Source organism: Falsiroseomonas sp. HC035, assembly GCF_050563525.1.
In the GTDB taxonomy this organism is placed as follows: Bacteria; Pseudomonadota; Alphaproteobacteria; order Acetobacterales; family Acetobacteraceae; genus Falsiroseomonas.
The window spans coordinates 55660-100559 of the sequence record NZ_JBNXUN010000016.1 but is presented as its reverse complement, the minus strand read 5'-3'; the positions used below and the strand labels follow the sequence as shown (position 1 = coordinate 100559).

Below are 44900 nucleotides of genomic sequence, written 5' to 3'. Positions count from 1 at the left end.
GGTTCTGTCGCAGTTGCTGAAGGCCGAGATGGCCGAGCGGGAGGTCCGCTCCATCGCCTACCAGCTCAAGGCCGCACGGTTCCCGACCTACAAAGACCTGACGGGCTTTGACTTTGCCAGCAGCCAGATCAACGAAGCCCTGGTGCGCCAACTGCATGCCGGTGCTTTCATGGAAAAGGCCGACAACGTCGTGCTGGTCGGCGGGCCAGGCACCGGCAAGACCCACGTCGCCACCGCGCTTGGCGTCCAGGCGGTCGAGCATCACCGCAAGCGGGTGCGGTTCTACTCCACGGTGGAACTGGTCAACGCCCTCGAGCAGGAGAAAGCCGCCGGAAGGACAGGTCAGATTGCCGCCCGCCTGCTCCATACCGACCTGCTGATCCTCGACGAACTTGGATATCTGCCGTTCAGCGCCTCGGGCGGTGCCTTGCTGTTTCACCTTCTCAGCAAGCTCTACGAGCAGACCAGTGTCGTCATCACCACCAATCTCAGTTTCAGTGAGTGGGCGGCGATCTTCGGTGATGCCAAGATGACGACGGCGCTCCTCGATCGGCTCACCCACCACTGCCACATCCTGGAGACCGGCAACGACAGCTTCCGCTTCAGGAACAGCTCCGCAACCCAGGCCCATCGTGAAAGGAAGCCACAGCCCACCTGACAGAATCCGAGAACCCCGCATCCCCACAACCCGGGTCAGATCCTCGTGGCAACCCCGGGTCAGCTCTCAGTGGCAATCAACATTCTACCTGCAGCACAACACCCTGCGCTTTGCCTCGCCGATCACCCGCGTGACCCAGGTGATGCGGCGGGAGGGCGCGCGTTGGATGGCCGAGGCGACCTTTGATCCGCTCGACCGGGTCCGCGCCGGCGTGCTGGAGGGGCTGCTGGCGGCGCTGGCCGGCTCGGTCAACACGGTGCGGGTCTGGGACTGGCGGCGGGAATACCGTAGTGGCGATCCGCGCAGCCAAGGCGACGTGCCGACCGGGCCGTACTCTTTCAGCGACGCCACCATCTTCACGGACGGCACCGGCCTGGTGGTGGGGTCGGGCAGTCCTTCGCTTGCAGCCGGCGCGGCCCGCGGGGCGCTCAGCATCCAGGTCCAGGGCTTCTGGCCCGGCACGGTTGCCGTCGGTGCCGGCGATTACTTCGGGCTGAACGGTCGGCTCTACATGGCGACCCAGGCGGTGACCGCCTCCGGCACCGGCACCGCGACCATCCCCATCGGGCCGCCGCTTCGCGCCGCGGCCGCGGTATCGGAGCCACTCGTGCTGACCCAGCCCACCGTGGCGATGCGGCTGATCTCCGATGATGAAGCGATCAATCCAACCCGCCCCGGCCGCTTCACCGCGATCACGATCCGCCTCGAGGAGGTGCTCTGATGTCCGGCATCACCGCCACGCCGCGGCTGTCGCTCCAGGCGGCCGCGGCCGCCACCGCGCCGGTCGCCACGCCGATCATCCTGGTCGATCTCGACTTCGCCTCCGGCCCCTTTCGCGCCTGGACGGGGCTCGGCCAGCTGGACTGGGCGGGGATGGTGTTCGAGGGGGTCGGTTCGCTCGGTGCGGTCGGCGAGATCGAGGAGACCACCGAGATCCGCGCCGTGCGGCTGACGCTCACGCTGTCACCGGTGCCGCAGGAGGTGGTGGACATCGCGCTTGCCGAGCGGAGCTTTCGGCTGCGCACCGCCCGCCTCTGGGGTGGGCTACTGGATGCCGAGGGCGCCTTCGTCGCCGACCCCTTTCCTCTCTGGGCCGGACTGATGGACACCATGGAGGTGGTGGACGGCGCCGAGCCGCGGGTCTCGCTCGCCTGCGAGAGCCGCCTGGTCGACCTCGAGCGCGCCGAGGTGCGCCGCTACACCGATGCCGATCAGCAGGCCGAATACCCGGGCGACCGCTTCTTCGAGTACGTGCCCGCCCTGCAGGAGGCGCAGATCACCCTGCCGGCGTCGTGACCCGGCGCCCGGATTGGCCTGGCCGGCTGGCAGCCCTGCTGTCGGCGGTCGAGGCGCGGCCGTTCGATGCCCGCCGCTGGAACTGTGCCCGATTTGCCATGGCCGCGATTGAGGCAGTGACCGGGGAGCGGCCCTGGGTGCGGGTGCGGCCCTCCCTGGAAGCATCGGCCGACAGCGCTGGCTTCCCGCGCATCCCGCCGACCTTCACCCGGGCCGGTGACGTCGTGCTAGCCGGCGATCCCGCCCGCCTCGGCGTGGTCGTGGATGGCGGCCGCGCTGCCTTCGTCGGACCGCGCGGGCTGCTGCGCCAGGCCATCACCACCTGCACCACCGCCTGGAGGATCGGCTGATGCCGGCTGCCGTCCCCCTCGTCGCGGTGCTCGCCGGCGGCATCGCCTCAGCCGCGGTCGGCGGCGGCATCATTGGCGCCGTCGTCGCCGCGGGTGCCGCCTTCGTCGTCTCCTCCATCGGCCAGAGCATCTTCCCGACCAAGCGAGCCTCCTCCACCGCCGCCGCCGCGGCGGCCGCGAACACGCTCACCAGCACCGCCGCGACCCGCACCCAGTCCTTCCGCCAGGCCATCACCGAGCACCAGATCGTCCTTGGCCGGGTCAAGGTCGGCGGGCCGATCGTCTTCATTCACTCGGCCACCGACGATGCCGGGCGGGAGGATGGCTACTTCTACGCCGTGGTGGTGATGGCCGCGCACAGGGTGCGTGCCATCGGTGAGGTCACACTCGGCGACAAGGTCGAGACGGATGCCAGCTTCGCCGGCCTGGTGCGGGTGGACCGACACCTCGGCGATCCTGGCCAGGCGGCCAACGCCAACCTCGTGGCCGAGACCGGCGGCAAGTGGACCAGCGCCCATCGCGGCCAGGGTCGGGCCTATATCGCGGTCCGGCTCAAGATCACCGCCGAGGCCTTCCCCGCCGGCCCGCCCAATATGGCGGCCATTGTCGAGGGGGCTGATACTATCCTGGATCCCCGCACCGGGATCACCGGCTGGTCGGACAACCCGGCGCTGTGCCTGGCCTGGTATATCACGGCGCCCTTCGGCTGGCGGGCCACCTGGGACGACATCGACATCCCGTGCCTGATCGCCGCTGCCAATATCTGCGACGAGATCATGAGCCGGCGCGGTGGCACCGCCGAGCGCCGCTACACCTGCAATGGCACGCTCTCGCTGGCCGAGGGCAAGATCGCCATCACCGAAAAGCTGGTCGCCGCTATGGCCGGGGCGCTGGTGGTCTCGGGCGGGCGGTTCTTCATCCATGCCGGGGGGCCAGTGCTGCCGGTGGCGACGCTCACCTCCGACGACCTGCGCGGCGACGTCACCATCCAGGGCAGCCGGGCACGGCGAGACCTCTTCAACGGGGTGCGCGCCGTTTACGTCGAGCCCTCGGCCAACTGGCAGCCTACCGACGCGCCGCCACTGCTGGCCAGCAACTACGTCGCCGAGGATGGCGGCGAGGCGATCTACACCGACCTCGAATTTCCGCTTACGACGTCGGTCTCGACCGTGCAGCGGCTGATGAAGGTGGCGCTGGAGCGGAATCGCCGCCAGCGCACTGTGGCCTTCCCGGCCAACCTCTCCGCCCTGCGGCTGCGGCCCTGGGAGGGCGCGACGGTGGCGCTCGACCGGCTGGTGCCGTTCCCGGCGAGGATTACCGGCTGGAGCCTGGCGCAGGACGGCGGCGTCGATCTGGTGCTGGCCGAGGAAGACAGCGCGGTCTGGGACTGGAACCCGGCCGTGGACGAGCGCGCCACCGGCGACAGCCCATCGGTGGTGCTGCCCAATCCCGGGCGCATCGCCGCACCCGCCAGCATCACCGTCGGCACGCCGTTCACCAGCAGCTTCGCCGCGCTGGCGGTCTTCTGGTCGCCGGTCGGCTCGGCCTATCTCGTTGGCTACGAGGTGGAGTTCCTGCCGGCCTCGGTTGCCGTGTGGCAGGGCTACGGGGCGGGTCTGGGCGCCACCGCGGCGGTGATCCCCACCGCCGAGCCAACCGCTTTCCGGGCGCGCGCAGTGGCGCGCAGTGGCGCGGTGTCGGGCTGGCGCACCGCCCCGGTGCCGGCCGCCGTCTCGGCGCCGACGGCGACCGGCATCACCGGCGGCGTGCGCCTGTCCGGCGGCTTTCCCGCGGATGCCGTGCGGCTGCAGGTGTTCGAGGCATCTTCGAACAGCCTGGCCGCCGCCACCAAACTGGCCACCGAGCCGACCTCGCTGTTCTGGGATCGCACCGGTCTCACCGCAGGCCAGACCCGCTGGTACTGGCTCCGAAGCGTCTCGGCCGAGGGCAACGTTTCGGCCTTCGCCGGCCCGGTCACCGCCACCGCATTTTAGGAGGCCCGCCATGCCGGCGCGCATCGACGACCTGCTGGTCCTCAACGTCAACCTCAACAAGAGCGACTTCGCGAAGTATCTGCGCGACCGCGAGGCCGTGCTGCCGAATGATTTCGGCGGGCTCGGCGATGGCGTGGCTGATGACCGCACTGCCATCCAGGTCGCCTTCGATCGCGCCGGCGCGGACCAGAAGTTCGCGATGATCCCGCCCGGCACCTGGAACGTGTCCGGCACCGTCACCCTGCCGGGCGGGGCGCGTGGCCTGATCATGCAGGGTACCATCCGCTACACGGGCACGGCACCCACCTCCGTGCTGGTGCTGGGCGATGGCGGCACCATCCGGAATGCGGAGAAGCTCTATACCGGGCTGAACGTGATCCGTCAGACGCTGTCCGACTGGTCCTCGGAGGCGGACATCGGCATCACCGTGCGCAACGTGGATGCCAGCCAGATCGAGCTGCGCCGCGTCGAAGGCTTCACCATCGGCATGCGCACCCTCGGCGACGGCCGCGGCGTGGAGGACAGCACCTTCACGCTGGGGCGCATCGTCAACAACCGCATCGGCCTCGACATCTGGTGCGCCACCGCCACGGCCTGGAACACCTCGATCCGCTATTATGGCGGGCACTTCGCCCAGGCGACCGGGGTGAATGCTGCGCAGGACCGCTTCGGGGTGCGCTTCGGGAATGAGGCCGGCGCCTATTCCAACCACAACCGCCACGTCTTTGACGCGCCAAACTTCGAACTGCGGCAGGCTGGCAGCAACAGCGCCATCCCCTTCCTGAACCAGACCTCGGGCTCTGCCATCATCGCGCGGAACATGCGCATGGAGGCCTGCTCGCCGCTGGCAGCGCGGCACACCGCCGGGGCGCAGGACTGCGAGTACGATATCGCCTGGACCAACACCTACCTGGTTGGCATCGACTACACGGCGACAGCCAATCGCTGCGGCAATGCGGTGATCAACCGGCATCGCGCGCCGGCGTCGCGGTTCCAGCGGTTCCTCGCGGGGGTGCCGAACACCCGGGCGGCGGCGTTTCGCCAGTCCGCGACCGAGGTGGGTGTCGAGGGACTGATCACCGTCGCGACCTCGACCACCACCGCGACCTTCATGGCGGATTTCTGCTTCAACGGGCTGGCGGACGTGACCCCGACCGACCGCGCCGTGACGCTGGCGGCAAACCGTGGGCTGGGGTGGATGCTGGATACCTCCCAGGCGAAGGAGTTCGCCCTGGCGCATTGGCTGACGAGCGGCGCCTCGGGTGGGCGGCTCTTCGTGCGCGTTTTCGACGGCGCGGGGAACGTTCGCGAGGACATCGCGGGCGATGTGCTGGCCTCGATCACCACGATGCAGTGGAACGGGCCTGCCAAGGGCTGGAACGCCGGCGCGCCGATGGACGATGCGAACTTCAATCGGCGCCAGACCATCCGTGTCGGCGCGGCGGTGGCCTATGCGCAGGTGGGGGTGATCGGCTTTGATGGGCCGATCGACCTACAATCGCTGCGGCTCTACGGGCTGCCGGAGGCCGCGCCCGCGGTGCTGAACGGCACGCCACTGCTGACGGGGGCGCTGTTCGGCTCAGGGAGGCGGGAGTTCGCGGCGGAGGTGTCCTGGGATCTGCCGAGCCTGGCGCCGGGGGCAACGGCGCTGCTCGATGTCACGGTGAACGGGTCGCGGGCGGGCGACCTGGCAACGGCGTCGCTGGTGTCGTCGACGCGGTTCATCGAGCTCGATGCGGCGGTGTGGTCGAACAACACGGTGCGGGTGATGGCGCGAAACATCTCGGGCGCGACGTTCGATCTGGCTGCGGCCACGCTGTCGGTCGGGGTGGTGAAGCGGCGGGTGCCGTGAGTGGCTGTTCAAGAGGAGGCGATGCCGCCGTGCGGGAGAGCAGACGCATTCCCGCGATGGCAAGGGTGACGTCCCCGTGCTGTTGGGTTATCCGGCGTCGCATGCTCAGTTCATGGGCGTTTGCACAAGGACATCGCCGACATGAATGGCATTGATGAAAAGCTCCGACCCGTTCTGGCAGAGGTGCTGCGCCGCAATCCAGGCGAGGCAGAGTTTCATCAGGCCGTGCGAGAAGTGCTGGAAAGCCTTGGACGTGTTGTTGCCAAGCACCCGCACTATCTGAGTGATGCCCTGATCGAGCGCATCTGCGAGCCAGAACGCCAGATCATCTTTCGGGTGCCCTGGACCGACGACAAAGGTCAGGTCCACATCAACCGTGGCTTCCGCGTGCAGTTCAACTCGGCCCTCGGCCCCTACAAGGGGGGGCTGCGCTTCCATCCGTCGGTCAATGTCGGCATCATTAAATTCCTCGGCTTCGAGCAGATCTTCAAGAATGCTCTGACCGGCATGCCGATCGGGGGCGGTAAGGGCGGTTCCGACTTCGACCCCAAGGGCAAGTCCGATGCCGAGGTCATGCGCTTCTGTCAGTCTTTCATGACCGAGCTGTATCGGCATCTTGGCGAATACACCGACGTGCCAGCAGGCGACATCGGCGTGGGTGGGCGCGAGATTGGCTACATGTTCGGCCAGTACAAGCGCCTGACCAACCGCTACGAGGCCGGCGTGCTGACGGGCAAGGGCTTGGCCTACGGCGGATCCCGCGCCCGCACGGAGGCGACGGGCTATGGGGCCGTCTATTTCGTGCAACGGATGCTGGGCACCAGGCGCAGCGAGCTGGCGGGCAAGCGCGTCATCATTTCCGGCTCGGGGAACGTCGCGATTTATGCGATGGAGAAGGCGCTCGAGTTCGGCGCCCGGATCGTCGCCTGCTCGGACAGCAGCGGTTACGTGGTGGACGAGGGCGGGATTGACCTTTCCCTCCTCAAGCAGATCAAGGAAGTCCGGCGCGAGCGCATCGCCGAGTATGTGCGGCTGCGGGGAACGGGTGCGCATTTCATTGCGGGCGGCTCGGTATGGGACGTGCCCTGCGACGTGGCCCTGCCCTGCGCCACGCAGAACGAATTGTCCGGCCGCGATGCCGGGACGTTGGTGCGCAATGGGGTCGTGGCCGTCGCCGAGGGCGCGAACATGCCGTGCACACCGGAAGCGGTTAAGGTCTTCCAGGATTCGGGCATGCTGTTCGCGCCGGGCAAGGCCGCGAATGCCGGCGGTGTTGCCACCTCGGCCCTCGAAATGCAGCAGAACGCGTCGCGCGACAGCTGGACCTTCGAGCAGGCGGAGGCGCGGCTCATGCAGATCATGAACGACATCCATGATCGCTGCCACGCGACAGCCGAGGAATACGGCGCGAGCGGCAACTACGTCCTGGGGGCCAACATCGCCGGCTTCGTCCGGGTGGCCGACGCGATGCGAGCGATGGGCGTGATTTAAGACATCTGCCGCCTCAACTTCGAGGTGTGTAGCGCGGAACTGGACGAGCCGGGTGAACGCGTTCACCGCGCGGTCCCAAAGGGGCGAAAGGCCTCTGCCGAAGCAGCGCCTGACGCCCCTTAATCCCGGCGGCCCTGGCTGTATGGATCCGCAGCTCCGCCTGCGCGATCCACTTCGATGAGCCCGGATTGGTGGCCGCTGCAAAGCTGCGCCTGCAGCGTGCCGCGGCGGCGCAGCACGCGCAGGGCGCGCAGCAGCAGACGCGCGTCGCCGGTCTTGGCACCACAAACGGTTGCCCCGCGGCTCCAGGGCGAGGCGGAGCCGAGATGATCATGGAGCAGGGAGGCCACGAGACCTGGCGTCCGGTCCTCCACCGGGACAGCGCGCAGCCCGTGCAGCGCGCGATTGGCCGCGCCCGTCGCGAGGACCCCTGCCGCACAAGCCTTCGCCATCCAGCAGATCACGTCAACGACTGGCACCGTCAGCGGCCTGAGGTCATGGGCCGCGTATTGGAGCACCACGTCGTCCGGCTCCGCGCGGCCATGCCGGAGCAGTCCTGCGACACGGCCAACGCCAGTGACCACGCCGGGTATCGAGGGATCTGCTGCCAGCATCGCGCCGAAGCTTGCCGCTCCGAACAGGCGTATCCCCCGGGTCGCGGCGCGGCGCGCCTCCCCTGGCTCCATGCGTGTCTCCGGGTCGAGAACCCCGTCCACGATCCCGACCAGGGCCGGCCCAGGCAGCGTGTCGAGGTCGCCGCGGCGGAGCGGAGGCCGGTAGTCGGCGGTCAACAGTCGCCGCGCCTCCACCCACGGAAGGCTTGGACCCAGGAAGACGATGGGCAACCAGGACAACGGGCGAGCGCCGCATTCCGGCGCCCTGGGCGCAGGCCGATCCATCCCCGGCTAGGGCCGAGGGGCGGGTGTGCCGGCGTCCTGGCGCAGCACCTGCGCCAGGACGCCATCCAGGCAGTGCAGCAGTCCGTCCAGGTCCGGCCGCCTGGCGACCTCCACCGCGCGCCAGGGAAGCGACCGCATGGCCCGGGCGACCCGCGGGCTCAGCGCGATCCCGGTGATGCCGCGGCACGCCTCCTCCAGCCGGGCGCTCGTGACGAGCTCGCCGAAGCGCTCCGCCGCGCGGGCCGAGAGGAAGGGCGCCAGTCCGATTGCGCCGGCGTGGAGGGCCGCCCGCGCACGCGGCGTCAGCCCGCCAGCCGGCCGGGCGGCATAGACCACCGTCCGCTCCACCATGATCCCTTCGGATGCCAGCGCCGCGCGGAGGTCGCACGCCGCCTCTGCGCCGCTGAGATAGGCCACCGGCCCGCCACGCGGGTCGAGGTGGGCGCGGGCCAGCCGCAGCAGGTCCACGGCGTCGCTGCCCGGCGCCGCCTGGACTCGCGCGAGGCCGGCGCGCCGAAGCGGGCTCGCGGTGGCGGAGCCAACGGCCAAAACCAGCCGGGGTGCGGAGGCACCGGATGCAAGTCCCCCGAGGAGCGCAGCCGCCGCGTTCGCCGAGGTCAGCAGCACAGCCTGCCGCGCCTCCAGCACCGCCGGGTCCCACGCGCGAGCCTCAATCTCCAGCATCGGCTCGACGAGGCATCCGATGCCGCGTGCGCGCAGCCGGGCGGCCAGCCGCCCGGCCTGGTGGCGCGGGCGGGTGACCAGCGCGCGCAGGGGGAAGGCGTCCCCCAGCGCACGGCCGCTCACTCCGGTGGGGGCGCGACGCGCAACACAGTCAAGCGTCGGAGCCGCCCGTCCCCCGCCGGCCAGTCGATGGACTGACCCTCTGACATGCCGATCAGCCCGGCACCCACCAGCGAGAGGATGGAGATGCGTCCTTCTGCAAAGTCGGCCTCGGGCGGCAACACCACCTGGAACCGTCGCTCTTCGCCAGTCGTCGCGTCGCGGTACTCGACGAACGAACCAATGGCCACGGTTCCGGCAGTTACCTGGCCTGCGGGCACGACATCGGCGCGATCCACTTCCTCAGCCAGCAGGCGCGCGACCAGCGGGCTACGTTTGGCAATCGCCCCCGCCAAGCTGGAGAGTCGGTTATTGTCCTCCTCCGACATTAACAGGGGCGGGCGCAGATCCTGCGAAGTGGCTTCTTCATTCATAGGGTTCATCCTCTCGGATTGTGGCGTTGTCCGCGAATGCGACGTCCCCTGAAGACGGCGCGAGAGCTGTATCTAGATTATTCGCTCCGGAACTCTCAAGATCGTTCCGGTTTCAGTGAGAGCGTGACGCCGGCTATGGTTGCGTGCTGCGGCGATACCCCGGCATCCCACTGGACACGATGGCCCAGCCGGTCCCGGGCTAGGAACCCACGACCAAACTACACCCATGCGCCAAGCGACGCTTGAAGTTTGCTTTTGTCCACGACATGACGCCACGGTATCCGAGGGGTAGGACCGGTCAAGCCGCGGTCGCAGGCTTTGGTCGCTCGCCCCTCCGACGCTCACTCTGATCTTGGCCTCAATGGTCCAGTCGCACTGTGACCGGTGGACGGCAAGTCCGAGGTGCCGCGTCCGCTTCAGCTGCGCAGGACACTGCGTCCGCTATCCCGACGGTTTCGGCGCGGGCGAGCAATCGGCCAGCGCGTGATCGAACGGGTCTTCCACGCGTGGAAAACGGCAGGCTCGGCCAGTTACGACAGCGCTGGATCGGCGGCGCCGGTGGGCGCAGGCTGACGATCATGGCACAGGCAGCGAGACCCCAATCATTCCGGTGGCGATGGGCTACGTCGCTGCCGTGGTCGGGCTGGCGCTGTTCCTGCTCCCGCCCAACGGTGAGATGCCACGTTCGTACCAAGTCGTCCTAACAGGCTTCGCGCTCGCCCTCTGGAGTTTCTCCGACGGCCTGTTCGGCAGGTTCAGCCTCATCCTGGCGCTCATCGAGGCCGTGCTCCTGCTGCGGCTGTCGATCGGATGGACCTATCTCTTCGTGGGGGCCTTTGGCGCTCCCGCAGAGCCCTGACCGCCCTCAGCCGGGCGCCAAGGGATCACCGATCAGCAGAACCAGCATCCGCGCGAAGGCAACCGCGGCGAGGTACCAAATGACAGCCTCGAAGGCCGCGGCGCCCCAGCGTCCCCGAGACAGAGCGCCGTCGTAACGGCACCACACAAGAGCCACGACATAGGCCAGCGCGTTCAAACGCAGGTTGCGCGTGGGATCATCCGTCAGGACCAGATACATCCCGAGGCCAAGCAGTCCGGTCCGCCAGGCCAGCTCACGGATCACGTTCAGGTCGAAGGATCGTGCGGACGCCGGCCTCGATGGGTCTTGCGCGCGGTCTCGTGCCCATTGATCCGTCACGAATGGCACCGCCCGTGTGGTCGGGACACGACAGTCATGCTGCCTGCGGCGGCACTGCCAGGACGTCGCAGTCGAGGGTGCGCAATGCTTCCTCGGCCACACTGCCCAGCACGAGGCGCCCAACCGCCCCGTAGCCCCGCGTGCCGATCACCACGAGATCGGGCGAGAGCCGATCCACAGAGCGCCGGAGGGCTTCCGCGGGCGTACCCTCCTCAAGCGCGATGGGCGGCAGCCGGGATCCGAGGCCAAGGTCCAGGCTGCTCAGGTACTTGCCGAGTTCCGCGCGTGTCTGGGCGGCCGTCGCCGCCACATGCCCCGCGATGGCCTCCGCCGAGAGATCGGCGAGCACCATGTTGCCGCGGCCAGGCTGCTGGAATGCGTGGAAGACGGTCAGCTCCCCGCGCCCGGCAAAACCGAGGCGAAATGCCGCCCGCAGCGCCTGCGCGGCGGGCTCCGACATGTCCACGGCGGCCAGCACGCGCTTGTAGGGCCGCTCGGCAGGGCGGTTCACCATCAGCACGGGCCAGCGGCCCCGGCGCATCACGCGTTCAATCGTAGTGCCGATGAACATGTCGAGCAGCAGGCGCTTGCGGTGCTCGCCCATCACGATGAGGTCGACCGCCTCCTCCTCGGCAACGCGGATGATCGCGTCGAAGGCGTCACCCGCCTCCACGCGGATACGGGGCGCTAGGCCCTGCATTTCGGGCATGGCGCGCGCCTGCTCGGCCAACAGCGAGCTGACCTCCCGTCGCTCGCTCGCGACAAGCGTCTCCGGCTGATCATCATTCACCACCGAGAGCAGCACCAGTGCGGCCCCTGCTTCCCGAGCCAGCGTCGCCGCGCGACGCAGCGCGCGGTCCGAGCGGGATGACAGGTCGGTCGCGCAGAGAAATCGCATGCTTGCCCCCTGGATTAACGCTTATCCATTTATAATATAAAAGCGCGCTGAGCACAGGAGCAAGGTCGCGGGCCCGCCTCGCTACCACGAGAGGAGGGATCGCCGGCATGCAACGCCTGCCTGGGCTCGTTCGGGTCCTGATGGAGAACCTGCGCGACCTCGCCCCGCTGCTGCTGGTTGTCGGCTTCTTCTATGCCGTCGTCCTCGGCGCCTCCCCGCCGGAGATCGGCACCATGCTCGCCGGCCTCATGCTGGTGTTGTTCGGGCTGACCTTCTTTGGCCGCGGCTTGGCCATGAGCCTGTTCCCGCTTGGCGAGGGCCTGGCCGACACCTTCGCCCGCCGCGGCAACGTGCTGCTTCTTCTGGCCTTCGCCTTCGCCATCGGCTTCGGCAGCACCGTGGCCGAGCCGGCGCTGCTCGCCGTCACGATGAAGGCGGCCACGGCCGCGGCGGATGCCGGCCTCGTCGCGGGGGGGGAGGCGGGCGCGGCGCGCACAGCGCTGGTGCTGCGCTACGCCGCCGCGGCCGCGGTGGGACTCGCCGTGGTGCTGGGCTGCCTGCGCATCCTCATCGGCTGGCCGGTCTGGTGGCTCCTGCTGGGCGGCTACGGGCTCGCCGCGCTGCTCGCGCTCACGCGCGACACGCCGCTGCTCGGCGTCGCCTTCGACGCCGGCGCGGCGGCGACCTCGGCGATCAACATCCCGCTGATCGCCGCGCTCGGCATCGGCCTCGCCTCCGCCATCGGCGGCAGGCGGCCACTGGCTGACGGCTTCGGCCTGGTGGCGTTGGCGAGCCTTATGCCCCTGCTCGTCGTGCTGCTCGGCTCGCTGCTGCTCGAATGATGGGCGCGACCCTCGCAGAGCTTGGCGCGGCCCTGGCGGCGACGCTGCTCGATGCCGCGCCGATTGCTCTGGTCGTCTTCGGCTTCCAGGCCCTAGTGCTGCGCCGCCGGCCCGCGCACCTGCCGCGGGTCATGATCGGCGCCGTCTATGTGGTGCTCGGCCTGGCGCTGTTCCGCCTCGGGCTCGAATGGTCGCTGCTGCCGATCGGCACCGACCTCTCGGACCGCCTGACGGCGCCCGCGCTTGCCGCCGCGCGGGACGGCGCGGTGGCTTGGCGGGACTTCCTCTGGCTCTATGTCTTCGCCGCTACGCTGGGCTTCGCGACGACGATGGTCGAACCCGCACTGACCGCCATCGCCAACCGCGTGGGCGAGCTGACCGGTGGCACGCTCAGTCCGCTGACGCTGCGCCTCGTGGTCGCGGCAGGCGTCTCGCTCGGCCTGCTGTTTGGAACGTTGCGGATCGTGACAGGCCTGCCCTTGCCCTGGGCGGTGGCCGGGCTGGTCGGCCTCATCGCCCTGCTCGTCGCGCTCGCGCCGCGTCAGCTCGTCCCGCTCGCCTTCGACTGCGGCGGCTTCGCAACCTCAGTCGTCACCGTCCCGATGGTCGCCGCCTTCGCCGTCGGTGTTGCCACCGCCATCCCGGGCCGCGATCCCTTGACCGATGGTTTCGGCGTTATCCTATTCGCCCTGCTCTCCCCAGTTGCCAGCGTCCTCGCCTTTGCGGTGATGCTGGAACGCGGGAAGCAGGGCCCTGGCCCAGGAGGAACCGATGCGGTTCAAGCTGCTACTCGTTCTGGTTGAGGATGACCGCCTCGACGCCGTTCTGAAGGCGGCGCGCGAGGCCGGGGCGACGGGGGCGACGACCATCCCCAGCGCACGTGGCGAGGGGCTGAAGCCGAAGAAGACCTTCTTTGGCCTCGACCTCGCCAGCCAGCGCGACATCGTGCTGCTGGTGGTCGAGGAACACCTGGCACGCGGCATCCTTGAGGCGATCGCCAACGCGGGGCGCTTCGACGCCGACCCCGGCTCCGGCATCGCCTTCCAGATCCCGATCGAAGACGCGGTGGGGCTGGAGGCTCAGATCCGCTTCCTGGCGAAGCAGGTGGAGGACAAGCTGTGAGTGGGACCCAGTATCACCTGCCGGTACGCGAGGCGATGACACCGGATGCCGTCGTGGTGGATGGCCTCACCACGGTCAGCGAGGGGCTGGTGATGATGCGTGACCGCAACATCAGCTCACTGATCGTGGAACGACGCAACGAGCAGGACGAGTACGGAATCGTGCTGGTGACGGATGTCGCCCGCGAGGTGGTCAACAGCAACCGCGTGCCCGCCCGCACCCACCTCTACGAGGTGATGACGAAGCCCGCCCCGAGCCTGGATGGCGAGATGAATGTCAGATACGCGATCCGCCTGATGCAGCGCCTCGGACTGACGCATGCGCTCGTCGTCGAGGGGCGCCGTCTGATCGGCATCGTGACGCTGCGCGACCTCGTGGTGCGCTACATCGACAAGCCAGCCGCGAGCGGATGAGCGGCACGGCGCGGGCGTCAGCCGCGCTCGATCCCGGCCGGCTCCGCCGCCACCATGTGGCCGAGCAGCAGCCCCCAGAGCACCGCGGACGCGACAACAGACAAGAGCACGACATCGCGCAGTTCTGCCGGCAGAAGGCCGACCGTGACGGCCAGCGCCGCGATCACCAGCGAGACCTCGCCCGCCTGACCGGCGCCGGCGGCCAGAAGCCGCGCCGGGCGCGCTGCGTAACCGGCAAAGCGTGCGGCCGCCCAGGCAATCGCCGGTCTGGCGACCAGCACCAAGAGGGGCACGACGACGACAGCAAGCCCAACGCCCTGCAGTGAGGCCGGATCGAACTGTGCCGCGACCGGCACGATCAGGAGCGCAGCGAAGACGCCGCGCAGCGTCGCCGCCCAGCGGATTGCGCCCCAGCCGGCTACCGAAGCGGCAAAGGCCAAGCCGCCGAGGAAGGCGCCAAGAACCAGCGGAATCTCCACCAGCAGGGCCCCCGCCACCATGACCCCGAGCGCGATGACAGGCGGCAGCAGCGCTGTCAGGTCGGGGGCGCCAAGACGCTCTGTCCCCGCCAGCAGGCCGGGTACGACCCATCTGCCGAGCATGACGGCAGCCCCGGCCATCACGGCGCCACCGAGCGCCGATGACAACGCAGCGCGACCCAAGCCGGGCATTTCGCCCTCCGCATCTGGCGCCGTAGCCCAGAGACCGCTCATCCCGACCACGACCATTAGTCCACTAGCAACGAGCCAGCCTGCGAGCACGCCGCCAGTCAGGAGACCGGAGAGGCCGGCCGAAGCCAGGATGCGCGGCGCGAGGATGACCCCCGGCGCTGCCAGAGCAAAGCCGAGGGCCAGGCCCTCCGCGTCGTCCCATCCAAGGGAACGACCGAAGCTCCAGCCGAGGATGCTGAGCCCGATGGTCTGCCCGATGGCACCAGCCAAGGCCAAACCCCGCAGCCGATCGACCGCGACTGGCGCCTCGCCCGTGCCGCACCAGAAGAGCACCAGTGCTGCTCCGACCATCACGGCTTCCGCGGCCAGCACGGCATCGAGCACAGGGCCAGGGGTATGTGGCCCGACAAGAAGCCCGGCAAGGACGTATCCGACGAGCGGTGGCAGTCGTGCCGCACCGGCCGCAACCCCAAGGAGCGCGGCCAGACCGAGGCCGAGGAGCAGTGGCCCGATGGAAGACGACATCTCCACCATGATCCCCTTTTACAAGGGAATGGCCATCGGGCACACCGATATGCGCTTCAAGCCTATTCGGCCCGGAACCGGTCGCGCAGGAAGTGCTTCTCGATCTCCAGCAGCACGAAGCTCGCCGCACCGATGATCAGGATCAGCGCGCCCTCCGCCAGTGTCAGCGGACTCGATCCGAAGATGGCGTTCATCACCGGCAGGTAGGTGAAGGCCAACTGCCCAATGATCACGACAGCCAACGCGAGCAGAACCGGCGTCGTGCCCTTCACCCCGGTGTAGGTGAAGGAGGTCGTGTGCAGGTAGCGCACGCTGAAGAGGTAGAAAATCTCCAGCACCACCAGCGTGTTCACCACCATGGTGCGCGCGGTTTCCAGATCCCGTCCCTGCCCCAGCGTCCAGAAGAATACGCCGAGCGAAATGCCGGCGAACAGCAGCGACACCACGACCACGCGCCACAGGATGAACGGGGTCAGCAGCCCCGCATTGGGCCGGCGCGGCTGGCGGCGCATGACACCCGGCTCCGACGGCTCGAAGGCGAGCGCCAGGCCGAGGGTGCCTGCCAGGATCAGGTTGACCCACAGGATCTGCACCGGTGACATTGGCATGGCGAAGTTGAAGAAGATCGCCACGATCACTGTCAGCGCCTCGCCGCCATTGGTGGGAAGTGTCCAGCCGACGACCTTGCGGATGTTGTCATGCACTGTGCGCCCCTCGTGCACGGCGGCGACGATCGAGGCGAAGTTGTCGTCCATCAGCACCATCTCGGAGGCTTCCTTCGCCGCCTCGGTGCCCTTGATGCCCATGGCGATGCCGACATCGGCGCGCTTGAGCGATGGGGCGTCATTTACACCGTCGCCCGTCATGGCGACGACGCGCCCCTCGGCCTGCAGAGCTTCCACGATGCGCAGCTTGTGCTCGGGGCTCGTGCGCGCGAACACCACTGTGTCCCGCACGGCGGCGGCGAAACCCTCGGGCGGCCGCCGGTCGAGGTCCTGCCCCGTCAGCACCGCCGCATCCTCGCCGAGGCCTAGTTGGCGTGCGATGGCCTGGGCGGTCGCCGCGTGGTCGCCCGTGATCATCCGCACGCCGATGCCGGCGGACTGGCACTCGGCGATGGCGCGGATCGCCTCGTCGCGCGGCGGATCGATGAAGCCGATGATGCCGAGGAAGACCAAGCCCCGCTCGACATCGGCGAAATCAACGACCTGCGCGTCACCGGGCATGTGGCGCATGGCGAAGCCCAGCACGCGCTCGCCCTCGCCGGCGGCCTCGGCGATGCGCGCCGACCAATAGCCCGCATCGAGGGGCGCGCTGCCGCCCGTGGCTTCCTGGCGGTCGCACATGGCGAGAACCGCCTCCGGCGCGCCCTTCACGAGCACGATATTCTCGGCCATCGGCACGTGGTGCAGCGTCGCCATGAAGCGGTGCGCGGCATCGAAGGGGATCTCGTCCAGGCGCGGCCATTCGGCGCGCGCCTCACCGGAGTCGAGCGCCGCTTTCATGGCCAGCGTGACCAGCGCCCCTTCCATCGGGTCGCCTTCGACGTGCCAGGCCGCATCATCGTGGCGCAGCCTTGCGTCGTTGCACAGCAGCCCGGCCCGGATCAGCGAAAGCGCAGTGGCATGGCCGTCGGGACCGCCATCCGCGAAGAGGCGATGCTCGGCCGGGTCATAGCCCGCGCCCTGCACCAGGAGCGTCTCCTCCGAGGTAACGACCCGCCGAGCCGTCATCTCGTTGCGCGTCAGCGTACCCGTCTTGTCGGAACAGATGACCGAGACAGCGCCCAGCGTCTCCACCGCTGGCAGCCGCCGGATCACCGCGTTCCGCGCCGCCATGCGCTGGACGCCGATGGCCAGTGTGATGGTGATGACGGCCGGCAATCCCTCCGGCACGAGGCTGACCGCCAGCGCGACGACGGCGATCAGGGCCTCGTCCCAGGCGAAGTCGCGCAGGCCAACGGCAAAGGCGAACAGCGCCGCGGCCCCCAGGAAGGCGAACCAGGTGAAGCGCTGGCCGAAGCGATTGATCTGGCGCAGCAGTGGTGTCGTCAGTTCCTCGACGCTGCCGAGCAATTCGCTGATCCGCCCGATCTCGGTCCTGAGACCCGTGGCGACGACCACCCCGGTGCCTTGCCCCGTCGCGACCAGCGTCCCCGAGAAGGCCATGCCGTGCTGGTCGCCCAGCGCGGCGTTCGCTGCGGAGGGCTCGACGCGCTTCGTGGAGGCGACGGATTCGCCGGTCAGGATCGCCTCGTCGATCCGCAGGCTGCGGGCCCGCAGCAGGCGGAGGTCCGCGGGTACCCGGTCGCCGGCTTCAATCAGTACAATGTCGCCAGGCACCAGCTCCGCCATCGGCACGCTGATGCGCTGACCATTCCGCAGGACATGCGCCTTGGGGGCAATGAGGTCGCGGATCGCCGCGAGGGCATCCTCCGCCTTGCCTTCCTGGAGGAAGCCGACGACGGCATTGACCAGCACGACGGCAAGGATGACGCCGCTATCGATCACGTGGCCGAGCATGGCGGCCGCAACAGCCCCGGCCAGCAAGAAGTAGATCAGGGCGTTGTTGAAATGCGCGAGGAAGCGAAGAAGCGGGTGCCGCCGCGTGCCCGTCGGCAGCGCGTTAGGGCCGTGTTGCGCAAGCCGCCGCTTCGCTTCCTCGCTGGTCAGCCCCTGCGGGCTGGAGGCCATTTCAGCCAGCACGTCGGCGGCGTCACGCGCATGCGCCCCAACACTGAGATCAAGGGTTCGAGTTGCGGCTTCCGTCAAAACAACCGTCCTGATAGGGCTTCCAGCCGGGGCGCATGAATGCGCGATCACTATAGATTCGCTCGCGCGACGGCGACAGGGCGCAGGACGGGCCTCCGCGGCCGCCAAACCGGCGGCGCACCGCCGCGCTTACTCTCGAAGCGTCCGGTCCGGAGACCGCTTGTGCCGGATTGCACCTCCTTCGCCGTCCGCACACCCCAGAGAAGGTTGGATTCCGGTTCCCACCGCTGCAGCGGTGGGGTACCCATCCGGCTACAGCCGCCTACCGCGATGATGTTGAACCTGCCTTGTGTTCCTACGGGCGTTTTTTTGGAGCGCCGGTAAGGACGGAGGCGGGAGGCGTGGTGGAAATCATCACCGGCGTGGAGCGGCGTCGGAACTGGCGGCCGGAGGATAAGCTGCGGATCCTGGCCGAGTTGGACGAACCGGGCGTGAAGTTCGTCGATGTGGCGCGACGGAACGAGGTGAGCCGGGGCCTGCTGTGGCAATGGCGGGATGCACAGCGGCGCGGCACCTTGGTGGCCGAGGAGGCGACCTTCGTGGCCGTACGCGTCGTGCCGGAGTTGCCGGTGGCAGCATCGCCGGCAGAACCGGTGGCCGCCTCGTCCGCTGCCGATGCGGCGATCGAACGCGATGACCGGATCGAGATCCTGCTGCCCGACGGCACCGCGCTGCGGGTTCCGGAGACGGTCGGCACGGCGGCGCTGCGTCGCGTGCTGTCGGCGCTGCGCGGATGATCCCGGTCCCTTCCGGCGTGAGGGTCTGGTTGGCTGTGGGCCATACGGACATGCGCCGCGGCATGAACGGCTTGGCGCTGCAGGTGCAGCAGGCACTCGGGCGCGATCCCCATGCCGGTGATCTCTACGTTTTCAGAGGCCGCAAAGCCGACCTGGTCAAGATCATCTGGCACGACGGCATCGGCATGTCGCTCTACGCCAAGCGGCTGGAGCGCGGGCGCTTCCTCTGGCCCGCGCCGGCGGATAGCTGCGTCGCGATATCCGGCGCGCAGCTCGCCTACATGCTGGACGGGATCGACTGGCGGAACCCGCAGCGGATCTGGCGGCCCGAGGTCGCAGGATAACGCATCGGGCTACACGATTCCGGCTGGCCGTGGCGCCTCGGCTGTGATTCGTTTCGCGCCGTGCCGACCGCGCCGGACATCACCGATGGTGACATTGCCGCCCTGCAGGCGGCGCTCGCGGCCGAGCGCCTGGCGCGGCAGGAGGCCGAGGCGCGAGCCACCGGCGCCGAGGCGATGGTGGCCCATCTCAAGCTGCTCATCGCCAAGCTCAAGCACGACAAGTTCGGCGCCTCGTCGGAGCGCAGCCGCAAGCTGATCGACCAGCTTGAGCTGGAACTCGGCGAACTCGTCGCCGCCGCCAGCGAGGACGCCACCAAGGCGGAGACCGCCGCGGGCAAGGACAAGTCGACCAACGGCGGCACATCGCCACGCCGCCAGCCCACCAGGACGCCGCTTCCGGAGCACCTGCCGCGTGAGCGCGTCATGATTACCGCGCCGTCGGCCTGCCCCTGCTGCGGAGGCAGGCTCTCCAAGCTGGGCGAGGACATCATCGAGACTCTGGAGGTCGTGCCGCGGCAGTGGAAGGTCATCCAGACCGTCCGCGAGCGGTTCTCCTGCCGCTCCTGCGAGATCATCACCCAGCCGCCCGCGCCCTTCCATCCGATCGCCCGCGGCCGCGCCGGCCCGCAGTTGCTCGCGATGATCCTGGAGGCAAAGTTCGGCCAGCACCTGCCGCTGAACCGCCTGAGCGAGACCTACGCCCGCGAGGGGATAGAGCTCAGCGTCTCGACGATCGCCGACTGGGTCGGCGCCTGCACCTCCAGCCTGACGCCGATGATGGCGCTGATCGACGCCCATGTCCTCGCCGCTGCCCGGCTGCACGGCGACGACACCACGGTGCCGGTGCTGGCCCGCGGCCGCACCGTCATCGGCCGGGTCTGGACCTATGTGCGTGATGACCGGCCCTTTGCCGGACCGGCACCGCCGGCGGCGGCGTTCCGCTACTCCCGCGACCGCACCGGCGAGCATCCGCAGCGGCACCTGGCCGGCTACCAGGGCATCCTGCAGGCCGATGCCTATGCCGGGTTCAACGAGCTCTATGCGCCGGGCCGCAAGCCCGGCCCGATCACGGAGGCCGCGTGCTGGGCGCATGGCCGGCGAAAGCTGTTCAAGCTGGCCGAGGTCGCCCGCGCCCCGCTCGCCGCCGAGGCGGTGCGGCGCATCGACGCGATCTTCGCCGCCGAGCGCGCCATCAACGGCTTGCCCGCCGACCAGCGCCTCGCTGTTCGCCAGGAGCAGATCGCGCCCCTCGTCGCCGACCTCGAGACCTGGATGCGCGAGCAGCGCGCCCGGATGTCTCGCCATGCCGAGGTGGCCAAGGCCATGGACTACATGCTGACCCGCTGGGACGCCTTCAGTCGCTTCCTGAACGACGGGAGGATTTGTCTCACGAACAACGCGGCCGAGCGGCAGCTGCGCGACGTGGCCCTCGGCAGAAAGGCATGGATGTTCGCCGGCAGCGATCGCGGCGGCGAACGCGCCGCGGCGATGTATTCGCTCATCGCCACCGCCAAGCTAAACGACGTCGATCCCCGCGCCTGGCTTGCCGACGTGCTGGCCCGTATTGCCGACCACCCAGCATCGCGCCTGCACGAACTGCCGCCCTGGAACTGGAAGGCGCCCAGGCCAATCCCGCCGCCAAGGCCGCCTGACGGTGGCCGCGCCAAGCGTGGTCTTCACCATCGCCCGCGCCGCGGAGATGCTCGGCGAGACCGTCGACCTCCTCGACGAGATTGCCGACCAACTCGAGCCCGAGGACGGCTGCCTCTGGATCTACGACACCGACGAACGCGCCACCCTGGGCTTCACCGAGCGCGGCATCGAATGCCTCCAAGAACTCATCGCCGATTAAAAGCGGTGATCCCCTCCCAACCAACGCACTCAGTACCCGCGGCCTTGGCCGGATGAATACGCGTGGGAACCAGGTTACGAAATTCTCTGATCAGCGCCTCAGGCTGCGAAAATGGATGCGCTTGCGAGGGGCCTATGCCACCACCTAGGGATCGATGGCTCAGTAAAGGGGCGACCTATGATCCAGCGACGCTTTGCAAGATCGCAGCGATCCGCCGCCCAAAATCATCCAAGGAAAAAGGTTTTTTTATTATTTCCATGCCCGTCGTTAAAAATGAACGCTGGTCTGCAGCCTCCATTGCATAGCCGGTCATAAACAAAACAGGCAGAGCGGGACGACTTTCCCGGCCAATGTCCGCAATCTGTCGACCGTTCAAGCCGGGAAGGCCAACGTCCGTTACCAGAAGATCGATTTTCCGCGAAGACTGCAGGATCGGCACTGCCTGCCTGCCATTTTCTGTCTCAATTGACTGGTATCCTAATTCCCTCAATGACTGCAAAACGATAAGGCGAACAGAGGGGTCATCCTCGATCACCAGTACTGTTTCACCCGCTCCATTAGATGGCGGATTATAATTCGAATCAGGGGCGAGAGGAACATGTCCCTGAAAGCGCGGCAGCAGGAGATCAATCGCAGTGCCTTTGCCTTCGTCACTGGCAATAGAGATATGCCCACGCGATTGCTGGACGAAGCCGTAGATCATCGAAAGACCCAGCCCGGTTCCCTGGCCCACCGGCTTGGTTGTGTAGAAGGGATCGAAAACCCTCGCCAGGACTGCGGGTGCCATTCCACAGCCTGTGTCGACAACCCGGATCTGGACGAAATCTCCGGCAATGACGCCGTCTGTCTTGGTCAATGCAGTGTCCGAAAGATGGACATTCTGGAGCCTGATCGTCAGCTGTCCGCCATCAGGCATCGCATCCCGGGCATTGATGGCCAGGTTGAGAATTGCGCTTTCCAGTTGGCTCTCGTCGGCGACGGCAAGCCAGAGGTCCGAACTGCCATCGATCGTCAACTCTACGCGCTCACCTAATGATCGGCGGAGTAGATCCTCAACCGATTGTACGAGGGCGCTCACGTTGAGAGGTCGGCTATCCAAAGTCTGCCGGCGGGAAAAGGCCAGCAGGCGGTGCGTCAGGGTGGCAGCACGCTGGCCCGAAGTGAAAGCCGCACTCAGGTAACGATCGACATCCTGCAGGCGACCCTGGTCGATACGGCGCCGTGCCATGTCGATGCCCCCGAGAATGCCGGTGAGCATATTGTTGAAATCGTGGGCGAGGCCGCCTGTCAGCTGACCGACGGCTTCCATTTTCTGGCTCTGGCGAAGCTGGTCCTCAAGGAGCTTGCGCTGCGTGACGTCCCGGCCGACCCCGTAGATAGTCTCGTCCTCCACCATGGCCGTCCAGCTGACCCAGCGATACGTCCCATCTTTGCTGCGCAGGCGCATGTCGAAATCGGCGATCACATCCCCGCGCCGAAGCGCGTCGAGATGAAAGGCGAAACTCGCCAGATCATCAGGATGCACCAGCGCATCCATCGATGAATCCAGCAGTTCAGACCGCTCGTAACCGAGCAGCGTTGTCCAGGCAGGATTGACGGATCTTTGCAGCCCATCCGGACCGATGACATTCAGTAGATCCCGCGACAGGTTCCAGACCCGGTCGCGCTCCTGAGTCCGCAGCTCCACGCGTTCCTCAAGGCTCTCCGTCAATTGCCGCAGCTTCGCCTCGGAGCGCTTGATGGTGGTGACGTCGTAGATGACGCCAGCGAAGATCACGCCGCCGCCCACCGCGCGCCGATACTCGCCACGCGAGGCAAGCCAGCGTTCCTCGCCATTATCGGCGCGCGTGATCCGGCATTCGTGGAAGGCGGCGCCGGCTTGGATCTGGCCGTCGCGGTTCTGGATGATCGCCTCATCGTCCGGATGGACGACGGCGTTGATGGTGCGCACCGGCAAGGTCTGGGCGGGCCGCAGGCCCAGCAGGCGGCAGAATTCCTCCGACACATCCGCCGTGCCGTAGCCGCTGAGATATTCGAAAGAGCCGACGCCGCCGGCGGTCTGGGCGATGTACAGCCGCTCCTCGACTTTCCGCTGTTCGCTGATATCCGTCAGCACGCCAGCGAAGCGCAGCGGCTTATCCTCGGCGTCGAGATAGGTGCGGCCACGGGCGGCGACCCAGCGCACCTCGCCCTGGACCATCACGCGGAAGTCGCGGGCGAACACTTCGGCCCCCTGCAACGCACCGGCCACGGCTATCCGCATCCGCATGCGATCGCCGGCGTGGATCGGATCGAAGAACGCGGCGCCGGGCAGCTCGGCGGTCGCGGGGTCCAGGCCGTAGATGCTGGCGAAGCGGGCATCCACGATCAGCTGGTTGGTCGCGATGTCCCATTCCCAGGCGCCCGCGGCTGCGGCGGAGACCTGCGAGCGCCGCAGCCGCGCCTGCGCCTCCTCCAGCTTCTGGCGGCTGGACGGCACTTCCTGGTTGCCGGTCGCCTTGGCGTAGTCGCGGCTGACGTCGGCCTGTGTCGCCAACCGGAAGGCGGGCAAGCCCGCTGTGTCGCAGATCGTGGTGATGCTCAGCCGGTTCCAGAACGTCGTACCATCCCGTCGCCGGTTCAGGATATCGGCGGTGCCCGTGCCGGTCTGCGCGACCGACACCTCGAGACGGTCGAACGTACCGCGATCCGTTTCCTCGGCGTGCAGCAAGCGGCAACTCCGGCCGATCACCTCCGCCGCCTCGAAGCCGGTCAGCGCCTCGAAGGCCGCATTGGCGAAGATGATGGGATCGGCGGGCGTGCGGGCCTCCGTGACCGTGATCGCGATCCCGCATTGCCCGAGGATCTCGAGCCACGGCCCCGCCAGGTCAAAAAGGCGCGCGCGTGCCACCGTCTGTTCCGCGTCGGCGGGCAATCGAGGCGACGGAGAGGGGTTGCGGCCACGATCAGGCACGACCACGACTAACGCTCGGGAACCGGCCCGGTTCGGACAAGGCTAGATCTCCTCGCCCATGACCTGCCGGATGAATTCGGCGATCAACTGGCGCAGAGCCTGGATCGAAGGCAGGTCCATCAGCATCGAGATGTAGCCGCGGATATCGTGGTTGTTGATGGCGAAGTTGATGTAGAGGAAAAGCACGATGCCGCCGCCGGTATCATGCATCCGCGGCTCGAACAGCAAAGATCCGTTGCTGCGGATCACCTCCGGCAGCGACATGCTCAGGGGCTGCTTCAGCATGTTCGCCATGGTGGCGAGGCAGCTGTTGAGCACGATGTTGCCGGTTTCCGCCAGCGCCTCGTCCTCGATCGCGTGCGCTTCCTCCAGCGTCAGGGACGCGCCGGCCACGGCACGGACCATGGCCAGGCTGTTGCTCTCGGGAAAGATCAGCAGCGCGCGGCCGGAAAACGCGCCGTCGAAGTCCTGGCGCACGGCGACCATCTGGCCGTATTCCCGCTCCCGGATCAGGGTGATGGCGCCGCTGCGGGTCACGACTTCCAGCGAGGGGACGGAGAGCAGCACCTGCTGGCCCACCATCTTGCGCAGGCTGACCGCGGCGCGGCTGACGCCGATATTCACAAGCTCGGTGAGGGCATCCCGCTCCATATCCTCCAGCGTGACCGCCTGCGCCGTCATCGCGCGGCAGACCGAAGCCGCAGGGCCGCGCCGGAGATGAAGCCGCGGATGCCCTCCTCCGTCACCGGCTTGGCAATGAAGGTGGCGTTGGCGGCGCGGGTGCGGGCGATGATCTCGTCCTGGACATTGGCCGTGGCCAGCGCCAGCGGCATGGTCGGAAAGCGGGCACGCAACTGCTCCACCAGGGTAAGCCCGTCGCGCCCCGGCATGTTGAAGTCGACGATGGCGAGGTCCACCGGCTGGGCATCCACGACCGCCACCGCCTCATCTGCGTGGCTGGCCTCGATCCGCGTCCAGCCAGGCTGAAGCGCGGCGATCGCCTTGCCCATGACGATCCGGGCCAGCTTGCTGTCGTCGACGATCAGTACCGTCGTATCCATGAACAACGTCTCCTGTGGGTCACGGCACACGGAAACCGTTGTCCCACTATAGGTTGGATGCTGGGGCATGTCTCTCCACCGCCAGAGCAGGCATCAGCAGATCCCGGAGAAACGGCGAAACAGGCTCGCCGGCCAGCAGGGGCCGGTGGGCGAGAAGGGCCTGCACCACGGCGCCGTGCAGGGATCGACAGGCCGAGAGGTCCACCACCCTGGCCTCGCGAGGTTGCAGCAGAACCGTCAGCGCCTCCGCATCCTCCAGGTGGCAGGCGCCTTCCAGGCGGATGACGGTGCCGTCAAGCCGGACGGTCATGCGAGAAGCTCCGCCAGGTCCAGGATCATCAGCACGCTTCCATCGGCCAGCAAGGTCGTGCCCATGATCCCCGGCGCATGGGCCAGCAGCCCGCCCATCGGGCGCAGTGCCGCATCCATGTGATCGACGAAGGCATCGACGGCGAAGCCTATGGGCTCGCCCTGTACCATGGCGATCACGACCCGTTCAGGGCTGGCCGGAACGGCCGTGCCGAGCAGGCTGCCGAGGCTGACCAGCGGCAGCACCTGGTCGCGAAGCTGGAAGGCCTGCCCGGCCCGGACCGGGACAATGCGGTCCGGTGTCAGGCGCGCCGTCTCGACCACCGTGTCCAGGGGCAGGCCGAAGCGTTCCGCGCCGCAGGCCACCACCAGGATCCGCACCAACGCCATGGCGAGCGGCAGCCGGAACTGCACCCGCGTTCCCTGCCCCGCCGTGGAGCTGACAGCGACCTTGCCGCCGAGGCTCACCGCGGCGGCGCGCACCACATCCATGCCGACGCCGCGGCCGGACAGCGTGGTGACGGCTGCCGCGGTGGAGAAGCTCGGGGCGAAAACCAAGTCGATCGCGGCCGCATCGTCCAGCCGCTCGGCATCCCCTGGCGTCAGCAGGCCCCGCCGCACGGCCATGTCCCGGATGGTCGCGGCGTCGATGCCGGCGCCATCATCCGTCACCTCGATGACAACCCGGTCGCGCTCGACGCGCGCGGCCAGCCGGATGCGTCCGGCCTCGCCCTTGCCGGCCCGACCGCGGGTCGCGGGGTCCTCGATGCCATGGTCAAGCGCATTGCGCAGGACGTGCAGCAACGGATCCGCCAGCGCGTCCACCACCGCCTTGTCGACCTCGACCTCGCCGCCCACCACCTCCAGTGTCGCCATCTTGCCGAGGGAGCGCGCGATGTCGCGTACCAGGCGGGGAAAGCGGGCCATGAGCGGCGCGAGCGGCACCAGCCGGACCTGTCCGACCGTGGCGTGCAGATCCCCCGCGAGGCGGTCGAGCCGCGCCTGCCGTGCGCGCAGCGCCTGGCCGAGCGCGTAACCGCCCGGCAGCGCTTCGGCCTGGGCCGCGAGCTCCGAAAGCCCGGCCTTGGCGATGACGAGGTCGTCCGTCAGCTCCGCCAGCCGGTCGAGCCGCGCCGCATCGACGCGGAGCGTCCGCCGCGCGCCGCCGCCATCCATCGGTGCGACCGGTTCGGCTGCGACGAGTTCGGCTGCGACGAGCTCGGCGAATTGCACCTGGTCCGCGACGAGCCGGAAGCACGCCTCGACCTCTGCCCGCCCGGCGCCCGAGAGGGCCTCGATCACCAGGTTGCAGGTGAAGGGATCGTAGGCGTCGGAGGCATTCCAGGGCACCCGCGCGGAGAGGCGGAGCGCCGTCAGCCGCGGTACGGCGGCGACGATGGCGATCGGGTCGTCGCCGAGATAGTAGCAATCGGCGCGCGGCACGTAGCGCAGGGCAATGCCCGCCAGTCCAGTGAATTCGGCGGGGATGGTCCAGTCCAGCTTCGCCTCGGCCGGCGCGACATCCCGGAGGCGGCCTGCCAGGGCTTGGCCCATGGCGGCCGCATCGGCCGGTAGCCGACCGTCGCGCTCCAGCGAATCGAGCCAGCGATCCACCTGGTCCACCGCCTCGATCAACGCGGCGAAATCACGGCCGGCGCCGTCGCGGCCGGCGCTGTCGCGGATGATGGCAAGCTGGTCCTCGGCGGCGTGCAGCAGCAGGCCCATGGCTTCCAGGTCGAACAGCCCCGTCGAGCCCTTCAGCGTGTGCAGGGCGCGGAAGCAGGCCTCCATGGCCGCCGCATCCTCCGGCCGCGAAGCCAGTGCCGACAGCCCGCGCGCCGCCTCGGCGACCAGCTCGCGCCCCTCGACCAGGAACTGCGACATCAGCTCCCCTGTCACGGCGCGGCGGGGCGCTGGAACACGGTGGCGTCCTCGAAGCGGCGGGTCTCGAAGCGCGGGCTGATGCGGCTCATCGACTCGGTGTGGCCGAGGCAGAGGAAGCCGCCGGGTGCCAACCGGTCGTACAGCGTGCCTGCCGCGACCAGGCGTGACTCGTCATTGAAGTAGATCAGCACGTTGCGGCAGAAGATCACGTCGAAGATGCCATGCGCCGCCATGCTGGCTGCATCGATCAGGTTGGCTGGGGTGAAGGTCACTGATTCGCGCAGGTCCCGGATGATCCGCCGGCGGTGCCGCTTCGCCGGCTCGAAATAGGCATCGCGCAGCTTGGGCGGCAGCCGGGACAGGGCGCGCTCCCCATAAAGCCCCTCCCGCGCTGCTTCCAGCGCGCGTGTGTCGATGTCGGACCCAATGATCTCGATGTTGTAGGCATCGACCAGCCTCCAGTTCTCCAGCAGCCAGATCGCGATGGAATAGGCCTCCTCTCCGGTGGAGCATGGGACCGACCAGATGCGGATCTTGTCGCCGGGCCGCCGGGTGGTGATCAGCGCCGGCAGCAGCGACCGGCACAGGCAGGCGAGCTGGTGCTCCTCGCGGTAGAAATAGGTTTCGTTGATGGTGAAGGCATTCACCAGCGTCTCGCGCTCCGCCGCTTCGGTGCGCAGGTGGCCAAGATAGGTGGCGAAGTCGGTGATGCCCGTTGCGGTGTAGCGATCTGCCAGCCGCCGCTCGATGTAGTAGCGCTTTGCCTCGCCGAACAGCATGCCGGTCTCGCGGTAGAGGAAGGTGCTGAGGCGCTGCAGCTCCCCGGTGCTCAGGGGTGCGGCGCCGGTCATGGCGCCGCGACCAGCGCGGCCAGGCCTGCCGCGATGGCCTCCAGCGGCGCGATCAGGCTGGCGCCGCCGGCCTTCACCAACTCGCCGGGCATGCCCCAGACCACGGCGGTCTCCTCCGCCTCCGCGATAGTGCGTCCGCCCGCCTGGCGCAGCGCCGCCATGGCGGCGGCACCGTCATTGCCCATGCCGGTCATCAGCACGCCGATCAGCTGCTGCGGCGGCAGGTGGGCCAGGGCGCTGGTGACCAGGCGATCGACGCTGGGGTGCCAGCGATGGCTTGGACTCGCGGGGGCCGGCAATGCGATGGGGCCGCCGGCCCGCAGGCTGACCATCATATCCGCATCGCCGCGGGCGATGTGGACGACGCCTGCCAGGATCGGCGTCGGCCGCGTGACCTCCGTCACCTGGAGCGCACAGAGGCCATCGAGGCGCCGGGCGAGGGAGGCGGTGAAGGCCGCAGGCATGTGCTGGGCAACCAGGATCGGCCAAGGGAAGCTCGCTGGCAGCTGCGACAGCACCGCCTCCAGCGCCGGCGGGCCGCCGGTGGAGGTGCCTATGATCACCAAGCCTGGAAGCACGCCGCCCGTCGCCGGCACGGCGCCGATGGGCGGCCGGGCGACAGGGGATGCGGGCGTGCGCGCCCGCAGACGCTCCGCCAGCCGGTGCGAACGGCGAAGGCGAACCTGGCTGGCGGCACGCACCTTCTCGATGAGGACGGGCGCGAAGTCGTCAATCGCGAGCGAGACGACGCCGCCCGGCTTCGGCACGAAGTCCACCGCACCCAGCTCAAGCGCCTCCAGCGTCGCCTCGGCGCCTTCCGATGTCAGGGAGGACACCATGACCACCGGGCAGGGGCGCTCCACCATGATCCGGTCGAGGCAGCTCAGCCCATCCATGCGCGGCATCTGCACATCGAGCGTGACCACATCCGGCCGGAAGGCATGCAACTGGACCAGCGCCTCCGTGCCATCACGCGCGAAGGCCACCTCGAAGCCGCCATCCGCCTCGAAGGCCGAGCCCAGGACCCGGCGCATCAGTGCGGAATCGTCGACGACCAGGATCCTGATCATGCGGCGAAGGGGTTGGTCGTCAGGTCCCGCAGCAGGTCGGCCTCCGCCTGGTTCAGCAGCGCGGCCGGATCGATCAGCAGGATCACCCGCCCCTCGCGCTCGATCGCGCGGTCGAACAGGCCGGCACCGGTGCCCGCCAGGTCCGGCGCCAGCAGGATGTCGGCCGGGGCGACCTCCAGGATCTCCGTCACCGCATCCACCGTGAAGCCGGCCTGCAGCCTGCCGAGGGTGAGGACGAGGATACGCTCCCCCCCTTCGCTGTCGCCCGCCACGCCGAAGCGACGGCGCTGGTCGATGACCGGGATCACGCGACCCCGCAGGTTCAGCAAGCCTTGCACATAATCCGGCGCCTTCGGCAGGCGTGGCAGCATGCCGGGCCGGCGCACCACCTCATCGACGGCACCGATCGGCAGGCCGTAGCTTTCGCCGCCGAGGCGGATCACCAGCACGCGTTCGCGCGCCGCGGCGGGGGTGGAAGCGGCGGTCGCCATGCTGTCATCCTTCTGCTGGTCCACAGCCGCCAGCTGCGCCGCGACGCGGTTATCGGCCAGGAGGCCCGCGGGCGAGAGGATCGCCACGACACCGCGCCCATCCGCCTGGCGCAGCACCTGGCCGATGCGTGCCTCGCCGCCGCCCGTGTTGAACAGGCTCGGCGCCGGGCCCACGCGGTCGGGCGCGACGCGCAGGATGGTGCTGATGCGGTCCACCACCAGCGCCATGCGCTGGCCCGCCACCTGTGTCACAACGATCTGATCACGGCCCGTGGGCGGCCGGTCCGGCAGGCCGAGCAGCAGGCGCAGCGACAGGGCCGGCAGCACCGCCTCGCGCAGGGTGAAGACGCCGAGCAGCAGCTGTTCAGTCTGCGGCAACGCGGCGATGGAAGCGGGCAGGGTCAGCACCTCCGCGACGCTGTCGAGCGGCAGCGCGAAATCCTGCCCCGCCAGGGTGAAGGCGAGGAACGCCTGGTCAGGTTGCGCCGCGGCTGCGGGGCCGGCCCGCACCTGCGGGCGCGGCTCGGCACGGCCTGCGGCACCACGAACCGCCGGGGCGAAGCGCGCCTGCAGGATCGCTGCCAGGTCCAGGTCCTCGGCGCCATCCGCCGGTTCCAGCGTCAGCCGGCCCGGCCCGGACGGTGCCGGCCCATCCACGGCCTCGAAGGACTCGACGGCATCAACGGCCAGGCCAAGCGGCGGGTCGTGGCGCAGCACCACGATGCGCGCGGCGGCAGCCTCCACCGGCCCCGCCCTGCCCAGCAGCTGGTGCAGCGACAGCACGGGCAGCACGCTGCCGCGCAGGGGAATGACGCCCAGCAGCCCCGGCGGGCCATTCGGCACGCGGGTCATCCGCCGCGGGCGGATCACCTCCGCCACGCCGCTGGCCGCGAGCGCCAGGCGCACCCCGCCCGCCCGCACCGTGAGCCGATGGCCTCCCTGCCCGGACACGCCTCTAGCGATCCGGCGCCTGCTGAAGCTCGTTCGCCAGCAGGGCGATCTCCTCGATCGCGACCGCAAGGTCGTCCGCGGTTTGCGACTGCTCGCGCGCCGCCGCCGCCGCCTGGGTCGCGGCGCCGCTGGCCTGTTCCGCCGCCGCGGCGATCTGGCCGATGCCGGAGAGCACCTCCGCGCTCGCCGACACGATCGTCCGGCTGGTCCGAGCCAGGTCCTCGGCGCCCGCCTGCAGGGTCAGGCTGTCCTCGGCGACGAGGCCCAGCCGCTCCTCCAGGGTCTGGTTCCGCTGGATCTCGGCCTCCGACATCAGCGCGATCTGGTCCACCTCGCGGCGGACCCGGGCGATGCGCGCGACGATCGCGACCAGAAGGTCCTTCACTGACTCCGCGTTCTGCGCCGCGTCGCGGGCCAGGGTGCGGACATCGCCCGAGACCACCGCGAAGCCGCGCCCGGCTTCCCCGGCGCGAGCCGCCTCGACGCCACCGCTGGTCGCCAGCATCGTCGTCTGCACCGCGATCAGGCCAAGGCCATCGACCACCCGGCTGACCTCCGTGGCCTGCGCCTCCAGCCCCTCGATCAGAGCCTGCACGTCCTTGTTGCCAGCCACGGCGGTGGCGACGCCCTCGGCGAGGCCCGCGACGGCGAGGCGGCCCTCGGCCAGCTGCGCCTGGATGGTCGCCACCCGGTCCACGCGCGCGCGCGCGCTTGTATCGAAGGTTCGCGCCGTGGTCTCGATCTGCGTCATGGCCGTGCCAGCCTGCTGCGTCGCCGCAGCCTGGAGCTGCGCACCGCGGCTGATCTGCTCGATGGCGAGCAGGATCTCACCGGCCGAGCCCGAAAGCTCCTGCACAGTCGCCGACAATTCCTCCGCGGCCGAGGCCGAGCCTTGCGCGGCTTCGGCGCTGGTGCCGCCGCGGACCAGCCGATCCGCCATCTCGGCCAGCGCGCCCGCCGCGGCCTGGCTCTGGTCGAGCGCGGTCGCCTGCTGTTCGACCGCCGCCTGGGCCTGCGCCGTGGCCGCCGCCTGCTCCTCCGCGGCGCTCGAGATGATTTCGGACCCCTTGCGCGCCTCGTTGATCGCGCTGACCGCATCGACTGCGGCGCCAAGGATGGTCTGGCTGTCCTCGCCAAGCGCCGCCATCTCGCTGCGAATTGCGACCAGCGTGGTGCCGACCCGCGCGGCGGCCTGGGCCTCCCCCTCCGCCACCGCGGCGGCCTCGCGCAGGCGGCCGGCCACGTCGCGCACGGAGGCGGCGATGGCTTCCGCCAGTGTCTTGATATCGAGCGACCGCTGCTCCGCGGCCTGGGCCAGGGCGCGGATCTCGTCGGCGATCACGGCGAAGCCGCGACCCTCTTCGCCTGCGCGCGCGGCCTCGATCGCGGCGTTCAGCGCCAGCAGGTTGGTCTGGTCGGCAATATCCGCGACGCTCCGCGTGATTTCGCCAATTCGCGCGGCATGCGCCTCCAGCGCCCCCACCACCTCGACCACCGCCAGTTGCCGCTGCGCATTCGCCCCCACGGCCCGGATCGAGGTATCGATGGCGGCGCCGGACTGTCTCAGCAGTGCCTGCAGCGCATCGGTTCGCTGGCGCGACGTCTCCGCCAGTTCCCGGGCCTGTTCGAAGGCTGCCGCCATGCCCACCACGGCCGCCAACGATTCGTGGGCCGCTCCGGCCGCCTGCTCGGCGCCGGAGGCTATCATGGTCAGAGATCCGCGGAGCTCCTCCACGGCGCTGGCGGCTTCCGTGATGCCGCCAGCCAGCTCCAGGCTGGTGGCCACCATCCGGTCGCCGGCATTGTCATGACCATCGGCCGCCTTGAGCCGCGCTGCGGATCTGGGCGCAGGGCGCGGGATCTCCGGGGAGGGCGCCCCTGGCATCTTCAATCGGCCCGTTATGGCCGTCGTCTTCACCAGCGCCATTGTCATTCCAGAATGCGACGAGGTTGCCGAATGCTGCCCGACCCAACTCTTCGTCCGTGCAGTATGGTCAGCAGCCAGTCCTACCTTGTTTGTCGGGGTGTGACGAGCGGTGTTGGCCTCGCCGGCTGGCTGGGCATCTGTCCGATCCCGTAGACGCGCAGACGCAGCGCCTCGAGCTCGATCTGCCCGTCAGAGCCCACAACGCCGGCTTGAGCAATGGCCACGCCCACGCCGACACGGCTCGTCTGCCGCCGGTTCAGCGAGACGTCGGCCATTACTGCGCCAGCGTTCCAGCCCTTCGCGGGGCTGTTTAATTGCATGGTGGTGCCGGATGGCAGCACGTCGCCGGCGATGTCCTCGCGCGCGTACCCGGGCCTGACGGCGTTCTCAGAAAACAGCCCTCCCAGCCAGTCGCGAGCGGCAATCCCACCGGACGCCGGGTGATTGGCGCGGAGGGCGCTTGGCTTCCCTCGCACACGGAGCGAAGCGTTGGCCACGCCCGACCGGGTTCTGCCCGGCGGGGCGCCTGGTGGTAGGGCCCGATCGTCGGCGCCCGATGCCGGAGACCACTACCATGACGCCGTCCGACACCCAGTCGCTCATCCTGCGCGAAGCTGCGCAGCATAAGGCGGGGCTCGCGCCGCTCCCGAAGCTTCCCGCCGCTGCTCGTAGTGCTGTCTTCCGCAGCATTCTCAAGACCGGGCTTCTGGCGGAGCTGCCGGCACCGGCGGAGCATGTCGGGCGGGCCTGGCGCCAGGACGAGGCGGGTGCCTGGATCGCGCTCCGCATCACCGATGTTGGCTGCGCCGCCATTGGCCTGGAGACCCTGCAGACGAACCAGGAGGCCGCCGTGGCACCCGCGGCCCCCGACGTGGCGCAGCTGGGCGCCGAGGCCCCCGGCAGCATTGACAGCCCGCCTCAGCGCTCCGAGGCGGCATCCCTGCCCCAGCACGCGAGCCCTAGGCGTGCGAACTTGCGCGACGCTGCCGCGGCAGTGCTCTCGGCCTGGGACGCCTCCCAGCCACTCGACTCCGCGCTGGCCTCCCTGCGCGCCATCCTCGCCGGCCGGCCGGCCCGCGCGCCACGAGCAGCCGACACATCCCGCAGGCCGCGCGAGGGCACCAAGCAGGCGGCGGTGCTGGCCCTGCTGCGCCGGCCGGAGGGGGCGACGGTGGCCCAGGTGGTGGAGGCCACTGGCCGGGCGCCGCACACCGTCCGCGGCTTCTTCGCCGGCCTCCGGACCGGGCACGGCATTGAGGTGACGGTGCTGGAGCGCGTCCGGCAGGTCGGCCCGAACAAGATCGGCGCCAAGGGCAGCTACAGCGTCTACCAGATCGCCGCGGTGCCGGCCTGATGCGCGCGACGCAGCACAGTGCCTCGCGGCTGGCGGTCGGCCTTTACCGGGTCTCGGCCGCGGAGCAGGGCCAGAGCGGGCTTGGGCTGGAGACGCAGCAGGCCAGCGCGCGCCTTCGTGGCGGCCCAGGGCTGCACCCTGGCGGCCAAGCTCTCCGATATTGAAGGTAGCAAGGACGGCCGGCGGCCGAGCTTCCGGGCGGCTCTGGCGCGGCGCCGGCAGCTGGGGGCAGTGCTGGTCGCGGGATGGCTCGATCGGATCACCCGGCGCAGCGGACATGCCGGGCGCCTCCGACCTAATGATGCGCGTCCATGCCGCAACGGCGCAGAAGGAGAGGGAACTGCTTGCCGAGACGACAAGCACCGCCTTGTCCGCCGCCAAGGCCGGTGAGCGGCTGCTTGGCGGCCACCGGGGCTACCCCTGTCCCGCAGGCCCGGACGCCACGGCGGCGGCCCAGGCGCTATGGGAGGCGTCGGAGCGGGCTGCCAACCGACTGGTGCTGGAGGTCGAACGGCTTCGTGCTGATGCGAACGCCGTTCAGCAGAGCGCGGGCACTGTGATGGGTCCGTCCTGTGATTGCTGCCTCGGGTAAGGCGCTTCCGCGCGCTGTCCTCCAGGCCAATATCATCGGGAACAAATTTCTGGCCGCGTACATATTTCGGCCCCCACCCCCCCTTACATGGTGCATGGGGGGGGGCGACTGCGTGCGGGCTGAGCCGGCTCGGGCTGAGCTTTGCTGGGCCAGCCGCTGGGCGCCTTGCTTGTGCTGGCCGATGGGCCTCCGGCTCGATGTGCAGCCTCGGCACAGGACGCGACTCGTTGGCCACGCCAACACCGCCAAGCACGACGGGTCTGAGTGGCGCTGCAAACTTCTGGTGGACACGGATGGAGGTGGCGTCGAGGAAGGCCATGCCGGGCCGATGCCCCGCGCCTGCGTCATCATGAATAGGCGTTCCAAGACGCACAACCGGGACCAGCGGATGAAAGCCGGCGCGGCCAGTCTTGGGCGTCCGGGCAGTGCCCGAACCCACCAAGGCCCGAACCCCGGGGCAGGACGCGCCACTTCGCCATCTTGTCGTGTCGCCAAAGGATCGCACCCACCGTGCGCCACATGAGTTGCGGGGCACCTTGGTATGCGGGGCGGCACGCCTCGACCAGCGGCCCCAGCACCGCCCTCTGCTCGTCCGTCAGTACCAGCCTTGTCCTCCGCAAAGGCAGGACAACACGCGCTTGCGCCTTCGGTTCGTGCATAGCCTGAGGCATGGCCCGCCCAAGGACGCCGGCCGGTGCGCGTCTGAGCGGTTTCACTCCGCCTAACTGTCTTCTTTTGGCCTGATGCCGCTAACCTGGCCGGAGCCAAAACTCGCCCCGCCCGGGGAGACGCGTCGTCGCAGACGAGGGCCTCGAAGCATGCTCGACTGCTTGCTCCGCCTGCTTGCCGCCTCGGCGCGCTCTGGGAGGAGGCTGCTGGCGCTCGCCATCCTTGGCGGCATCCTCCTGCCACCCGCTGCATGGGCGCTGCGTGGTCTGGTCCCGGTCGCGGTGGTTGGGCTGAGCACGCTGGTGCTGCTGCGCGTGGACGTCCCGGCCACTCTCGCACAGTTGCGCCAGCCGGGGCGGCTCGCCGCCGTCCTGGTCGTCCAGATGCTGGCCTGCCCCGTCCTCGCCTGGGTGGTGGTCCGGGCGCTCCCGCTCGACCCTGGCATTGCCGACGCCGTCGTGCTCTTCGCCACCGGAGCGGCGATCGTCTCCGCTCCCGCCTATGCCCGCCTGCTCGGGCTCGACGCCGAGCTGTCGCTGCTGGGCGCACTCGTTGGCACCCTGCTCGTGCCTCTCACCGCGCCGCCGATCGCTTGGGCGCTGACGGGGGTGGACCTGGCAGTCGGCATGGAAGCCTTCGCGGCGCGGCTCGGAACAGTGGTGGGCTTGCCGTTCGTGCTCTCGGCCCTAATCCGCCGGCTGGCCGGGTCTGCGCGGCTGGAGGCGTTGGGCCCGGCCTTCGACGGGCTGACGGTCTGGCTGCTGGTTGCGTTCGGCTTCGGCGTTATGGACGGAGTCGGGGCGCGGCTCCTGGCCGAGCCGGGCTGGGTGCTGGAGGCGACGCTCGCCGCCTGCGCCGCGAGCGCCGGGCTGAACCTGGTGACCGCGGCCGCCCTCTTGCCCTTTGGCGCGCGGACCGCCGCGACTGCGGGCATGCTGAGCGGGTTCCGCAGCATGGCGCTCTACCTCGCCGTCCTGCCGGAAGCGGCCGACCCGCGCGTGGCACTCTTCTTCGGCCTCTATCAGATCCCACTCTACCTTGGGCCGCTCGTGCTGGCGCCCGGCTATCGCCGGCTCCTGCGGTGGAGCGGGGAGTGTCGCGCTTGAGCCGGCGATCCCGGCCGTGCGAGCCTCGGGGCGAGCAGCGGGAGACGGTGGGATGGCGCTCGATGCACGGGCCTTCACAGCGTTCGAGAGTGCGGCGCATGACCGCATCGCCGGCAGATACGCGGAGCATTTCGCCCCTCTGACCGGCCTCGCACTTGGGTCGCTGCTCGATGCGGTGCGGGTTGCGGCAGGGCGGCGGGTACTGGACGTGGCTACCGGCCCAGGCGTGGCCGCCGCAGCCGCCCTGGGCCGCGGGGCGGCCGTCACGGGCGTGGACGTCTCGCCGGCCATGGTCGCCCTGGCGCAGCAGGCCCACCCCGGCGTCGAGTTCCGGCTGGGCGACGTGGTCGCCTTGCCGTTTCGCGACGGCAGCTTCGATGCAGTGCTCTGTAATTTCGGGCTTGGCCACTTCCCTGAGCCGGAGGAGGCGCTAACCGAGTGCGTGCGCGTGCTGGCGCCGGGTGGCTCTCTTGCCTTCAGCTGGTGGGATCAGCCTGTACGGCAGCGCGTGCAGGGGCTGTTCCGCGAGACGATTGCCGAGCTGGGAGTGCCGCCGCACCCGGATGTGCCGCAGGGGCATGACACGTTCCGCTTCTCCGCCCCGGAGGCCTTCGCCGCGCTACTGCGCGGGGCGGGGCTACGCGATGTGACCGTTACGGAGCACCGCACGGTCCACGCCATGCCGGACGTCGAGGCGCTGTGGCGGGCTGGCATGGGTGGCATGGCGATCACCGCCAGCGCGATCGCGATCCAGGACGAGGCCACCCAGGCGCGGGCACGCGAGGTCCTCGCACGGCGGGCCGAGGCTCATCGCGGCCCACAGGGGCTCGAAATCCCAATCTCCTACTTCATCGGCACAGGCCAAAAGACCTGATGGCCAAGAGCTGACGGGCCCTAGCCAGATTGAGTTCGGGACCACCGAGCAGCCCAATTACGGTCGAGCAAGCCTCGCCGTCGCGACACATCCGCTCAGCGACAAGGTGCGTGAAAAGGTATGCAGTCCGCGCATCCGCCCACGTACGAGGCGCACCGTGGGAACCAAAGTGGGAATAATCCTTTGGATGACCCGCAATCTATTGATATGTAACGTATCAATGGCGGAGAGGGTGTCCGCCTCACTCGCGTCTTGTGGTGTCCTGTCCCGTTCCAATCTCCGCAGGCTACGCACGGCGTTCGCCTTCTGCACCCTTCGTTCCGTCCCCGCGTGTTTCCGGTTGCGTCCCGCCAGTCCACAAGATATTTGTGGACGTGGTTGTGGACCGGAGGCGGAGCGGTGGCGAAGGCAGCGGGCAAGCTCAACGGCAAGCTGACGGCGATTGAGTGCAAGGCGCTGGTGGCGACCGGAAAGCCTGGCGCCCATGCCGATGGCGGCAACCTGTACCTGCGGATCGCGGGTGCCGCGGCTGGCAAGTGGACGCTGCGCTACATGCTGGCGGGCAAGGCGCGCGAGATGGGGCTCGGCGCCTTCGACGCGGATGGCAAGCGGGGGCTGACGCTAGGGCAGGCCCGCGAGGCCGCCGCCGATGCTCAACGGATGCTGCGCGACGGTGTGGACCCGCTGGCGCACCGTAAGGCAGAAGCCGAGGCGGAGGCCGCGCGGGCTGCCGCTGCCGTCGCCAAGGCGCACACCTTCCGCACCGTGGCCGAGTTGTACATCGCGGCGCACGAGGCCGGCTGGCGCAACCTGAAGCACCGGGCGCAGTGGCCAAGTACCCTTGGCGCCTACGCCTACCCGAAGATCGGCAAGAAGGCGGTGGGGGAGATCACCACCGATGACGTGCTTGGGTGCCTCAACCCGATCTGGAACGCCAAGCCGGAGACGGCGACGCGGCTGCGCGGCCGGATAGAGGCGGTGCTTGACTACGCCGCCGCCCGCGGCTGGCGCATGGGCGAAAACCCGGCGCGGTGGCGCGGCCACCTGTCCAACCTGCTGCCGCGCCGGTCCAAGGTGGCCCGGGTGGAGCACCATGCGGCTTTGCCCTGGCAGGACATGGCGCCGTTCATGGCACGGGTACGGGCGCAGCCGGGCACCGCCGCCAAGGCGCTGCTGTTCTGCATCCTGACGGCAACCCGCACCACGGAAACGCTCGGCGCCCGCTGGTCGGAAGTGGACATGGGCGCCGCCGTTTGGGTGGTGCCGGGCGACCGCATGAAGGCCGGCAGGGAGCACCGCGTGCCGCTGTCTGCTGATGCGCTGGCCGTCCTGCGGAGCATGGAGGCGGAGCGGACAGCGGAAGGTGAGGACTTCATCTTTCCAGGCGCCCGCCCGAACAGGCCGCTGTCCTCCATGTCCATGCTCATGCTGCTGCGCCGAATGAAGCGGGGCGACCTGACGGTGCATGGCTTCCGCTCTGCCTTCCGCGACTGGTGCGAGGAAGCCACCAGCACGCCGCACGCGGTGGCGGAGGCCGCGCTGGCACATACCATTGGGGACAAGGTGGAAGCCGCCTACAGGCGCGGAGACCTGTTCCAGAAGCGGGCAAAGCTGATGGCGGAGTGGGCCGTGTTCTGCGAGAAGGCGCCGGGCGCAATCATCCCACTTGCGCCCGGCTTGGCTGAGGCTGGTTAACCGACCCGCGCGAGGGCATGCCTCACGGCGAATTCCAACCGCGGCGATACTCTGGGTCGCTTCGTCGCCGTAGGTCGAGGGGGCTCAAGAACCGCTGAGCCTGCTGGCAACCGGCGACGAACAGCGGGTCAGGCCCACCACAAGGGGCGGGCCTCGGGAGGCTACGTTGTCCGGCCCAGAATTCGGCCCCTAGCCGATAAGAGCCCGACTGCTGGTCAGTAAATTCTTCCCACGTTCGCCGGTCGGCGGCTCCTTGACGGAATGACGCGGAGGGTGGCGCGGGAGCAGGCGCAGGAAGAGCCGCAATCACAGGCGGAGCAGCCACTTGGGGCTGACGTGAAGCTGTTGCTGTATGGTCATCGAGATAGGTCACTCGCATCGATCGAAGATCAGCGTCATTCAGCCATGCCACGTCATTTGGATTAGTGATGACCATTCGGCCGATAATTGAACGCGGGACACCGTAGGCGGCTGCTTCTCGCGCGATGACCATCGTCATCGCCAAAGTATCGGCATTCTCCGCACCAGCAACACTGGCGCTATGGACCCCTATCTGAGCATTACGCTGCGCCCATCGATCCGGAGACGCAGCAAAAATCAAGAAACAGGCGGAAATGCAGTCTTGCGTTACAACTACAGGAATCCGCCATCTACTTACCAAGGCAGCGATATCAGATGCCGTAACGACACTTCCGCCCGAACTATTAATGACTAGTATTACATCTCGGCCCGGCTTCGATCTGACGGCGGCAGAAAACTTTTCGGCATCACCTGGACGTATGGAACCCACCGCAGCCACGACCGAAAGATCGCCCGCATCAGAAGTGGTGATATCCATGCCTGAAGCCGGCGCTGCGGAAACAACCGCGAGGACGAAAAACAATATTGTAATTCGTGCCACGCTCGCCTCGCCTAGGTTTTTTCCAATGCTACTTCCAAAGGCTGGCGCTGAAAAGCGGTGTAACCGCAGCCTCGCTGCGGCGCACCAACGAAAATTACCGAACCGGCTTCCACTGGTCGGCTTCGATCCGCAAAGCAATCCACGTTTCGCCTGCGTTCACGCTGGGCTTGGACAGCGCCACAATCTCCGGCGGCTGGCCGCACGCCTGACACCGCAACCGGGCCAGCGCATCGCCTACGGTGATGCCGGGCCGGGATGCGGCGATCGCTGCCACCGGGAAGCGCCGGAAGCGGCAGGCCGGTGACGGGCATTGCGTGGCGAATTGAAAGTCTTCGAAGTCGGATAGCGGCCGAGGTAGCGCGGCCCGGCCGGCGACCATGTTCGCATGGTCCTGGAATTGCGCGCCGGGGCGGTGTGTCATGTGCCGGACTAGCGCAGCGACCAGCGAGGGCGCCAGCGTCGGGATGCTACATGCGCCTATCGCAACAACCGTGTATGATGCGGCTGGCGGGGGCGGGTTTTGGCCGGCCTCGCGCGCGGAGCCTCCGCCCGCGCTGCCCTTGCCAGCTACCCAGCGGAGCGCGCGGAGGCGCAGAAACGGTGACCGAAGCAGCGTGCAATTCGACGCCGTCCGGGACGCGAAAAATCCATGCCCAAGACGCAATCGGGCTTCTAGCTTTCGGCGAGCTACTCTCGCTGACCGATCTCCTGGCAGCCTCAAACCCGAAGCCCACCAGGGAGTGGGGCGCGCCGTTCCACCTTAAGCCGCTGCTGGCAGCTTTGTCGGCCCGGGCAAAGGGCGAGGTATGGCGACTGGGTGGGAAGTCCGAATGGGGGGCTTGGAAGCTGCGAGCACAGGCCAGAAGGCTGATGCGGACCACCGGATTGTCCGCGGAAACCCTGGCTGCCGAATTGGAAGGCGACCTATTCCGCGAGGCCGAAGTAGGCCGAAGGATCGCGGCCGCGCGGGCGCAGCTAGTTGACGCCGCGCGGTGTGAGAAGATTGGGTTTCACGGGCGACGCGGCAACTATTGGTTGAAGGAGATGGCCGACAAGCACGAGAGCGTGCCCGCGACCGATTTCCTTCGCGCCGACATCACGGTCACCGAGGACGGCTGGGCAACCATTGATCCAGGCAAGACCACGGAGGGATTGGTTTCGCGCCGCTCGTCTAGCTTCCCTGATTGGGGCGACCTTTACGTCCGGTTGTCGCAAGTGATCGCGCTGCTTCCCGAACACATGCGCGGGCTCCCGGTCGAGGTTGCATCGCCGACTGAACCAGGTTCTGTCCCCGCGCCAGCGAAGGTCTTGGTTGACGGTGCGGCACGAAACATCGCGCGAGACTTGCTCGTGAACCGGGGCCAGCCGCCAACGCAACGCGAGGTAATCGCCGTGTTGCGGGCCGAGGGATTTCTGCCGACCGAATCGAGGTTCGCCGCCGCAAACCTCCCATCGGATCTAAGGCGCGGGCGGGGAGAACATGACCGAAAGCTCGCAGCCGACAAGCGCGGAAAGTTTCCGAGAGACAGCGCTGGGGTACCCAAAGCATAATCTCCGGGTGATAATCCCCTAATCGCCGGATTGGGCGGCGATTAGGGGATTAGTGCCACCCGCCCCTGCTACCGATAAATGAACGACCGTCCCTCGCAATGCCGCGAGGCTTGGAGACGGTCCAATGCGCGTTACTCCCCATTCTACTCCGGTCAACACCACCCCCGCCGGCTTTCGTATCCCCGCCGCTGTCGCGTGGAGCGGCCTGAGCCGTAGCGCAATCTATCGCGAAGCCAGCGCTGGGCGCCTACTGCTGCGCAAGTCGGGGCGCACTACCATCGTGGACGGCCCTTCACTGGCGCGGCTGGTAGAAAACCTGCCTGCAGCCAATTTGTCGAAGAAGGTGGCCGCGTAATGCGCGCCCCGCTGCACCTGCTTCGCGTCACCACCCCCTAACGCAAACCGCCGGACCTGCTGGGGCCCGGCGGAGATGCGTTCTTCGTGCTGATGTACTGCGACTTCGACAATCGCAACTTAGCACACCACGCGCCTCGCGCCACGGTCCAGTTGCCTCCGGCGGCCAAGTGAAACGGCCCCGAAAATGATCCCATCCAGCACTAGCACCGCCTGCGGCCCGCGCCGCCGGCAGCGCCGATTAGCACCTCCTGCACCCATGCCGTTGTTCGCCTGGGCCGCACAGAATCACCGCGTCGTCCCATTCGGCGCCCGGCTCCAACTCCGCGCCGACCTACTCGACGCCGAGGGCGAACCGCGCGCCTGCATCACCATCCCGGGGCAGCGCATTCCGCTGGCCTATCCCAACATCGGCGCCGCTCTAACCGCGCTCCGTACCATGGAGGCCGCCCATGCATGCCGCTGAATCCACCACCGGCCGCCAGCGCCATCTGCTGCGGATGGGCACCACCGTGCTGCCGATCCCGAAGCGCGCGGCAAGCCTGGCCAAATTGCTGATCGCGCATCCCCTTGGACTGACCCGAATTGACATGTTGAAGGCGGCTGTCCCCGGGCTGGCGCTGAACGCAACGTGCCATGTGTCGCGGCTACGGAAAGCAGGCTGCCCAATCGAAAGCGTGCCGGTGATCGGCGCCGACAGTGACGGCAACAAGGTGACGTTCGTCCGCTATCGGCTGGCCGGTGAAATCGCCATCACCTTCGAACCCTGGCCGGTGGCGGAGGGCGCGGCCGATGGCGAATGACCTGGAAACGGTGACGGTGGTGCAGGCGCGAGGCCGTCGCCTGGCCAAGCTTATCCATGCCGACCGCACGGCAGAGCCATACGACAGAACCAAGACGGTGGACCTGTTGACCATGGAGGTTGCCGACCTCGATGACTTGGCGGCACTGCTCCGGGGCCTGGTTCCCCGGCGCGACTGCTGCATCGTTCGCGGCGCCGTCATTGATCCGCGGCGAAGCTGCGGAGTGCGGCGCCTGTCGCACCCGGATCCGGAGACGGGCGAGGCGCCGACGCTACGGGAGGTAGCCCGGCGGTGGGTGGCGCTGGACGTGGATAGCGTCCCGCTGCTGCCCGGCACCGATCCGCACGACCTGGCAGCCTGTGCGCGTTCGGTGGCGCCGATGCTCCCCGCCGGTTTTCACCGCCGGCGCGTGGTGGTGCAGGCAACGGCGTCGCACGGCATCAAGCCCGGTGCGAGGCTGCGGCTTTGGTACTGGTACAGCCGACCGATGACCAGCGCGGAGAACAAGGCGCTGTTCGCCGGCTCGCCGGTTGACCGAAGCCTGTTCAGCGCCGCGCAGCCTCACTACACCGCCGCCCCCATTTTCGATGGCTGGGCGGACCCGCTTCCGCACCGCCTCGCGGTGGTGGACGGCGTGCCGCTGGTGGACCCGCCGCCGGCAAATGTGTTGCCCCCCACAACCTCGCCGACACAGCCCCTAGGAAGGCCGCTGGTGGCATTCGGCGTGCTGCGCGGTGGAAGCGCCACGGCGCGGCTTGCCGGCCTTCTCTGCACCGTCAGGACCGCGGCAGAGGGCGAGCGCCACCGCACCCTGTTCTGGGCATCCTGTCGTGTCGGCGAAATGGTGGCGGCCGGCGAGGTTGGCGCGGACGCTGCGGTGCGCGTTCTGGCAGAAGCCGCGATAGAGGGCGGGGGGCGCGATCAGTGCAACGCCGAGGCAACCGCACGAGACGGCATTGCGCGTGGCGCTGCGGAGGTTCGGGAATGAGCGCCGTACTCGACACCACGGCCGCAGATGCCGCCGAGATTGCGCGCCTCGCCTCGCTAGATCCTCTGGCCTATGAGCGGGAGCGAGAGGCCGCGTCGAAGCTGCTGGGCATCCGCGTCGGGTCGCTGGACGCGGTAGTGCAGAAGGCGCGGCCGGCACCTGATGCCGCGCAGACGCGCAGCGTCACCTTGCTGGACGTAGAGCCGTGGCAGGACGCGGTAGCCGGCGACAAGCTGTTGACAGGGCTGGCGGGCGTGATCCGTCGGCATGTGATCCTGCCGGCGGCTGCGGCGGACTGCATCGCGCTGTGGATCGCACACACGTGGGTGGCGGAGCGGTTCCAGCACACGCCGCGGCTTGGCATCGGCTCGCCGGCCAAGCGGTGCGGCAAGTCCACCCTGCTGGACGTGCTGCGCGCGACCTGCAAGCGCACGCTCAAGGCCGACAATATCTCCGCCAGCGGCGTGTTCCGCACGGTGGAGGCGCTGCGGGAGGAAGGCGGGCTGACGCTACTGGTGGATGAAGCCGACAGCTTCCTTGGCGACAACGAAGAACTGCGCGGCATCCTCAACAGTGGCTTTGAGCGATCGGGCGAGGTGGTCCGGGTGGTGGAGTTGAAGGGCGAGTACAAGCCGGTTCGCTTCGCCACCTTCTGCCCTGTGGCGCTGGCCGGCATCGGTAAGCTGCCGGACACGCTGGCGGACCGCTGCGTGCCGATCACGCTGCAACGGAAGTCGGCGGCGGAGACGGTGACGAAGTTGCGGGCACCTGGCGCACGCGACGCGCTGCACATGGCAACCCGGCACCTTGCCCGGTGGTCATTGGATCGCGGTCCGCACCTGCCGCTTGATCCGGCAGTACCGGAAGCAATGGGCGACCGAGAGGGCGATATCTCCATCCCGCTGCTGTCCATCGCGGACGATGCCGGCGGCGACTGGCCGGCGCGGGCACGGCGTGCGCTGCTTGACGTGTTTGGGCACCGCAACGCGGCCGAGGGCAACGCAGAGGTTGGCGCCCTGCTGCTGTCCGATCTGCGGCGCCTGTTCAGCGAAAAGGGCGCTGCGCGCGTCCCCACCACCGACATCATCGGCGCGCTGGAACAGATGGACGAACGGCCCTGGCCCGAATGGAAAAACGGCAAGCCGATGACGCCAGTGCAGTTGGCGCACGCGCTGTCGCCGTTCGGGGTTCGCCCGACAACATACCGTCCGCCCGGCGGCGCGCCGGTGAAAGGCTATCAGCGGGACCATTTTGCCGAGGCGTGGACCCGCTACTTGCCCCCTTCGGCCATAGCCCCGGCCCCAGAACCGTAACGCCGTAACATGAGAACGATATCAATGGCTTGTGGCAATTCTAGGATAGTAACACCTTGGGCGGCGTTACCGC

General features: G+C 68.6%; 44 protein-coding genes and 1 pseudogene. 26 read left to right on the top strand and 19 right to left on the bottom strand.

The annotated features are described in order from the left end of the window. From istB to gdhA, 7 genes are all read left to right on the top strand, one after another. The coding region (gene istB, locus ACLF3G_RS24205; protein ID WP_430671963.1) for an IS21-like element helper ATPase IstB at nt 1-658 on the top strand (658 nt) is incomplete at its 5' end. 130 nt (nt 659-788) lie between these two features. Continuing rightward, a complete protein-coding gene (locus ACLF3G_RS24200; protein ID WP_430671962.1) occupies nt 789-1379 on the top strand; it encodes a hypothetical protein in 591 nt (196 codons plus the stop codon). Further along, nucleotides 1379-1954: a hypothetical protein gene (locus ACLF3G_RS24195; RefSeq protein WP_265547301.1), complete on the top strand. Its 576-nt coding sequence runs from the start codon at nt 1379-1381 to the stop codon at nt 1952-1954. The genes ACLF3G_RS24200 and ACLF3G_RS24195 overlap by 1 nt, the downstream gene beginning before the upstream one ends. Then, on the top strand, nt 1951-2304 hold the full coding sequence (locus tag ACLF3G_RS24190; protein ID WP_430671961.1) for a DUF6950 family protein: 354 nt from the start codon (nt 1951-1953) through the stop codon (nt 2302-2304). The genes ACLF3G_RS24195 and ACLF3G_RS24190 overlap by 4 nt, the downstream gene beginning before the upstream one ends. Beyond that, on the top strand, nt 2304-4298 hold the full coding sequence (locus ACLF3G_RS24185) for a phage tail protein (protein ID WP_430671960.1): 1995 nt from the start codon (nt 2304-2306) through the stop codon (nt 4296-4298). The genes ACLF3G_RS24190 and ACLF3G_RS24185 overlap by 1 nt, the downstream gene beginning before the upstream one ends. Before the next feature lie 10 nt (nt 4299-4308). Beyond that, complete coding sequence (locus ACLF3G_RS24180; protein WP_430671959.1) at nt 4309-6150, top strand: hypothetical protein; 1842 nt, start codon at nt 4309-4311, stop codon at nt 6148-6150. Between the two features lie 120 nt (nt 6151-6270). Further along, complete coding sequence (gene gdhA, locus ACLF3G_RS24175) at nt 6271-7641, top strand: NADP-specific glutamate dehydrogenase (RefSeq protein ID WP_430671958.1); 1371 nt, start codon at nt 6271-6273, stop codon at nt 7639-7641. Nucleotides 7642-7760: 119 nt separating this feature from the next. Here gdhA and ACLF3G_RS24170 read toward each other — a convergent pair whose 3' ends face one another. The 3 genes from ACLF3G_RS24170 to rnk form a co-directional block, all read right to left on the bottom strand. Then, nucleotides 7761-8432 carry a TfuA-like protein gene (locus ACLF3G_RS24170; protein ID WP_430671957.1) on the bottom strand — a complete coding sequence of 224 codons (672 nt, stop codon included), beginning with the start codon at nt 8430-8432 and terminating at the stop codon, nt 7761-7763. Nucleotides 8433-8546: 114 nt separating this feature from the next. Next, entirely contained in the window at nt 8547-9347 is an 801-nt protein-coding gene (locus ACLF3G_RS24165; protein WP_430671956.1) for a uroporphyrinogen-III synthase, read from the bottom strand. Continuing rightward, complete coding sequence (gene rnk / locus ACLF3G_RS24160) at nt 9344-9757, bottom strand: nucleoside diphosphate kinase regulator (RefSeq protein WP_430671955.1); 414 nt, start codon at nt 9755-9757, stop codon at nt 9344-9346. The genes ACLF3G_RS24165 and rnk overlap by 4 nt, the downstream gene beginning before the upstream one ends. Nucleotides 9758-10367: 610 nt before the next feature. Here rnk and ACLF3G_RS24155 point away from each other — a divergent pair. After that, nucleotides 10368-10616, top strand: coding sequence for a hypothetical protein (locus ACLF3G_RS24155; protein WP_430671954.1), 249 nt, complete (start codon nt 10368-10370; stop codon nt 10614-10616). A gap of 6 nt (nt 10617-10622) precedes the next feature. Here the strand turns inward: ACLF3G_RS24155 and ACLF3G_RS24150 are convergent, their stop codons facing one another. Together ACLF3G_RS24150 and ACLF3G_RS24145 are read right to left on the bottom strand one after the other, a co-directional pair. Then, on the bottom strand, nt 10623-10880 hold the full coding sequence (locus tag ACLF3G_RS24150; protein WP_430671953.1) for a hypothetical protein: 258 nt from the start codon (nt 10878-10880) through the stop codon (nt 10623-10625). 109 nt (nt 10881-10989) lie between these two features. Next, nucleotides 10990-11853 carry a universal stress protein gene (locus tag ACLF3G_RS24145; RefSeq protein ID WP_430671952.1) on the bottom strand — a complete coding sequence of 288 codons (864 nt, stop codon included), beginning with the start codon at nt 11851-11853 and terminating at the stop codon, nt 10990-10992. Nucleotides 11854-11960: 107 nt separating this feature from the next. Here ACLF3G_RS24145 and ACLF3G_RS24140 point away from each other — a divergent pair, with 107 nt between their 5' ends. From ACLF3G_RS24140 to ACLF3G_RS24125, 4 genes are read left to right on the top strand one after another with little or no spacing between them, the layout of a single operon-like run. After that, nucleotides 11961-12695 (top strand): DUF1538 family protein, encoded by a 735-nt coding sequence (locus ACLF3G_RS24140; protein WP_430671951.1) that lies wholly within the window; start codon nt 11961-11963, stop codon nt 12693-12695. Continuing rightward, a complete protein-coding gene (locus ACLF3G_RS24135) occupies nt 12692-13498 on the top strand; it encodes a DUF1538 domain-containing protein (protein ID WP_430671950.1) in 807 nt (268 codons plus the stop codon). The genes ACLF3G_RS24140 and ACLF3G_RS24135 overlap by 4 nt, the downstream gene beginning before the upstream one ends. Then, a complete protein-coding gene (locus tag ACLF3G_RS24130; RefSeq protein ID WP_430671949.1) occupies nt 13467-13817 on the top strand; it encodes a P-II family nitrogen regulator in 351 nt (116 codons plus the stop codon). Before ACLF3G_RS24135 ends, ACLF3G_RS24130 begins: the two co-directional genes overlap by 32 nt. Next, nucleotides 13814-14230 carry a CBS domain-containing protein gene (locus ACLF3G_RS24125; protein ID WP_430671948.1) on the top strand — a complete coding sequence of 139 codons (417 nt, stop codon included), beginning with the start codon at nt 13814-13816 and terminating at the stop codon, nt 14228-14230. The genes ACLF3G_RS24130 and ACLF3G_RS24125 overlap by 4 nt, the downstream gene beginning before the upstream one ends. Before the next feature lie 17 nt (nt 14231-14247). On the opposite strand, the gene ACLF3G_RS24120 is transcribed toward ACLF3G_RS24125, so the two are convergent. Continuing rightward, nucleotides 14248-15426, bottom strand: a complete 1179-nt coding sequence (locus tag ACLF3G_RS24120; RefSeq protein ID WP_430671947.1) for a cation:proton antiporter — start codon at nt 15424-15426, stop codon at nt 14248-14250. Nucleotides 15427-15488: 62 nt separating this feature from the next. Next, nucleotides 15489-18197, bottom strand: a complete 2709-nt coding sequence (locus tag ACLF3G_RS24115; protein ID WP_430671946.1) for a cation-transporting P-type ATPase — start codon at nt 18195-18197, stop codon at nt 15489-15491. Between the two features lie 344 nt (nt 18198-18541). Here ACLF3G_RS24115 and tnpA point away from each other — a divergent pair, with 344 nt between their 5' ends. The 3 genes and pseudogenes from tnpA to tnpC all read left to right on the top strand — a co-directional run. Next, nucleotides 18542-18934 carry an IS66-like element accessory protein TnpA gene (tnpA, locus tag ACLF3G_RS24110; protein WP_430671945.1) on the top strand — a complete coding sequence of 131 codons (393 nt, stop codon included), beginning with the start codon at nt 18542-18544 and terminating at the stop codon, nt 18932-18934. Next, complete coding sequence (gene tnpB / locus ACLF3G_RS24105) at nt 18931-19278, top strand: IS66 family insertion sequence element accessory protein TnpB (protein ID WP_430671944.1); 348 nt, start codon at nt 18931-18933, stop codon at nt 19276-19278. The genes tnpA and tnpB overlap by 4 nt, the downstream gene beginning before the upstream one ends. Nucleotides 19279-19338: 60 nt before the next feature. Beyond that, nucleotides 19339-20898: pseudogene (tnpC, locus tag ACLF3G_RS24100) on the top strand (IS66 family transposase); the annotation flags it as partial. 407 nt (nt 20899-21305) lie between these two features. Here the strand turns inward: tnpC and ACLF3G_RS24095 are convergent. From ACLF3G_RS24095 to ACLF3G_RS24050, 10 genes are all read right to left on the bottom strand, one after another. Continuing rightward, on the bottom strand, nt 21306-24044 hold the full coding sequence (locus ACLF3G_RS24095; protein WP_430671943.1) for a PAS domain-containing protein: 2739 nt from the start codon (nt 24042-24044) through the stop codon (nt 21306-21308). 81 nt (nt 24045-24125) lie between these two features. After that, nucleotides 24126-24764, bottom strand: coding sequence for a chemotaxis protein CheC (locus tag ACLF3G_RS24090; RefSeq protein WP_430671942.1), 639 nt, complete (start codon nt 24762-24764; stop codon nt 24126-24128). Continuing rightward, nucleotides 24761-25144: a response regulator gene (locus ACLF3G_RS24085; RefSeq protein WP_430671941.1), complete on the bottom strand. Its 384-nt coding sequence runs from the start codon at nt 25142-25144 to the stop codon at nt 24761-24763. Before ACLF3G_RS24085 ends, ACLF3G_RS24090 begins: the two co-directional genes overlap by 4 nt. Nucleotides 25145-25190: 46 nt before the next feature. Next, the gene (locus ACLF3G_RS24080) at nt 25191-25454 is read right to left on the bottom strand and encodes a hypothetical protein (protein WP_430671940.1); all 264 of its coding nucleotides are present in this window, start codon (nt 25452-25454) and stop codon (nt 25191-25193) included. Next, entirely contained in the window at nt 25451-27337 is a 1887-nt protein-coding gene (locus ACLF3G_RS24075) for a chemotaxis protein CheA (RefSeq protein WP_430671939.1), read from the bottom strand. Before ACLF3G_RS24075 ends, ACLF3G_RS24080 begins: the two co-directional genes overlap by 4 nt. A gap of 11 nt (nt 27338-27348) precedes the next feature. Beyond that, nucleotides 27349-28188: a CheR family methyltransferase gene (locus tag ACLF3G_RS24070; RefSeq protein WP_430671938.1), complete on the bottom strand. Its 840-nt coding sequence runs from the start codon at nt 28186-28188 to the stop codon at nt 27349-27351. Next, nucleotides 28185-29258: a protein-glutamate methylesterase/protein-glutamine glutaminase gene (locus tag ACLF3G_RS24065; protein WP_430671937.1), complete on the bottom strand. Its 1074-nt coding sequence runs from the start codon at nt 29256-29258 to the stop codon at nt 28185-28187. Before ACLF3G_RS24065 ends, ACLF3G_RS24070 begins: the two co-directional genes overlap by 4 nt. Further along, a complete protein-coding gene (locus tag ACLF3G_RS24060) occupies nt 29255-30700 on the bottom strand; it encodes a chemotaxis protein CheW (protein WP_430671936.1) in 1446 nt (481 codons plus the stop codon). Before ACLF3G_RS24060 ends, ACLF3G_RS24065 begins: the two co-directional genes overlap by 4 nt. Before the next feature lie 4 nt (nt 30701-30704). Next, on the bottom strand, nt 30705-32489 hold the full coding sequence (locus tag ACLF3G_RS24055) for a methyl-accepting chemotaxis protein (protein ID WP_430671935.1): 1785 nt from the start codon (nt 32487-32489) through the stop codon (nt 30705-30707). Nucleotides 32490-32707: 218 nt separating this feature from the next. Beyond that, nucleotides 32708-33124, bottom strand: coding sequence for a hypothetical protein (locus ACLF3G_RS24050; RefSeq protein WP_430671934.1), 417 nt, complete (start codon nt 33122-33124; stop codon nt 32708-32710). Nucleotides 33125-33201: 77 nt separating this feature from the next. Between ACLF3G_RS24050 and ACLF3G_RS24045 the strand changes: the two genes are divergently transcribed. The 6 genes from ACLF3G_RS24045 (at nt 33202) to ACLF3G_RS24020 (ending at nt 38917) form a co-directional block, all read left to right on the top strand. Further along, nucleotides 33202-33981, top strand: coding sequence for a DUF3489 domain-containing protein (locus ACLF3G_RS24045; protein WP_430671933.1), 780 nt, complete (start codon nt 33202-33204; stop codon nt 33979-33981). Beyond that, nucleotides 33981-34145: a hypothetical protein gene (locus ACLF3G_RS24040; RefSeq protein ID WP_430671932.1), complete on the top strand. Its 165-nt coding sequence runs from the start codon at nt 33981-33983 to the stop codon at nt 34143-34145. The genes ACLF3G_RS24045 and ACLF3G_RS24040 overlap by 1 nt, the downstream gene beginning before the upstream one ends. A 134-nt stretch (nt 34146-34279) precedes the next feature. Continuing rightward, nucleotides 34280-34573 (top strand): hypothetical protein, encoded by a 294-nt coding sequence (locus ACLF3G_RS24035; protein WP_430671931.1) that lies wholly within the window; start codon nt 34280-34282, stop codon nt 34571-34573. 830 nt (nt 34574-35403) lie between these two features. After that, entirely contained in the window at nt 35404-36348 is a 945-nt protein-coding gene (locus ACLF3G_RS24030) for a hypothetical protein (protein ID WP_430671930.1), read from the top strand. Nucleotides 36349-36400: 52 nt separating this feature from the next. Next, a complete protein-coding gene (locus ACLF3G_RS24025; protein WP_430671929.1) occupies nt 36401-37222 on the top strand; it encodes a class I SAM-dependent methyltransferase in 822 nt (273 codons plus the stop codon). A 399-nt stretch (nt 37223-37621) separates the two neighbouring features. Next, nucleotides 37622-38917 carry a tyrosine-type recombinase/integrase gene (locus ACLF3G_RS24020; protein ID WP_430671928.1) on the top strand — a complete coding sequence of 432 codons (1296 nt, stop codon included), beginning with the start codon at nt 37622-37624 and terminating at the stop codon, nt 38915-38917. Between the two features lie 22 nt (nt 38918-38939). On the opposite strand, the gene ACLF3G_RS24015 is transcribed toward ACLF3G_RS24020, so the two are convergent. Next, complete coding sequence (locus tag ACLF3G_RS24015) at nt 38940-39755, bottom strand: ATP-dependent Clp protease proteolytic subunit (RefSeq protein ID WP_430671927.1); 816 nt, start codon at nt 39753-39755, stop codon at nt 38940-38942. Between the two features lie 157 nt (nt 39756-39912). Beyond that, nucleotides 39913-40239, bottom strand: a complete 327-nt coding sequence (locus ACLF3G_RS24010; protein WP_430671926.1) for a hypothetical protein — start codon at nt 40237-40239, stop codon at nt 39913-39915. Nucleotides 40240-40418: 179 nt separating this feature from the next. Here ACLF3G_RS24010 and ACLF3G_RS24005 point away from each other — a divergent pair, with 179 nt between their 5' ends. The 5 genes from ACLF3G_RS24005 (at nt 40419) to ACLF3G_RS23985 (ending at nt 44827) form a co-directional block, all read left to right on the top strand. Continuing rightward, on the top strand, nt 40419-41369 hold the full coding sequence (locus ACLF3G_RS24005; protein ID WP_430671925.1) for a hypothetical protein: 951 nt from the start codon (nt 40419-40421) through the stop codon (nt 41367-41369). A gap of 613 nt (nt 41370-41982) precedes the next feature. Next, entirely contained in the window at nt 41983-42189 is a 207-nt protein-coding gene (locus ACLF3G_RS24000) for a hypothetical protein (protein WP_430671924.1), read from the top strand. Continuing rightward, nucleotides 42176-42526, top strand: coding sequence for a hypothetical protein (locus tag ACLF3G_RS23995; RefSeq protein ID WP_430671923.1), 351 nt, complete (start codon nt 42176-42178; stop codon nt 42524-42526). Before ACLF3G_RS24000 ends, ACLF3G_RS23995 begins: the two co-directional genes overlap by 14 nt. A 10-nt stretch (nt 42527-42536) precedes the next feature. Continuing rightward, nucleotides 42537-43514, top strand: coding sequence for a hypothetical protein (locus ACLF3G_RS23990; protein WP_430671922.1), 978 nt, complete (start codon nt 42537-42539; stop codon nt 43512-43514). Beyond that, the gene (locus tag ACLF3G_RS23985; RefSeq protein WP_430671921.1) at nt 43511-44827 is read left to right on the top strand and encodes a DUF3631 domain-containing protein; all 1317 of its coding nucleotides are present in this window, start codon (nt 43511-43513) and stop codon (nt 44825-44827) included. The genes ACLF3G_RS23990 and ACLF3G_RS23985 overlap by 4 nt, the downstream gene beginning before the upstream one ends. Nucleotides 44828-44900: the final 73 nt, after the last annotated feature.

What these genes read in the sequence shown, in the direction of transcription:
- ACLF3G_RS24000 (WP_430671924.1), top strand. Translation starts at nt 41,983, where the DNA reads ATGCCGTTGTTCGCCTGGGCCGCACAGAATCACCGCGTCGTCCCATTC.
- rnk (WP_430671955.1), bottom strand. Translation starts at nt 9,757, where the DNA reads ATGAATGAAGAAGCCACTTCGCAGGATCTGCGCCCGCCCCTGTTAATG.
- ACLF3G_RS24085 (WP_430671941.1), bottom strand. Translation starts at nt 25,144, where the DNA reads ATGGATACGACGGTACTGATCGTCGACGACAGCAAGCTGGCCCGGATC.
- ACLF3G_RS24015 (WP_430671927.1), bottom strand. Translation starts at nt 39,755, where the DNA reads ATGGATATCACCACTTCTGATGCGGGCGATCTTTCGGTCGTGGCTGCG.
- ACLF3G_RS24070 (WP_430671938.1), bottom strand. Translation starts at nt 28,188, where the DNA reads ATGACCGGCGCCGCACCCCTGAGCACCGGGGAGCTGCAGCGCCTCAGC.
- ACLF3G_RS24090 (WP_430671942.1), bottom strand. Translation starts at nt 24,764, where the DNA reads ATGACGGCGCAGGCGGTCACGCTGGAGGATATGGAGCGGGATGCCCTC.
- ACLF3G_RS24040 (WP_430671932.1), top strand. Translation starts at nt 33,981, where the DNA reads ATGCGCGCGACGCAGCACAGTGCCTCGCGGCTGGCGGTCGGCCTTTAC.
- ACLF3G_RS24135 (WP_430671950.1), top strand. Translation starts at nt 12,692, where the DNA reads ATGATGGGCGCGACCCTCGCAGAGCTTGGCGCGGCCCTGGCGGCGACG.
- tnpB (WP_430671944.1), top strand. Translation starts at nt 18,931, where the DNA reads ATGATCCCGGTCCCTTCCGGCGTGAGGGTCTGGTTGGCTGTGGGCCAT.
- ACLF3G_RS24130 (WP_430671949.1), top strand. Translation starts at nt 13,467, where the DNA reads ATGCGGTTCAAGCTGCTACTCGTTCTGGTTGAGGATGACCGCCTCGAC.
- ACLF3G_RS24010 (WP_430671926.1), bottom strand. Translation starts at nt 40,239, where the DNA reads ATGACACACCGCCCCGGCGCGCAATTCCAGGACCATGCGAACATGGTC.
- ACLF3G_RS24080 (WP_430671940.1), bottom strand. Translation starts at nt 25,454, where the DNA reads ATGACCGTCCGGCTTGACGGCACCGTCATCCGCCTGGAAGGCGCCTGC.
- ACLF3G_RS24025 (WP_430671929.1), top strand. Translation starts at nt 36,401, where the DNA reads ATGGCGCTCGATGCACGGGCCTTCACAGCGTTCGAGAGTGCGGCGCAT.
- ACLF3G_RS24045 (WP_430671933.1), top strand. Translation starts at nt 33,202, where the DNA reads ATGACGCCGTCCGACACCCAGTCGCTCATCCTGCGCGAAGCTGCGCAG.
- ACLF3G_RS24075 (WP_430671939.1), bottom strand. Translation starts at nt 27,337, where the DNA reads ATGTCGCAGTTCCTGGTCGAGGGGCGCGAGCTGGTCGCCGAGGCGGCG.
- ACLF3G_RS24180 (WP_430671959.1), top strand. Translation starts at nt 4,309, where the DNA reads ATGCCGGCGCGCATCGACGACCTGCTGGTCCTCAACGTCAACCTCAAC.
- ACLF3G_RS24185 (WP_430671960.1), top strand. Translation starts at nt 2,304, where the DNA reads ATGCCGGCTGCCGTCCCCCTCGTCGCGGTGCTCGCCGGCGGCATCGCC.
- ACLF3G_RS24195 (WP_265547301.1), top strand. Translation starts at nt 1,379, where the DNA reads ATGTCCGGCATCACCGCCACGCCGCGGCTGTCGCTCCAGGCGGCCGCG.
- ACLF3G_RS24035 (WP_430671931.1), top strand. Translation starts at nt 34,280, where the DNA reads ATGATGCGCGTCCATGCCGCAACGGCGCAGAAGGAGAGGGAACTGCTT.
- ACLF3G_RS24055 (WP_430671935.1), bottom strand. Translation starts at nt 32,489, where the DNA reads ATGGTGGCCACCAGCCTGGAGCTGGCTGGCGGCATCACGGAAGCCGCC.
- ACLF3G_RS23995 (WP_430671923.1), top strand. Translation starts at nt 42,176, where the DNA reads ATGCATGCCGCTGAATCCACCACCGGCCGCCAGCGCCATCTGCTGCGG.
- ACLF3G_RS24145 (WP_430671952.1), bottom strand. Translation starts at nt 11,853, where the DNA reads ATGCGATTTCTCTGCGCGACCGACCTGTCATCCCGCTCGGACCGCGCG.
- ACLF3G_RS24065 (WP_430671937.1), bottom strand. Translation starts at nt 29,258, where the DNA reads ATGATCAGGATCCTGGTCGTCGACGATTCCGCACTGATGCGCCGGGTC.
- ACLF3G_RS24120 (WP_430671947.1), bottom strand. Translation starts at nt 15,426, where the DNA reads ATGTCGTCTTCCATCGGGCCACTGCTCCTCGGCCTCGGTCTGGCCGCG.
- ACLF3G_RS23985 (WP_430671921.1), top strand. Translation starts at nt 43,511, where the DNA reads ATGAGCGCCGTACTCGACACCACGGCCGCAGATGCCGCCGAGATTGCG.
- ACLF3G_RS24140 (WP_430671951.1), top strand. Translation starts at nt 11,961, where the DNA reads ATGCAACGCCTGCCTGGGCTCGTTCGGGTCCTGATGGAGAACCTGCGC.